This is a genomic window from Siphonobacter aquaeclarae, assembly GCF_900103285.1.
Lineage (GTDB): Bacteria > Bacteroidota > Bacteroidia > Cytophagales > Spirosomataceae > Siphonobacter > Siphonobacter aquaeclarae.
In genome coordinates this window covers 230,687-288,357 of record NZ_FNGS01000004.1, presented here as the reverse complement: position 1 = coordinate 288,357, position 57,671 = coordinate 230,687, and the positions used below count along the sequence as shown (strand labels likewise).

The 57,671-nt window shown below is 54.8% G+C and carries 45 protein-coding genes (2 of these 45 running past the window's edge); 27 read left to right on the top strand and 18 right to left on the bottom strand.

Features of this window, described 5'->3' with window-relative positions:
- From nuoL to BLR09_RS11505, 10 genes are all read left to right on the top strand, one after another.
- Positions 1 to 847, top strand: the 3' end of a protein-coding gene (gene nuoL, locus BLR09_RS11550) for an NADH-quinone oxidoreductase subunit L (RefSeq protein WP_093201977.1). Its footprint begins 998 nt before the window's first position; only the last 847 of its 1,845 coding nucleotides appear in the window; the start codon falls outside the window, past its left edge; its stop codon occupies positions 845 to 847.
- Between the two features lie 10 nt (positions 848 to 857).
- Positions 858 to 2,513 (top strand): complex I subunit 4 family protein, encoded by a 1,656-nt coding sequence (locus BLR09_RS11545; RefSeq protein ID WP_093201974.1) that lies wholly within the window; start codon positions 858 to 860, stop codon positions 2,511 to 2,513.
- An 11-nt stretch (positions 2,514 to 2,524) separates the two neighbouring features.
- Complete coding sequence (locus BLR09_RS11540) at positions 2,525 to 3,973, top strand: NADH-quinone oxidoreductase subunit N (protein WP_093201972.1); 1,449 nt, start codon at positions 2,525 to 2,527, stop codon at positions 3,971 to 3,973.
- Between the two features lie 307 nt (positions 3,974 to 4,280).
- On the top strand, positions 4,281 to 6,191 hold the full coding sequence (locus BLR09_RS11535; RefSeq protein WP_093201969.1) for an amidophosphoribosyltransferase: 1,911 nt from the start codon (positions 4,281 to 4,283) through the stop codon (positions 6,189 to 6,191).
- Positions 6,192 to 6,289: 98 nt separating this feature from the next.
- Positions 6,290 to 7,471: a carboxypeptidase-like regulatory domain-containing protein gene (locus BLR09_RS11530; RefSeq protein ID WP_093201966.1), complete on the top strand. Its 1,182-nt coding sequence runs from the start codon at positions 6,290 to 6,292 to the stop codon at positions 7,469 to 7,471.
- A gap of 211 nt (positions 7,472 to 7,682) precedes the next feature.
- Positions 7,683 to 8,480, top strand: a complete 798-nt coding sequence (locus BLR09_RS11525) for an MlaE family ABC transporter permease (RefSeq protein WP_093202863.1) — start codon at positions 7,683 to 7,685, stop codon at positions 8,478 to 8,480.
- 4 nt (positions 8,481 to 8,484) lie between these two features.
- Positions 8,485 to 9,252 (top strand): ABC transporter ATP-binding protein, encoded by a 768-nt coding sequence (locus BLR09_RS11520; protein ID WP_093201964.1) that lies wholly within the window; start codon positions 8,485 to 8,487, stop codon positions 9,250 to 9,252.
- Positions 9,249 to 10,289 (top strand): MlaD family protein, encoded by a 1,041-nt coding sequence (locus BLR09_RS11515; RefSeq protein ID WP_093201961.1) that lies wholly within the window; start codon positions 9,249 to 9,251, stop codon positions 10,287 to 10,289. The genes BLR09_RS11520 and BLR09_RS11515 overlap by 4 nt, the downstream gene beginning before the upstream one ends.
- A 171-nt stretch (positions 10,290 to 10,460) precedes the next feature.
- A complete protein-coding gene (locus tag BLR09_RS11510; RefSeq protein WP_218126648.1) occupies positions 10,461 to 11,951 on the top strand; it encodes a sensor histidine kinase in 1,491 nt (496 codons plus the stop codon).
- Positions 11,948 to 12,598: a LytR/AlgR family response regulator transcription factor gene (locus BLR09_RS11505; protein ID WP_093201956.1), complete on the top strand. Its 651-nt coding sequence runs from the start codon at positions 11,948 to 11,950 to the stop codon at positions 12,596 to 12,598. The genes BLR09_RS11510 and BLR09_RS11505 overlap by 4 nt, the downstream gene beginning before the upstream one ends.
- Here the strand turns inward: BLR09_RS11505 and BLR09_RS11500 are convergent.
- Positions 12,580 to 13,089, bottom strand: a complete 510-nt coding sequence (locus BLR09_RS11500) for a gamma carbonic anhydrase family protein (RefSeq protein WP_093201954.1) — start codon at positions 13,087 to 13,089, stop codon at positions 12,580 to 12,582. The genes BLR09_RS11505 and BLR09_RS11500 overlap by 19 nt on opposite strands.
- Before the next feature lie 93 nt (positions 13,090 to 13,182).
- The gene (locus tag BLR09_RS11495) at positions 13,183 to 14,109 is read right to left on the bottom strand and encodes a DUF2911 domain-containing protein (protein ID WP_093201951.1); all 927 of its coding nucleotides are present in this window, start codon (positions 14,107 to 14,109) and stop codon (positions 13,183 to 13,185) included.
- A 216-nt stretch (positions 14,110 to 14,325) separates the two neighbouring features.
- On the opposite strand from BLR09_RS11495, the gene BLR09_RS11490 reads away from it, so the two are divergent.
- Both BLR09_RS11490 and BLR09_RS11485 read left to right on the top strand, forming a co-directional pair.
- Complete coding sequence (locus tag BLR09_RS11490; protein WP_093202861.1) at positions 14,326 to 15,069, top strand: NYN domain-containing protein; 744 nt, start codon at positions 14,326 to 14,328, stop codon at positions 15,067 to 15,069.
- Between the two features lie 197 nt (positions 15,070 to 15,266).
- The gene (locus BLR09_RS11485; RefSeq protein WP_093201949.1) at positions 15,267 to 15,806 is read left to right on the top strand and encodes an NUDIX hydrolase; all 540 of its coding nucleotides are present in this window, start codon (positions 15,267 to 15,269) and stop codon (positions 15,804 to 15,806) included.
- A 97-nt stretch (positions 15,807 to 15,903) separates the two neighbouring features.
- Here BLR09_RS11485 and BLR09_RS11480 read toward each other — a convergent pair whose 3' ends face one another.
- The gene (locus BLR09_RS11480; protein WP_093201946.1) at positions 15,904 to 16,545 is read right to left on the bottom strand and encodes a peptidylprolyl isomerase; all 642 of its coding nucleotides are present in this window, start codon (positions 16,543 to 16,545) and stop codon (positions 15,904 to 15,906) included.
- Positions 16,545 to 18,188 carry an adenine deaminase gene (ade, locus tag BLR09_RS11475; RefSeq protein WP_093201943.1) on the bottom strand — a complete coding sequence of 548 codons (1,644 nt, stop codon included), beginning with the start codon at positions 18,186 to 18,188 and terminating at the stop codon, positions 16,545 to 16,547. Before ade ends, BLR09_RS11480 begins: the two co-directional genes overlap by 1 nt.
- Before the next feature lie 109 nt (positions 18,189 to 18,297).
- Here ade and cmk point away from each other — a divergent pair, with 109 nt between their 5' ends.
- Entirely contained in the window at positions 18,298 to 18,990 is a 693-nt protein-coding gene (gene cmk, locus BLR09_RS11470; RefSeq protein ID WP_093201941.1) for a (d)CMP kinase, read from the top strand.
- 68 nt (positions 18,991 to 19,058) lie between these two features.
- On the opposite strand, the gene BLR09_RS11465 is transcribed toward cmk, so the two are convergent.
- The 3 genes from BLR09_RS11465 to BLR09_RS11455 all read right to left on the bottom strand — a co-directional run bounded on the left by BLR09_RS11465 (position 19,059) and on the right by BLR09_RS11455 (position 22,839).
- The gene (locus BLR09_RS11465) at positions 19,059 to 20,237 is read right to left on the bottom strand and encodes a hypothetical protein (RefSeq protein WP_093201938.1); all 1,179 of its coding nucleotides are present in this window, start codon (positions 20,235 to 20,237) and stop codon (positions 19,059 to 19,061) included.
- A gap of 79 nt (positions 20,238 to 20,316) precedes the next feature.
- Positions 20,317 to 21,666 carry a serine hydrolase gene (locus BLR09_RS11460; RefSeq protein WP_093201936.1) on the bottom strand — a complete coding sequence of 450 codons (1,350 nt, stop codon included), beginning with the start codon at positions 21,664 to 21,666 and terminating at the stop codon, positions 20,317 to 20,319.
- Positions 21,667 to 21,711: 45 nt separating this feature from the next.
- Entirely contained in the window at positions 21,712 to 22,839 is a 1,128-nt protein-coding gene (locus tag BLR09_RS11455) for a helix-turn-helix domain-containing protein (RefSeq protein WP_093201933.1), read from the bottom strand.
- 154 nt (positions 22,840 to 22,993) lie between these two features.
- Here BLR09_RS11455 and BLR09_RS11450 point away from each other — a divergent pair, with 154 nt between their 5' ends.
- Positions 22,994 to 25,195: a beta-N-acetylhexosaminidase gene (locus BLR09_RS11450; RefSeq protein WP_176785525.1), complete on the top strand. Its 2,202-nt coding sequence runs from the start codon at positions 22,994 to 22,996 to the stop codon at positions 25,193 to 25,195.
- 93 nt (positions 25,196 to 25,288) lie between these two features.
- Here the strand turns inward: BLR09_RS11450 and BLR09_RS11445 are convergent, their stop codons facing one another.
- Both BLR09_RS11445 and BLR09_RS11440 read right to left on the bottom strand, forming a co-directional pair.
- Positions 25,289 to 26,176, bottom strand: coding sequence for a polysaccharide deacetylase family protein (locus BLR09_RS11445; protein ID WP_093201928.1), 888 nt, complete (start codon positions 26,174 to 26,176; stop codon positions 25,289 to 25,291).
- A 67-nt stretch (positions 26,177 to 26,243) separates the two neighbouring features.
- Positions 26,244 to 26,648 carry a DoxX family membrane protein gene (locus BLR09_RS11440; protein ID WP_093201925.1) on the bottom strand — a complete coding sequence of 135 codons (405 nt, stop codon included), beginning with the start codon at positions 26,646 to 26,648 and terminating at the stop codon, positions 26,244 to 26,246.
- Between the two features lie 87 nt (positions 26,649 to 26,735).
- Between BLR09_RS11440 and BLR09_RS11435 the strand changes: the two genes are divergently transcribed.
- Positions 26,736 to 27,575, top strand: a complete 840-nt coding sequence (locus BLR09_RS11435) for a helix-turn-helix domain-containing protein (protein ID WP_093201923.1) — start codon at positions 26,736 to 26,738, stop codon at positions 27,573 to 27,575.
- On the opposite strand, the gene BLR09_RS25900 is transcribed toward BLR09_RS11435, so the two are convergent.
- From BLR09_RS25900 to BLR09_RS11420, 4 genes are all read right to left on the bottom strand, one after another.
- Positions 27,539 to 27,781 carry a hypothetical protein gene (locus BLR09_RS25900; protein WP_317039218.1) on the bottom strand — a complete coding sequence of 81 codons (243 nt, stop codon included), beginning with the start codon at positions 27,779 to 27,781 and terminating at the stop codon, positions 27,539 to 27,541. The two genes, BLR09_RS11435 and BLR09_RS25900, sit on opposite strands and share 37 nt — an antisense overlap.
- Positions 27,782 to 27,865: 84 nt before the next feature.
- Positions 27,866 to 28,759 (bottom strand): aminotransferase class V-fold PLP-dependent enzyme, encoded by an 894-nt coding sequence (locus tag BLR09_RS11430; protein ID WP_317039217.1) that lies wholly within the window; start codon positions 28,757 to 28,759, stop codon positions 27,866 to 27,868.
- The gene (locus tag BLR09_RS11425; protein ID WP_093201921.1) at positions 28,756 to 30,075 is read right to left on the bottom strand and encodes a phospholipid carrier-dependent glycosyltransferase; all 1,320 of its coding nucleotides are present in this window, start codon (positions 30,073 to 30,075) and stop codon (positions 28,756 to 28,758) included. Before BLR09_RS11425 ends, BLR09_RS11430 begins: the two co-directional genes overlap by 4 nt.
- Positions 30,076 to 30,205: 130 nt before the next feature.
- Positions 30,206 to 31,975, bottom strand: coding sequence for a patatin-like phospholipase family protein (locus BLR09_RS11420; RefSeq protein WP_093201919.1), 1,770 nt, complete (start codon positions 31,973 to 31,975; stop codon positions 30,206 to 30,208).
- Between the two features lie 231 nt (positions 31,976 to 32,206).
- On the opposite strand from BLR09_RS11420, the gene BLR09_RS11415 reads away from it, so the two are divergent.
- The 5 genes from BLR09_RS11415 to BLR09_RS11395 all read left to right on the top strand — a co-directional run bounded on the left by BLR09_RS11415 (position 32,207) and on the right by BLR09_RS11395 (position 39,919).
- Positions 32,207 to 33,094, top strand: a complete 888-nt coding sequence (locus BLR09_RS11415) for a hypothetical protein (RefSeq protein WP_093201917.1) — start codon at positions 32,207 to 32,209, stop codon at positions 33,092 to 33,094.
- 95 nt (positions 33,095 to 33,189) lie between these two features.
- Entirely contained in the window at positions 33,190 to 34,263 is a 1,074-nt protein-coding gene (locus BLR09_RS11410; protein WP_176785524.1) for an NAD(P)/FAD-dependent oxidoreductase, read from the top strand.
- A gap of 48 nt (positions 34,264 to 34,311) precedes the next feature.
- A complete protein-coding gene (locus BLR09_RS11405) occupies positions 34,312 to 37,554 on the top strand; it encodes a PD40 domain-containing protein (protein WP_143011078.1) in 3,243 nt (1,080 codons plus the stop codon).
- A gap of 109 nt (positions 37,555 to 37,663) precedes the next feature.
- On the top strand, positions 37,664 to 38,875 hold the full coding sequence (locus BLR09_RS11400) for a potassium/proton antiporter (protein ID WP_093201912.1): 1,212 nt from the start codon (positions 37,664 to 37,666) through the stop codon (positions 38,873 to 38,875).
- Between the two features lie 201 nt (positions 38,876 to 39,076).
- Positions 39,077 to 39,919, top strand: coding sequence for an endonuclease/exonuclease/phosphatase family protein (locus tag BLR09_RS11395; RefSeq protein WP_093201909.1), 843 nt, complete (start codon positions 39,077 to 39,079; stop codon positions 39,917 to 39,919).
- A 258-nt stretch (positions 39,920 to 40,177) separates the two neighbouring features.
- Here the strand turns inward: BLR09_RS11395 and BLR09_RS11390 are convergent, their stop codons facing one another.
- Positions 40,178 to 41,854, bottom strand: coding sequence for a glutamine--tRNA ligase/YqeY domain fusion protein (locus BLR09_RS11390; RefSeq protein WP_093201907.1), 1,677 nt, complete (start codon positions 41,852 to 41,854; stop codon positions 40,178 to 40,180).
- A gap of 174 nt (positions 41,855 to 42,028) precedes the next feature.
- Between BLR09_RS11390 and BLR09_RS11385 the strand changes: the two genes are divergently transcribed.
- Positions 42,029 to 42,862: a universal stress protein gene (locus BLR09_RS11385; protein WP_093201905.1), complete on the top strand. Its 834-nt coding sequence runs from the start codon at positions 42,029 to 42,031 to the stop codon at positions 42,860 to 42,862.
- Positions 42,863 to 42,980: 118 nt separating this feature from the next.
- On the opposite strand, the gene porU2 is transcribed toward BLR09_RS11385, so the two are convergent.
- The 3 genes from porU2 to BLR09_RS11370 are packed head-to-tail and all read right to left on the bottom strand — an operon-like array spanning position 42,981 to position 50,005.
- Entirely contained in the window at positions 42,981 to 47,897 is a 4,917-nt protein-coding gene (gene porU2, locus BLR09_RS11380; protein ID WP_176785523.1) for a putative type IX secretion system sortase PorU2, read from the bottom strand.
- A gap of 33 nt (positions 47,898 to 47,930) precedes the next feature.
- On the bottom strand, positions 47,931 to 49,067 hold the full coding sequence (locus tag BLR09_RS11375) for a hypothetical protein (RefSeq protein WP_093201900.1): 1,137 nt from the start codon (positions 49,065 to 49,067) through the stop codon (positions 47,931 to 47,933).
- The gene (locus BLR09_RS11370) at positions 49,064 to 50,005 is read right to left on the bottom strand and encodes an acyltransferase family protein (protein WP_093201898.1); all 942 of its coding nucleotides are present in this window, start codon (positions 50,003 to 50,005) and stop codon (positions 49,064 to 49,066) included. Before BLR09_RS11370 ends, BLR09_RS11375 begins: the two co-directional genes overlap by 4 nt.
- On the opposite strand from BLR09_RS11370, the gene BLR09_RS25685 reads away from it, so the two are divergent.
- The 6 genes from BLR09_RS25685 to BLR09_RS11345 all read left to right on the top strand — a co-directional run bounded on the left by BLR09_RS25685 (position 50,004) and on the right by BLR09_RS11345 (position 57,069).
- A complete protein-coding gene (locus BLR09_RS25685; protein ID WP_218126646.1) occupies positions 50,004 to 50,228 on the top strand; it encodes a hypothetical protein in 225 nt (74 codons plus the stop codon). The two genes, BLR09_RS11370 and BLR09_RS25685, sit on opposite strands and share 2 nt — an antisense overlap.
- 17 nt (positions 50,229 to 50,245) lie before the next feature.
- Positions 50,246 to 50,587 carry a PadR family transcriptional regulator gene (locus BLR09_RS11365; protein WP_093201896.1) on the top strand — a complete coding sequence of 114 codons (342 nt, stop codon included), beginning with the start codon at positions 50,246 to 50,248 and terminating at the stop codon, positions 50,585 to 50,587.
- Between the two features lie 45 nt (positions 50,588 to 50,632).
- A complete protein-coding gene (locus BLR09_RS11360; protein ID WP_093201894.1) occupies positions 50,633 to 53,119 on the top strand; it encodes a GIN domain-containing protein in 2,487 nt (828 codons plus the stop codon).
- 84 nt (positions 53,120 to 53,203) lie between these two features.
- Positions 53,204 to 54,679 carry an NAD(P)H-hydrate dehydratase gene (locus BLR09_RS11355; RefSeq protein ID WP_093201891.1) on the top strand — a complete coding sequence of 492 codons (1,476 nt, stop codon included), beginning with the start codon at positions 53,204 to 53,206 and terminating at the stop codon, positions 54,677 to 54,679.
- A 114-nt stretch (positions 54,680 to 54,793) separates the two neighbouring features.
- A complete protein-coding gene (locus BLR09_RS11350) occupies positions 54,794 to 55,309 on the top strand; it encodes a DUF4136 domain-containing protein (protein ID WP_176785522.1) in 516 nt (171 codons plus the stop codon).
- Between the two features lie 368 nt (positions 55,310 to 55,677).
- A complete protein-coding gene (locus BLR09_RS11345; RefSeq protein WP_093201886.1) occupies positions 55,678 to 57,069 on the top strand; it encodes a BamA/TamA family outer membrane protein in 1,392 nt (463 codons plus the stop codon).
- Positions 57,070 to 57,186: 117 nt separating this feature from the next.
- Here BLR09_RS11345 and BLR09_RS11340 read toward each other — a convergent pair whose 3' ends face one another.
- Positions 57,187 to 57,671, bottom strand: partial view of a LutC/YkgG family protein gene (locus BLR09_RS11340; protein ID WP_093202856.1) — the 3' portion only. The gene runs 103 nt beyond the window's last position; 485 of the gene's 588 nt are visible here — the last part of the coding sequence; the start codon falls outside the window, past its right edge; its stop codon occupies positions 57,187 to 57,189.

Below are 57,671 nucleotides of genomic sequence, written 5' to 3'. Positions count from 1 at the left end.
TTCGTCCGGATCGGTTATCCATAGCCTTCACCACGCCGGGCATGGCTTCGATGCGCAGGATGTACGGATCATGGGCGGTCTCCGGAAAAAACTCCCGGTGACGTTCTGGGCTTATACCATCTGCGCCGCAGCGCTGGCCGGGTTGCCGCTGACCTCCGGTTTTTTATCGAAAGATGAAATACTGCACGAGGCGTTTACGCTCACCGCACATTCCTGGAAAATCATTTTCCCTGTAACTGCGCTCGTTTCGGCCGGCCTGACAGCCTTTTACATGACCAAGCAATGGCTTCAGGTTTTCTGGGGTGAATGGCGGAATCCGATGCTGGGCTTCGCGCATGTGCACGAGTCAACCTGGCTGATCAAAACGCCGCTGGTATTGCTTGCCGGATTGTCAACGGCTTTTGTTTTTTCCCTGAATCCGCTGGGTGATCACTTTTCGCCCTGGGTAGCCGCCGGATCGGTGGCTGTAGCGGCCGCCGGCTTTGGTCTGGCCTGGGCCAGGTACCACGGCGGTGTGGTACGGAATGAAAAAGAGCTTCCGCTGCTCGATCCTTTGTATGATGTGTTTTTTGTCGCACCTGTGTTGAAAGCGGCCCGCGCGTCGGCCTGGCTGGATCGTGTTGTGATCGACAACGCGGTGATCCTCAGCGCTAAGGCGCAGGTAGTGCTGGCGCACCTGGCGGGGTGGACGGACCGGTACCTGGTCGACGGTATTCCCACCGGAATCGCCTGGCTTTCCGGGTGGATCGGGGGAATGACCCGGCGTATGCAGGGGCGTGCTGCCCAGTCCTACGTCATCGTCGCAGTACTCGGCCTGGCCGTGCTTTTAATCTGGTGGACCTGGTAAACTGACTGAAATGCCTATCCTGACGACCCTTATTTTTCTTCCTTTGCTTGGAGCGATCGGGCTGCTTTGCCTGCCGGATTCGGCCAGACCGGTTTTCCGTTGGGTGACGCTGGTTCTCTGCGCCCTGCACCTCGCGCTGAGCAGCTGGCTTTGGCTGAGTTTCGACAAGCAATTGATTGGTTATCAGTTTACAGAGACGTTCGACTGGATTACCCTCACCCTTGGGCAGTTCGGCGTTATTTCCATTGATTATGCGCTGGGAGTAGACGGGCTGAGCCTGCCGATGGTCTGGCTGACGAGTCTCGTTATGCTGGTTGGAGCGGTTTCGTCCTTCGAAATCAAAACAAAGGAAAAGGCCTATTTTTCGCTGTACCTGCTGCTGACGGGGACGGTCGTCGGTTGTTTCGTTGCCCTCGATCTGTTCCTCTTCTTCCTCTTTTTTGAGTTCATGCTGCTGCCGATGTACTTCCTCGTCGGTCTGTGGGGCGGCCCGAGGCGGGAATATGCCAGTCTGAAATTCTTCCTCTATACGCTGGCTGGCTCGGTATTTATCCTGCTGGTGATGATCGCCCTGTACCTTTCGGCGGTAGATCCGGCGGAGACGGCGCTTTCAGTCGGGCTGGTTAAGGACCGCGCCATGATCACCGATCAGGTACTCGATCAGGTACACCTCGCTATTTCCCAGCTCCAGGTCGACCCGGCTCAGCTGGTTCATACCTTCGATCTGCGCTACCTGTCTGACCCGGCGAACTATGTACCGGAGTCGCTCCTGAGTACCATGGCCGGCCATGAGATTTTCGGCATGTCGGCGAGGTTGCTGGCGTTTGCCCTGCTGTTTATCGGTTTTGCGGTAAAGCTGCCGATGGTACCCCTGCATACGTGGCTACCCGACGCCCACGTCGAAGCGCCGACGCCTATTTCAGTGGTATTGGCAGGTATTCTGCTCAAAATCGGCGGGTATGGTTTCTTCCGGATTGCCTATGAACTCTTTCCGGACGGCGCGGTGTATTTCGCTGCCTGGATCGCCGGGCTGGGTGTACTCAGTATCGTTTACGGCGCGTTCAATGCCTTGAGTCAGAATGATTTAAAACGGATGATTGCCTATTCTTCCGTTTCCCACATGGGTTTTGTATTGCTCGGCCTGGCGGCGCTGACGCCGGAGGGCGCGAACGCCGCGATCTATCAGCTGTTTTCCCACGGAATTCTTTCCCCGATGCTCTTCCTCGTCGCAGGCGTGATTTACGAACGTACGCACGACCGCAGCATCGACGGATACCGGGGGCTGGCGACGCCTATGCCCTCTTATGCGGCATGGACGGCCGTCGCGTTCTTTGCCTCCCTCGGCCTTCCCGGTTTCTCCGGTTTTATCGGGGAATTTTTCAGCCTGATGGGCGCTTTCAACTCCACCTATGTTCCGGTATGGATGGTGGTCGCGGGCGGCTTTGGGCTGGTACTCGGCGCAGGATATTTCCTCTGGACGTTCCAGCGGGTATTCCTCGGTAAAACCTGGACAATGCACGATACTTCGGTACTGACCGACCTGACCTTCCGCGAAAAGGCGATGCTGGTACCGCTCGGACTGCTTTCCCTGGCGTTCGGGATACTGCCCGGAACACTCTTTTCCATTACCGAAGGCTACGTGATGGAATTTCTCAAGAAATTCTAACCTGTTTGTAGATGCTGCAAGAGTTAACCCATATTCTCCAAAGCGTACCCGGCCTGACGCCGGAACTCTGGCTGATCGCCGCATTTGCCGGTGTGATCGCCTGGGATCTGATCGACCGCTCGGAGAAGGGAAGTGCCTTTCATGCGGTGACGGCAGGTATTTTGCTGATAACAAGCTGGCTCGTTATCCGGCAGTGGAAGGAGCTGACACCCGGTTTTTTGTTTGGCCGTATGCTGGTGATCGATGGGAAGTCATTGTATTTCAAGCTGTTTGTCCTCCTGGCCGGTTTGATCACGGTGCTGCATAGCTGGCTGACCGGGCGGAAGTGGTCGGGCGAGTTTTTTTCGGTACTGATCGGTCTGATACTCGGGCTGCTGGTACTGGCCATGGCCGCGAATCTCCTGACGGTATATCTTTCCCTGGAAATCGTTTCCATCTCCAGCTATATTCTCACGGCCTTTCGCGGTGACCGGAAAAGTGCGGAAGGGGGAATGAAGTACGTACTATTCGGATCGGTTTCGTCCGGACTGATGCTCTACGGCATGAGTCTGCTCTACGGAATCACATCGACCCTCGATTTTCTGAATCCCGCCTTCACGCGCGCACTCGTCGAAACCGATCCGCTGGTATCCGGAACGGCGGTGTTGCTGGCGATCAGCGGGTTGCTTTTCAAGATATCGGCAGTACCCCTTCACGTCTGGAATCCGGATGTATACGAAGCGGCTGAAACCCCGGTGGCTTCCTTTTTCTCTGTCGCACCCAAGGCCGTAGCTTTTCTGGTGCTGATGCGGTTTCTCAGTGTTTCGCTGGTGGATTTTCAGCCGGTGCTGGCAGTCATTTCGCTGGCGACAATCACCGTAGGTAACTTTTCCGCTCTCTGGCAAAAGGATGCCAAGCGGCTTCTGGCATATTCGTCTATTGCCCAGTCCGGTTTTGTGCTGGTCGGATTGACGGCCTTTTCTGAATTGGGGCTGCAAACGGTTATTTTCTACCTCGGGGCGTATTTGTTCGGGACGATGGGATCTTTCTATCTGGTCGACGTACTTTCTCCCGGCCGCAGCCGCAACGACTTTACGATCTCCGGTTTCGACGGATTGGGACGAAACCAGCCCCTCGCCGGCGTGATGCTGACGATAGCTTTACTTTCCCTCGTCGGTATTCCCATGACAGTCGGGTTTACGGCGAAGCTCTTTCTCTTCAGCTCGCTGTGGGACGGGTACCAGTTATCCCACTCGGGGTTGTTTCTGACCTTGTTTGTATTCGGGTTGTTCAACACGGCGGTGTCGCTGGCCGTCTACGTCCGGATTCCGTTTGCCCTGTTTTTCCGGCCGGAGCGGGCGGAAGGGCAGGGCATACGGCTGTCTCCCGCGCAATTGCTGCTCGGCGCGATTCTGACTGTTCCGGTGGTGCTGCTTTTCCTGCGGTCAGACTGGTTGTTCAACTGGATAAGCCGGCTGTAACAAACTTTCCGAAGTATAGTATTTTCATTGACCTGACGAATCGTCTGTATTTGGCCTGAAAATTAAAATTTTATTCTGTTTGATATCGGATAATGGGCTTCCGGCGGGTGTTTCTTTGGTCGCCTGATAGCCATTCCGGACCGTATTTTGAAGGGAAAGAAAGGGAATAGTATAATTCCAAGTTCGATTCGGACGTTGAACAGGGTATGAATTTTTTATGAAGTTTTGTTGAACCTTTACGGGCCGAAAGTTGTAATTTCGGTTCATCGAACTTACTTCTTAAGCGAGCAGTCAAAACGACATTTCCATGTCCGACGAAATCAAGCACGAGTGTGGTATCGCACTTCTCCGCCTTCGCAAACCGCTCCAATACTACATTGACAAATACGGCACACCGCTTTATGCCGTAAACAAAATGGCCCTGCTGATGAATAAGCAGGCCAATCGTGGTCAGGACGGCGCGGGGATCGCGAATATCAAACTCCATGTTCCTCCGGGAAACCGCTACATCAGCCGGTACCGCTCGGTCGAATCCAAACCCATCGAAGACATCTTCGAGAAGGTCAACAAAAAATTCCGCAAGGCAGAGAAGGAAGATCCGAAGCAGTTCAAAAATGCGGAGTGGCTCCAGCAGCATTACGGGTTTACGGGTGAAGTCTGGATGGGACACCTCCGGTACGGTACACACGGCAAAAACGAAATCGAAAACTGCCACCCTTTCCTGCGGCAGAATAACTGGAAGAGCCGGAACCTGGTAGTAGCCGGTAACTTCAACATGACGAACGTCGACAGTCTCTTCGACAAGCTCGTCTCCCTCGGTCAGCACCCCAAAGACAAGGTCGATACCGTCACCGTGATGGAAAAAATCGGCCACTTCCTGGACGAAGAAGTACAGCGGCAATTCGACCACTTCAAGCCGCTCTTCCCGGAAGACAACAAGCAACTTTCCACCCTCATTGAAGGCAATATCGACCTCGGCCGCGTGCTGCAACGCTCCTGCCGGGATTTCGATGGCGGCTACACCATGTGTGGAATGACCGGTACCGGCGCTGCGTTTGTGGCCCGCGACCCGGCTGGCATCCGCCCGGCTTACTACTATGCCGACGACGAAGTAATCGTCGTCGCATCCGAAAAGCCGGCGATCAAGATGTCGTTCAATTGCGACTACTCCGATATCGAAGAAATCAAACCCGGCCACGCGATGGTCATCGACGTGTCGGGTGAATACCGCCAGGAAGAATTCCTCGAGCCTCTGCCGAAGAAGTCCTGCTCGTTCGAGCGGATTTACTTCTCCCGGGCCTCCGATCCGGATATCTACCACGAGCGGAAGAAGCTGGGCAAACTGGTACTGCCCCAGATTCTGAAGGAAATCGACAACGATCTCGCCAATACCGTTTTCAGCTACATCCCGAATACCGCCGAAACGGCATTTTTCGGTCTGGTAGAAGGGCTGGACGAATACCTGGTCAAGGAGCGCAAGCGCCACATCCGGGAAGGGCTGCTGTTTGAGGAGGACCTCGAGCGACTGCTTTCATTCCGCCCGCGTACCGAAAAGCTGATCTCGAAAGACGTGAAGCTGCGGACGTTCATCACCGATGACGCGCACCGCGACGAAATGGTATCCAACGTGTACGAAACGACGTTCGGCGTTGTGAAGGAGCATCAGGATACCATCGTGCTGATCGATGACTCCATTGTACGGGGCACTACCCTCGAGCGGTCCATTCTCCGGATGCTCGACCGGCTGTCTCCCAAAAAGATCGTCATCGTCAGCTCCGCTCCGCAAATCCGCTATCCCGACTGCTACGGCATCGATATGTCGAAGATGAAGGATTTCGTGGCGTTCCGTGCCGTGCTCAAGCTCCTCGAAGAGAACAACCGCGAAGAGCTGCTCGATGAAACCTTCGCCAAGTGCAAGGATGCGCTGGAGAACGATTTTGCCCACCAGCAAAACTTCGTCAAAGCCCTGTATGAGCCGTTTACGGATGAACAGATCTCCCGGAAAATCGCCGAGATCGTGACGCCGAAAAACTGCCAGGCAGAAATCTCCGTCATTTACCAGACGGTAGACGGCCTGCATACTGCCTGCCCGGGTCATTCGGGCGACTGGTACTTCACCGGCGACTACCCGACGCCGGGTGGCAACAAGGTGGTAAACCAGGCGTTTGTCAACTACATGGTCGGAAAAGGCAACGAGCGCGCTTACGGGGCGTTCTGAGGTCTTCCCGAAACGATATAGCCGGCCGGTCGCAAGACCGGCCGGCTTTTTTGTGCTTCTGTTACGAAAAAGCTGTAGTATTACGAAAATTTCGGAATATGCATAAGATCCTTTTTCTGACAGGTATGGGCATCCTGCTGGCCTGGGTTTCGTTCGGGCAGACGGTTCGCGGGCGGGTGGAAGATGAGAAGACGGGGAAACCTGTTCCGTTTGTTTCCGTATACGTCAATAACACAACAATCGGCGCTCTGACGGATGAAAAAGGTGCGTTTTCGCTTCAGGTAAAACCCGGCCGGCATGAGCTCGTCGTTTCGTCGGTGGGCTATGAGCCGCTGATCTATGCGTTGGAAGGTACGCCGCCGGGCGCGCTGGTTTTCCGGCTGCGGCAGAAGGAAACCGTCCTGGCAACCGTCTCGGTCAAAGCCAAACGCGATGCGTCCTGGTATGAAAACCTGCGCCTTTTTAAAGACCATTTTCTCGGGAGAAGCAAGTTTGCTACGTCCTGCCGCATCCGTAATGAAAACAAGCTGGTAATCTTTTTCGACGCGGAAAAAGGCGTGCTGCAGGTGAAGTGCGACGAACCCCTGGAAATCGAAAACCCCGAACTGGGCTATACCATTGTTTACCTGCTGACCGAGTTTCAGGCCGATTTACGCGGCGGCTATACCTCTTTTCTGGGTTATCCGAATTTCCGGCCGATGACCGGCGGAAAAGCAAAACAGCGCCGCTGGGCACGCCGCCGGGAGGAAGCCTACCGGGGCTCGGCCATGCATTTTGTCCGCGCCCTGCGCCAGCGCCGCCTCGAGCAGGAAGGTTTTAACCTGCGCCGGCTGCTGCGCATCCCGAATCCGAACCGGCCGACGGAAGCCGAGCTGCAGGCCGTACGGGACCGGATCCGGGCCGGGAATATTCTCCGTCCGGACGACCGCGACCAGCAACTGCTCTCCAAGGCCAGCCTCCCGAAAATCATTGAAAAACTTGATACCGCCCGCGTATCCTATGATACTTACCTGGTAGCCGGGCCGGAATACCGCCTGGCGTTTGAAGGATACTTCCAGGTGGTATTCACCGGAGAAAAGGAAGAAGAAGCCTATGTCGCGGCGCAGAGTATGTTCCGGCGCCGGCAGCCGACTTTCCAGACTTCCGTCATTTCCCTGCGTAATCCCGTGATACTGGAAGAAAACGGCGCGTTTTTCGAGCCGCTGGATGTACTCTTTGAAGGGTACTGGGGTTGGGAAAAAATGGGAGATATGCTACCGCTTGACTACGGCCTCCGCTGACCCCCGCGCCGCTCCGTTGATCCTGTTTTTAGCCGGAATGCTTTCGCCCGGCCCGAGGATGCTGTATCTTCGGCCGATTGTTTTCGGGTACGGTTTTTTATCCGACCGGATCAGGATCCGAAACAAATGGCCTCCGCGGCGGTTTCATTCAGTAGAAACCCCGCGATCACAGCGGAGGAAACGCCTGTCACAGTCAATAGTAGTCAAGCGAATGAATGAACAAAAAGGTCCGGAGAAGCCGGTTTTAACCCGCCGGCTCGATCGCTTCTTTCTGGAAATGTATGCCGTTTCGGCATTTGTAGGCCGGATTTTCAAAGAAGCGTTTCTTCCTCCGTACGAATTCCGGGAAATCGTCAAGCAATGCTTTGAGGTAGGATACAAATCCCTGCCGCTGATTTCCCTGACCGGTTTTATTACCGGGATTGTCTTCACGAACCAGTCCAGGCCCTCTCTGTCCGAATTCGGCGCTACTTCCTGGCTGCCGGCGCTCATCGCCATTGCCATTGTGCGGGCGCTCGCGCCGCTGGTTACGGCCCTGATCGCCGCCGGTAAAGTAGGGTCCAATATCGGCGCGGAACTCGGTTCCATGAAAGTAACCGAGCAGATCGACGCGATGGAGGTATCGGCTACCAACCCGTTCAAGTTTCTGGTGGTGAGCCGCGTCTTTGCGACGACATTTATGATTCCGATCCTGATGATCTATACTGTGGCGGTAGCCCTGATGGGCGCGTATATCAACGTTCACCAGAACGAGGCTACCAGCTTTCAGACCTATATCACGCAGGTATTCAACGCCATTACCTTCCTGGATGTATTTTCCTCGGTGATCAAGTCGTTCGTGTTCGGCTTTACGATCGGAGCGGTAGGCTGTTACAAGGGCTACCATTCGTCGAAAGGAACGGAGGGAGTTGGCAAGGCGGCGAATACCGCTGTGGTGACGTCGATGTTTTTGATTTTTATTGAAGAACTGATCGCCCTGCAGATCGTTTCGGCCCTACGGCCCTCGTAATGCAATGAAGAAATCGATCAACCACGATAAGCTCATCATTTCGATCCGGAACCTGAAAAAGGCCTTCGGTGACCTGGAAGTACTCCGGGGCGTCGATCTGGATGTCTACCAGGGCGAAAACCTGGTCGTACTCGGTCGGTCGGGTACCGGCAAATCGGTTCTCATCAAGATTATTTCAGGACTGCTGACGGCCGACGAAGGCAGCGTGAAAGTACTCGGGCAGGAAGTAGGGGAACTATCGCCGCGTGAGCTCGCGGAGCTTCGTCTCAAAATCGGCTTCTCCTTTCAAAACAGCGCGTTGTACGACAGTATGACGGTGCGGGAAAACCTTGAGTTTCCCCTTGTCCGGAACGTCCGGAACCTTTCCCGGGCAGATATCAACCGGGAAGTGGAGGAAGCGCTGGAGGACGTCGGGTTGGCGCATACCATCAACCAGATGCCGTCGGAGCTCTCGGGCGGGCAACGGAAGCGGATCGGCATCGCCCGGACGCTGATCCTGAAGCCGGAAATCATGCTTTACGACGAACCGACCGCCGGCCTCGATCCGATTACCTCCGGCGAGATCAACAACCTCATCAACCAGGTACAGGTACAGCACAATACCACTTCCATCATCATTACTCATGACCTGACCTGCGCGAAAAGTACGGGCGACCGCATCGCCATGCTGCTCGACGGGCAGTTTCAGCGTCAGGGCTCATTTGCCGAAGTATTCGACTCTCAGGATGAGCGGGTTAAAAGTTTCTACGATTATAATTTTATAGACGGATGAACGAAAACAAACGGTCTGTTCAGGTAGGCATATTCATCTTTCTCGGCATTGTCATTTTCATCGTCGGGGTACTGTTTCTGGGCGGACAGCAGAAACGGTTTATCAAAAGCATTGAGGTCGCGGCGGTCTTTGACGACGTCGGCGGGCTCAAGGTGGGCAATAACGTCTGGTTTTCCGGCGTGAAGATCGGCACCGTCAGGGCGATTCACTTCTACGGCAAGTCCCAGGTGGAAGTATCGATGAATATTGAAAAAGAAGCCCAGCAGTACATCCACAAGGACGCCGAAGCGGCGATCAGTTCCGAAGGATTTATCGGGAATAAAATCGTGGTCATCGGCGGCGGAAGTCCCCAGATCGCAACTGTGGAAGACGGCGATATTCTCCGCGCCAAAACAGTCCTCGGTACCGATCAGATCATGGAAACGCTGCAGGAAAACAACAAGAACCTGTTGAAAATCACGACGGATTTCAAGGGACTGGTTTCCAAAATAGCCCGCGGAAAAGGCACGGTAGGCGCGGTACTGACCGATTCATTGCTGGCGGAGGAATTCCGGGCGACAGTCATGCACCTGCAAAAAGCGGCCCAGAATGCCGAGCGGCTTTCGGGTTCCCTTTCATCCTACGCCGGTAAACTTCAGACCAAGGGTACGCTGGCCAACGAACTGGTAACGGATACATCGGTATTTGCCGGGATCCGCAGCTCCGTCGCCCAACTGAAAAAGACGGCCACCACCGCTCAGGAAATCGCCGGAAAAGCTTCCGAAGCCGTCAGTAAAGCCAATGCCGCCTCGAACAATTTTGCCGCCGCCAGCGAGAAGCTGACGCGCTCGGACAACGCCATCGGCACCCTGCTGAACGATCCCCAGGCGGCTGCCGATCTGAAGACGACCCTCAAATACCTCGGCACCAGCAGCAAGAAGCTCGACGAAGACCTGGAGGCCGCGCAGCATAATTTCCTCCTCCGCGGTTTCTTCAAAAAGAAGGCAAAGCGGGAGGCCAAAGCAGCCAAAGATTCGCTGGAACAGAAGACGCCCTAGTTCGTCCCATTTTCGGTGGGTTTCAACCCATTCGTCCCACAGGCACTGGAAAAAGGAGCAGTTTTGGAGCATCAATCTGACGCCCATGAAACTGCTCCTTTTCATTTGCCTGCTTTTGCTGCTCTGGCTGGGAGCCAACCAGCTGCCTGTCCTGTTAACTTCCGTAAAGCCATGAAACGAGTTCTTAATTTCCGGCGGCTGGAGATGGTCGTCGGATTGTTTTTTCTTCTGGGAGGCATCTTTGCCTGCCTGCGGGACGCCATCGAACGGTCCGGGATCGTTTTGCGGCAGTTCCGCGGGCACCTCCCGGAGTATCAGCAGTATACCCGTGAGTTTTTCCTGCTGTACGATGATTTTCTGCCGGAAATAGCCGTCCGCGTCGGGATACTCGGCGCGTGGGCCATCGTCCACTTTTACGTCGTTCCGTCGTTCCGGAAACAACCCTGGCGATCAATTCTGGTCTTTTTCGGTGCGGCGGCGGTCTACGTCGCCGGACAGGTGATTTTTCTGGAGTTCCGGAAAGTACCGGAGGTTTTCATGGAAAACGGAGAGATCGCCTACACCTTTGCCGAGCGGGAATACCCGCGTATCGTAGACGATTTTGTCGTCGTTTTCAGCATTATACTATATGAAATCGCGGCCCAGGTGGTGTACAGGCTGCTCCGGCGCGAAAGCCGCTACTCCACCCTCCTTGCCTGGGTACTCTTCGCGGGGTATGCCTGGCTGGCGACGATCGTCGGTATCCATATATTCGATATTCTGCTGACCCAATTCTGGAGCGGACTACTGGTATTTTCCCTGCCTTGCTGGTACACATGCCTGCTGGTGCTGTTGTTCCTGGTTTTTCCGAGGCGGGATTGGAAAACGCCTATCTGGGTCGGGATTTACCTGCTTGTCGCGGCGGCGATTACGCTGGTGGCTTCGCAGATGATCAATACGGTATTCAACATCCGGAGCCTGTTCTGGGTTTGGCTGGTACATTGGGCCGTCGCCTGCTCGCTGGTGTATATGATAGGGTATTGGCTGTACCGGAAACTGGAGGAAGGCCGTGCGTTGCGTCAGACCGTGCAGGTAGGGCAGGCGGAGCTGGCGTCTCTCAAAGCCCAGATCAACCCGCATTTCCTCTTCAACGCACTGAATACTTTATACGCGTCGGCTTTGCAGGAGCAGGCTGAAACGACCGCCGAAGGGATTCAGAAGCTGGGAGATATGATGCGGTTTATGCTGCACGATAATGCCCGGGACCTGATACACCTCTCCCGCGAGCTCGATTACCTCCGCGAATACATTCACCTCCAGCGCCTGCGTTTGCCGGATACTATCGATATTCAGGTAACAATGCCGGAAGAGGCCTGCCCGATGCAGATACCGCCCCTGCTGCTGGTACCTTTTGTGGAAAACGCGTTCAAGCACGGTATCAGCCTGCGGCAACCCAGCTGGGTCTTTGTCCGGCTCGAATGCCGCCCGGAAGCGGTCGTCTTTGAGGTACAGAATAGCCTGCATCCGAAACAGGAGAACGATCCGGAATCGGCTGCGTCGGGTATCGGGCTGGAAAATGTCCGGAAGCGGCTGGAATTACTGCTGCCCGACCGGTATGACCTGCAAATCCACGAAACACGTAAAGAATATTCCATCCACCTCGAACTGAAACGAAAAGCATGACGGCCATTGCGATCGACGACGAACCAGCCGCCCTCCGGATACTCGAAAATTTTGCCGGTCGGGTCCCTTTTCTCGAACTGAAAGAAAGCTTTACGGATGCATTCCAGGCGCTTGATTACCTGCAGCGCCATCACGTAGACCTGCTCTTTCTCGACATCAAAATGCCGGACCTGTCAGGTATCGATTTCCTGAAGAGTCTGCGGAAACCGCCGATGGTCGTGTTTACGACGGCATACTCCGAGCACGCCGTCGAAGGCTTTAACCTCGACGCCGTGGATTACCTCCTGAAGCCTTTTGCCTATGCGCGGTTTCTGAAAGCCTGCCAGAAGGCCTTCGCGCATGTCCGCACGCCGGAGCAGAACGACTACCTCATGGTGAAGACGGGGTACGAGCAGGTACGGGTCCGGTTGGCTGACATCCTGTACCTTGAAGCGGGGGGAAATTACGTGGTGTTTGTACTGGCCGGAAATCAGAAGATCGCCTCCCGCCTGACGATGCAGGAAGCGCAGGAAATACTGCCTTTTTTCAAGCGTATTCACCGGTCGTATCTCATCAATACCGAAAAAATCGAGAAGGTAGACCGGTACGAAGTGAAGATCGGGGAGAAGCTGCTGCCCATTGGCGTCAGCTACCGTGAAAGCCGCTGATCGGACTCCCGCAGCGGAAATTCACCGGACGCATGCCTGTGCCCCATTTCCACATAATGTTGTGCGCTGGCGAGGAGCTTTGCCTCGATCACGGCCGGGTCGAACGTTTTCAAGACCTTCGCCGGTACGCCCAGCACAAGGGAATAATCCGGAATTTCCATTCCTTCTGTCACCAGCGCATTCGCTCCGATGAGGCAGAAACGCCCGATACGGGCTTTGTTGAGGACGGTTGCCCGCATGCCGATGAGGGAGCCGTCGCCGACGGTTGCCCCGTGTACGATAGCGCCATGCCCGACGGTTACGTCATTCCCGATCACGGTCGGATCACCCGGATCGGCGTGGATTACTGCCGTATCCTGGATATTGGTGCGGTCGCCGATGCGGATCGCCTCCACATCTCCGCGGAGAACGGCATTGTACCAGACCGAAGAATCGTCACCCAGGGTGACATCGCCCATTATACAGGCGCCGGGAGCGAGGAAGGAGGACATGGGGAATTTTTCAGTTTTCAGTTTTTGGTTTACAGTTTTCAGTTTGGGGTACCAGGACCGTAAACTGAAAACTGTAAACCGAAAACTGCTTTCTCAGCTTTTCTTTTTCTTCGACGGAATAACCTTTTTCACGTCTTCTACTGCCGGCAGTTTGGACTGGATGTCTTGGATGCCGTTTTCGATCTGACCTTTGAAGAAGGTGCTGAAGGCGCCGTCGGGATTGGCATTGCCGAGGGAGAGTGCCTTTTGAGCGAGCGGCAGGGCATCCTTGTACTTGGCAAGCTTCATGAGGAGCTGGGCTTTGGTCCACAGCTTGGAGTAGTTTTCACCGGAAGCCAGGGCTTTGTCGATCAGGGAAACGCCTTTTTCCAGGTTTTCACCGCTGCTGAGGTAGTAGGAAGCAGCGCGCTGGTTGGTAGCGGCGTCTTCGGGTTTCTCGGCGAGGGCTTTGTCGATACCTGCCTGCACGAGGCCCTTGGTATCCACCCCTACGTGAAGAACGATCTGCGTCTGGTCGAAGCAGAAGTTGAGGTTCGCCGTGTTGTCGGTCAGGTCAGAAAACCAGATCGTAAAGCTTTCGAGGCGCGGATGGTTTTTCGGGGCGACAGACAGGCGCAGGGCGTCGTTTTCCTGCTTGTAGCTCTGCTCAGAGGCATTAACATCCTTGTTGAAGATGATGGTCCAGTTGCCCGTAGCCACCGGAATGCTGAAGAGCGAGTACTTGCCGGCCGGAAGGGTTTGCCCTTCGAAGGTCGCGTCGGTACTGAGCTCAACGGTGGTAGCGGCGTTGGCGCCGGTCCGCCAGAGCTGACCGTACTGGCGAACGGTCTGGGCGTCGGCTGTCGCGCCGAAACCGGTACGCCCCTTCAGGCTGGGGCGTGAAAACGTGACTTTGAAATCGGTAATACCGACGGTCTGGTGAATAGCCGCCGCCGGGCTGGGAGAGGGCGTACGCTGGGCGAATGTCTGAAGGCCGAACAGGACTCCCGCGGAGAGAGCCACCAACTGTTTTGTGTTCATGAGTGTGTATGCGAGAAGGTAATTGGACGGCAAAGGTGGGGGATGGGGAGGGAATTTGAAAGGGGGAGGAGAAATGAAAAGAACAGAAGTCTTCCGGTTGCAGATTTACCGGCAAAGCAGATCCGTAGGTGTTTTTCGAATCCGATACGGGATATGCGGAAGAATACCTGTTACTTGCTGAAAACAAGACAGATCGAGTCTGAAAATTCCGATGATATGAAAGAATACCGACTCGCGGTGCTGATCGATGCCGAAAACGTCTCCTACAGCTACGTGAAGGACATGCTGGAGGAAATCTCCAAAAATGGAACGCCTACCATCAAGCGGATTTATGCCGACTGGACCAAGTCCGTTGTTTCCGGCTGGAAGAACGTCCTGCTTGAAAATGCCATCACACCCATCCAGCAGTATAGCTACACCAGCGGAAAAAATGCAACTGACAGCGCGTTGATCATCGACGCAATGGATATACTCTATTCGGATAAGGTAGACGGCTTTTGTATCGTTTCCAGCGACAGTGACTTCACCCGCCTGGCGACCCGCCTCCGGGAATCGGGTATGCTGGTAATTGGTTTCGGGGAAAAGAAAACACCGCAGCCGTTTATCTCTTCCTGCGACAAATTTATCTACCTGGAAATTCTGAAAAATACAACTGCAGCGGAGCCGGATTCCGGCGATACCCCTTCGAAGAAAAAGGTCAAAAAAGAGCCGCTCAACCGCCTGGATTCCCGTATTGTCAGGCTGCTCACCGACAGCGTGAACGACCTCGCCGATGAAAACGGGTATGCCTTCCTCGGAAGTCTCGGCAATTTCATCCTGAAGAAAAAGCCCGACTTTGATCCCCGGAACTACGGCTTCCCGAAACTCCTGATGCTGATCAAGTCTGTCGGCAAATTCGAAATCGATGAACGGGAAAGCGGAAGCGGGAATAATAAGCTGATTTATGTGAAGTTGAAATAGAGATCTGCTATAAGCTTTCGAGGACTGAGAATCAATAAGAAAGGCGGGCGCATCCTCCCGATTGCAACATCCGTAGCGGATGCTGCAAATGGCGGTCAGGTAGTGTCTTCCGTGCCGTTTCGTTCCAAAAACTTCTTTCGCCTTCACTCCCCGCACCGTAGCTTTGCCCCCTATACTCAATCACGCCCCAACCGGCTATGAAACGGAATTACCTGCTCTATCAACTGGATAGCTACGAGGCTTCGGACGCCGCCGAAGAAGAAATGAAACAACATATGGTACGGTTCGTGCGTAGTCATCCGGACTGCTTTGAGCGAACGCTGGAAGTCGGTCACGTAACCGGATCTGCCTGGATTACAGACGAATCGGGTTCGCAGGTACTGATGGTGCACCATGCCAAGCTCGACCGCTGGCTGCAGCCCGGCGGGCATTGCGACGGCGACCACGACGTCCTGGGCGTTGCCCTCCGTGAAGCCTGGGAAGAAACCGGTGCGACGGTAACGCCATTTCATAAAGGTATTTTCGACGTCGATATCCACGTCATCCCCGCCCGGAAACAGGAACCTGCTCACCTGCATTACGACGTACGTTATTGGCTCAAGGCTGATCCTGCGCAGCCGTTGCTGCTGACGGCGGAGTCGAAAGACCTTCGCTGGGTTCCGCTCGACGAGGTAGTGACACTGACGGATGAAGAATCTGTACTCCGTATGGTCCGGAAAACGAAGCAGACAGCTTAAAAACAAAACTGTCTGTGAAGTCTGTGTCGTCTGTGAGCAATTGATTTTTTCTCACAGACGACACAGACTTCACAGACGGTTTGAAACAGATCTGGGGCTATTCCGCCCGGATGGAAAACTTCACAATCTCCACCGGTCGTTCCAGATCACCCAGCGGCGCTTTCGCAATTTTATCAACCACGTCGAGGCCTTTCGTAACTTCTCCGAAGACGGTATATTCCTTGTCAAAAATGATTTCCCCTCCCTGTTGCAGATATAGCTGTTTCAGTGCCGGCGGATAGTCTTTCAATTCTTCCTCGTTGTAATAAATACCTTTGGAAACGATGAAAAACTCCGTGGAAGAAGAGCGCTTTTCAGGATTATTATCCGAATACCGGGCCATTGACAATGCGCCTTTTTTATGCACGAGATTCGGCCGGAATTCTGCCGGTACCGTATAATTCAACTGATCTTTCTGCTCTCCGCCACCCTGAATACAGACGCCCTTGACGAGGCGGTAAAAGCCCCGGTCATCGTAGTATCCTTTCTTGATCAGCCGGACAAAATTTGCCCGGTGAAGCGGCGTTTCCGTGTACAGTTTCAGCTCAATCGGCCCGTATTTGGTACTGATAACAACTTTGGTTTCAGGATTTTGCTTCCCGTATTCGGTCAATACCTTCACGACGTCTTCCTGGGGAATATCCAGGTTTGAACAGGCAGATAGCAGCGGTAAAAGCAGCAGGAGAAAATAACGTTTCATCAGTCGATCAGGGTATCAGTGAAGCGGAAAGCGGCGCCGTCGAACAGGCCGAGATCGCTCAGTTTCAGTTCCGGAATCACCAGCAATGCCATAAAGGAAAGGGACATAAACGGAGAAGCAAGTGTACAGCCGAGCGCGGATTTCGCAAACGCATCGATCTCGCCATACCGGGCCGCGACTTCATACCCGTCCTCCCCGCTCAGAATACCGGCTACCGGCAGGGGCAGTACTTTTTCTTCACCGGCGCCAACGGCAGAAATCCCGCCCTGCGCCCCGATGACGAGGTTGACGGCCTGGCAGAGGGACTCGTCATCGACCCCCACCGCCACGATATTATGCGAATCATGCGCGACGCACGACGCCAGCGCACCTTCTTTCAACCCGAAACCATGAATGAATGCCACAGCAGGAGGAGCGTCAGCATAGCGGTTGACGACGACGATCTTTAATACATCCTGCCCGGTATCTGTCTGTACCTGACCATTTTGCGCGGATAGCGTCCGGGTCAGGGAGTGCGTGATCAATTGTCCGTCCAATACCTCGATGGTTCGGACGGGTTGGATACTCCGGTCCGAAACCAGCGCAAAATCTTCCGGTCGTTTGGCCGTTGCCCGGAACTGATTCACGGCCTCGCCGCGCAGGTTCGGAAGCAGGGAAACACCGTTTTCAGCCACAAGCTCTCCGCGTAGGTAGGTTTGGAGAATGGAAAAATCCGTCAGCGAATCGGTGACGATAAAATCGGCCGTATCGCCTTCCCGCAGTAGTCCGACCGGCAGCCGGTAGTGTTCGACCGGATTGATGCTCGCTACCCGGAGAATATCAAAAAGGTGGTCCGGGTACAGCTTCAGCGCGCGGCGGACGAGCAGGTTGATATGGCCGAGTACGAGGCCATCCGGGTGCTTGTCGTCCGAACAAAACATCAACTGATCCGCATACTGTGGCAGCAACGGAATCAGGGCATCGAAATTCCGGGCAGCAGAACCTTCCCGGATCAGGATTTTCATGCCATATCGGAGCTTGTCGAGCGCTTCTTCGGCGGTAAAACATTCGTGATCGGTCTGGCAACCGGCTTCGATATAGCGACGGGCGTCGTCTCCGCGCAGGCCGGGAGCATGCCCGTCGACCGGATAGCCGAGCTCCTGCGCAATGCGGATTTTTTCCACCATATCCGGGTCTCCGTTCAGGACGCCGGGGAAGTTCATGACTTCGGCGAGGTACCCGACTTCGGGATAGGTTTTGAGAAGATATGCTATATCCTGCGGCGTCACAACGGCGCCGGCGGTTTCGAAAGCCGTAGCCGGTACGCAGCTGGGCGCGCCGAAGCAAAAGACAAAAGGTACCTGCCGGGCATTTTCAATCATATATTCCACACCGCTGACCCCCAGTACATTGGCGATTTCGTGGGGGTCGGATACTGTCGCGACAGTACCGTGTACCACCGCCAGCCGGGCAAATTGCGCCGGAGTAAGCATGGAACTTTCGACGTGCACGTGGGCATCGACAAAGCCGGGCAGGAGAAAACGATCCGTCGGTGCGGCGGCGTTGTTCTCGATGCGTTCAATACGCCCGCCTTCCAGCGTGAGGGTAACGCCGCGTATTTCCCGCCGGAAGAGGTCGACGAGCTGGCCACTGATTTTCGTCATGGAAACTTTATTGGATTAGTCTTCGCGGATGAAGCTTTCATTTCACAACTTTGCCAAAGTTCTAAAATGAAACGACTTCCCGCCCGATTTCCCGGGGAGTTTCTGAAAAATGTCGAAAATCATCATCGCGATAGACGGCTATTCTTCTTGTGGAAAAAGCTCTACCGCAAAGGTTGTCGCCGCACATCTGGGTTACGGCTATATTGACACCGGTGCTATGTACCGGGCTGTCAGTCTGTACTTTCATCAGCATTATGTCTCGCTGACGAATCCGAAGGAAATCCAGCATGCGCTGCAGCAAATCCAGATATCTTTTCAGTTCAATCCCGAAAAACGGCTGAACGAAACCTATCTGAACGGTTTGTGTGTGGAAGACGAAATCCGGAAGATGTATATCTCCCAAATGGTCAGCGAAGTAAGCGCGGTGGTAGATGTCCGGCGCGCAATGGTTGCCCAGCAGCAGCGCATGGGCAAACACAAAGGGGTGGTGATGGACGGCCGCGACATCGGAACCGTTGTTTTCCCAAGTGCCGAACTGAAGATTTTCATGACCGCCGACCCGATCATCCGGGCGGAGCGCCGCCAGGCCGAACTGCTCGAAAAAGGCGAACTGATCTCTTTCGACGAAATACTGGAAAATCTCCGCTCCCGCGACTACATCGATACCCACCGGTCGGAAGGACCGCTGCGGCAGGCCGATGACGCTATTGTTCTTGATAATTCGTTCCTGACCTTCGACGAACAGGTGGAACTCATCCTCAACTGGGCCGATACCCGGATTTCGAGGGAGCTGCGGGCCTGAACAGGCTGGGGCATATCATAGAGCGGGGCGGGCCGAAGGCCCGCCCCGCTGCTGTATAGGGTTGGATATTAGTGACTTTCGTCCGTTTCATATCCCAGCACCGTCAGCTGGTACGGGGTAGGCGATACGGCAAACGAGCGGGAATCCGACAGGTTTTCCAGCGAAATCCGGAGTACCTTTCCCTGCTTCGGCTGCGTAATGTAGGCGAAGCGGGACGTAGCCGCCAGCGCCGGTTTTTGTGTTTCTTCTTTCGAAACGGCAGGTATGACCGATCCTTCCCGGAGAAGCGAACGGCTCGCCAGGTTTACTACCTTCAGCACGCCGCCATAGGTCAGCCCGAGGAGGTATTTTTTGCTGACATCGATTTTGGTGAGCAGCAATTCCTTGTTTTCCAGTAGCGGACGGATCGCGTTGTTTTTGAGGTCGATTTCATATGCGCCAACGGCAGAGGAATACCCGACAAACGTCCCTTTGGCTTCATAAATCGTGCTTAGCCAGGCCGTTCCGAATGCCGCAGGGTAGGGAATGAGGCGCTGCTGACCGCTTGCTTCTACCACCAGTACGCCGCCCGTTGAGCCGAATACCGCTACGTTTCCATCTGATGCATTGCCGTGTATTCCGCCGGTGGCCAGCGTCGACGCATGAACGGTTTTTCCCGTTGCATCGATGATCCGTACCCGCTCCGGCAGTGAACCGGAGACTGTCCCGTCTTTTTCCGTGACGGCGTAAGTACCGTTCGAAAACCGCGCCATCGCGCCGTGGTGGGCTTTGTTGCCGGTTGAAAGCGACCGGAAAACAGCGCCGGGCGCGTGAATATCCGCCTCCGGAGCGACCGACATCGTTCCGTCGCCGTCATTAAACGTGATCAGCTCTCCGCCCTGACTTTTGAAGTGGGTGGGTTTGGCGCTTTCCGCGGTCAGGATTCCGAATTTGGCGATTCCCTTGACATCGACGTGGTCGCCATGTAACTCCAGACCGCTGTCAAACGTGGTGACTTTGTTGGACGACGTATGCACCAGTGCCGCATACCGTCCCGATTCAGTAGTATACAACGCCGCCTTCGGAAAAGCGGCCTCAAAGGTCTCCGTTTTGCCGGAAGAGGGGCTGAGCAGAGTAAGCTTGTTTGTCTGCTCGTCGTTGACCAGCAGGCGGACAAACGCATACTCTTCGACGGGTTGGGGTGTGTTTTCCTTGTCGCACGCCACGAAGGCGGCAGCCAGAGAGAGAAAGAGATAAGACTTCTTCATAGTGGGACTTTATATTTGCAACAATGTTGCAAATATAAAGTCGAATTGTATTTATGCAACAATGTTGCAAATAAAGAAATCACAACCGGGTAGCCTCTGTATCTCCGTTTTGGTGGACGGTCATCCGGCTGACTTTTCCCGTCTCGTCCCGGTGGAATGTGAAGCTGATGTTCGCTTCTTCCAGAAAGAAATCCGTGGTACTCTCGGCAAAAAGGTGGTAAGTAGGTTGCCCCGGTACGTCTAGCAGGAGATTTCCGCCCTTGACGGTCACGGATACGACCTTGTCTTTGCCAAGCTGGTACTTTCCCGCATACGCGTTGAGAAGATCGGGAGAGACGGCTCTGCGCCGCTTCGGAAGCTGGTACGGACCGCCGTATGCCATTTTGGCGACAGTTGCCAGTACCGGGTCCGGGTCGGAGAGATAGCTGGCGTCGTCGATATTACTGAGCAGAATAATCGTCAGGTTCTGTTTCGGAATATAAACGAAAAAGGTACCGTATCCCGGTAAATTGCCATTCTGGTAGGCTAGCTTGTCGCCGTTTACTTCCGAGACACCCCAGCCGTATCCCCATTCCGGATGCCCGCTCAGCGCTTCTTCCCAGGTTTCCGGACGGAGCAACAGGTTGCGGCGTACGGCCGTCGCCCACCGGAACAGATCGCCCGTAGTGCTGTACATTCCTCCCGCGGCGTATGCCGCTGACGAGTCCAGCGGAGCAATCGGTACCATCACGGTATCCCGTTGCATGGTATACCCCGTGGTGCGCCCCGGTATCCGGAGGTTCCGGAAATCAAAGCCGCTGCTTCGCATCTGGAGGGGAGTTAGAAACCGCCGGCGTACTTCCGCTTCGAACGGATGCCCGGTTACTTTCTCGATAACCATCCCCAGCAGGTAATAGCCCGAATTACTGTAATGTGTTTGCGAACCCGGTTCACTTGCCAGCGGCTTGTCCCGGAAAAAAGAAAGTATATAGTCGTGCGAAACCGGCCGGGAGAACGATTGCGCCACCGATGTATCCTTGCTGTACAACGCCTGCTTGAAATCCGGAATACCGGACCGGTGCGTCAGCAGGTGTTCAAGGGTAATCTTTTCGCCGGAAGGATATCCGGGCAAATAGCGGGAGAGCGGATCTTTCAACGATACTTTTCCTTCTTCCTGCAATTGAAGAATGACAGCGCCTGTAAACGTTTTGGTGATCGACCCCAGCTGAAATACGCTGTTGGTGTCATTGGGTACCTGACGGGCAAGGTCACGCCAGCCGTACGCCTTGTGGAAAAGGATAGTATCTCCACGGGCAACAAGAACGGACCCGTTGAACCGGCCGATGCGTCCGGCTATTGTGAAGTACTCGTCGAGTTTTATGGGTAAAGATTGAGTAAATGCCGTAGTACTCAACAGTACGGGAATCAGGAAGGATAAGAGGCGTTTCATGGCGTTTTTTCAGCGAAAGAACATCGCCAGGGCGCCGCTATCCACTCAAATCCCGATTTGAGAGCGCTCTTTCTTCTGATGTTCGAGGTATTCCGTCGGCGATTGCCCCGTGACCTTCCGGAACGCCCGCTGGAAGGTCGCCTGGGAATTGAAACCGCAATCATGCGCGATGCCCAGAATCGTAAACTGCCGCGCGTCCGGATCAAGAAGCCGCTGCTGCACCTCTTCCACCCGGTACTGATTGACGAAATCGTTGAAACTGCGGCCCAGGTACTGATTGAGCGTCGCCGAAAGGCGCTTAGGGGGAAGGGAAAGGTGTTTGCCGAGGCGGTCGACCGTCAGCTCCGGATCCAGAAACAGCCGGTCCTGCTCCATCGCCTGCTGCAATAACTTCGCCGTGTCGCGGGTTTCCTCTTCGGGAAGGGCGACCCGGGGTGCGGGTACTTCCCGGTAGGTATGCAGGTATCCGCGCAGCCCGATCCAGTAAATAAGTCCTGCGATAGGAATGTACAACGGATACCAGCCGAAGAGATCGAGCAGCTTGCCGCTCAGCGCCGGTATTTCGTACGGAATCAGAAACAGCAGCCAGAGCAACTGGAAGCTGAACAGCGCACCGGTCAGGTGTTTCAGCCAGTTCAGGTGGACCTGCCGGCGCTCTTCCGGAACCGTACTTCCGCGCAACAGCCGGTACGTCAGAAACAGGTAAACCGTCAACGACATCCACCGCGGAATATCCACATACTGATTATACAGGTCGATGTAACCTGCCCATTTCGGGCCGTCACTTCCTTTTATTACTCCCGACAAAACCAACGTGATAAATACCCAGGCGAGGATCGCCCCGCCGGCATCGAATACAACGGGCACAAACTGCCATTTTTCTTTTCTTCCGGGGGAAAATCCGGGATCGAGCAGCGACCGGGTGTAGAAATACAGCAGAGGCCCGAGCGGCATCACCAAAATAAACGGCAGAAAATCGAGTATCAGGCCTACGATCGGATGAAACAGCGGCACCGACAGGTTGAAACAGGCCAGCGACAATACCAGCGTCAGCCCGGCCAGGAGGCGGTTCGGCAGGCGCTGCCCCCGCCGGTTGAACCAGAGGAGGCCGGTCAGAATAAATCCCTGCAATGCGCCGAGCAGCAAGAGAAGATCAAGCGGAGAGATGTGCATGCGAACGGAGAAGAGGCTGTTCAAAAATAGCCGGATGCGGTATTCCCGTCGCGGTTTTAAGCTTCTTTAACAGATGGTTACGCGCAGGCAGGAATTTCCGGCGGTTATGAAGGCCTTGCAGTCGTCTTCCTCTTTCGGAAGTAAGTTTGTATTCATGAGAAAAATCATTCCGGGAGTACTCTCCCTGCTGGCCTGTCTGCCCGCTTTCGGGCAGTTGAGCCTGGTACCTGCGCCGGCGCATACCGTCGTCAAAACCGGTACGTTCATCCTTACGCCCCAAACGCGTATCAGCGCGGCGATGCCCTTCCGGCAGACGGCCGCGTTGCTGGCCTCGGGTGCGTCAATCGCTACTATTCCGGCCGGCGGAGCCATTCGTTTCGAAGCCGCCGCCGCTACGGATACGCTCGGGGAGGAGGGCTACCGCCTGTCTGTCACCCCGAAAAACATCACGGTCCGGGCGCAACATGCCCGCGGCGCGTTTTACGGATCGCAGACACTCCTGCAACTGCTGGCGATCTACGGAAAAAACATCCCCTGCGCCGAGATTGCCGACAAACCCCGTTTTGGCTACCGCGGCCTGCACCTGGACGTATCCCGGAATTTTTATCCAATTGAATTTATCCGGAAGACCATCGACCTGATGGCGCTGTACAAGCTCAATACCTTTCACTGGCACCTGACGGACGGCGCCGGCTGGCGACTGGAAATCAAGCAATACCCCGAACTGACCCGCCAGGCGGCCTGGCGCTACGGTACGTCCTGGAAAGAATGGCGCGACCGCGGTGTCCGGATGAGCCGGGAAGGCAATCCGAACGCTTCCGGTGGGTACTACACGCAGGAGCAGGCGAAGGATATCGTCCGGTATGCCGCAGAGCGTGGAATCACCGTACTCCCCGAGATCGAAATGCCCGGCCACTCCGAAGAGGTACTGGCCGTTTACCCGGAATTGTCCTGCTCGGGCGTTCCATACAAGGAATCTGACTTTTGTGTAGCTAATCCGGCCGTTTTCACTTTTCTCGAAAACGTACTGACGGAGGTAATGGCCATTTTCCCGTCGAAATACATCCACATCGGCGGAGATGAAGCCGGCAAGGAAGCCTGGAAAACCAGCGCGGCCTGTCAGGAACTGATGAAAAAGGAGGGCTATACTTCGGTAGACCAGCTTCAAAGTTATTTTATCCGGAAGATCGAAAAGTTCGTCAATTCCAAAGGCCGGCGCATCATCGGCTGGGATGAAATCCTCGAAGGCGGCCTCGCGCCGGACGCCACCGTAATGAGCTGGCGGGGCGAGAAAGGGGGTATCGAAGCCGCCCGGCAGAAGCACCACGTCATCATGACTCCCGGCGGATACTGCTATTTTGATTTTTACCAGGCCAATCCACTGACGCAACCGGAAGCCATCGGCGGCTTCCTTCCGCTCGAAAAAGTATACAGCTATGAACCCATTCCCGCCGGCCTGACAGCCGAAGAAGGGAAGTATATTCTCGGCGCGCAGGCTAACGTCTGGACGGAGTACATTCCGACTACCGAACACGCGGAATACATGATTTTCCCCCGGCTGCTGGCGCTGGCCGAGGTGGTATGGAGTCCGAAAACCTCGCGTAACTGGCCTGATTTCCAGCAGCGTATGCAGGCGCAGTTTGGACTGTTGCAAAAAAAGGGAGTGAATTACTGTCGACCATCGTACGACCTCACGATCCGTCCGGTTTTCGCAAATGGCAAAGCAACGGTTACCCTCCTTTCGGAGCAGTACCAGCCTGAAATTCATTATACTACCGACGGTACGAAGCCCACGCTGTCGTCCCCGAAATACACCCGCCCTTTTGAGGTAGCCGGCTCGGCTGTTATCACGGCATCGGTTTTTGAAGACGGTCAGGCGAAGGGTACGCCTGCGACGCTCCCCATCGATTTTCACAAAGCCATCGGCAAAAAGGTAACGTACCGGCTGCCGGCCAGCAAGGGCTATCCTGCACAGGGAGAGGCCACGCTGACCAACGGCTACCGCGGCGGACTGACCTACGGCGACGGGCAATGGCAGGGTTTTGAAGGCAAAGACATGGATGTTGTGATCGACATGGGCGAGTCAACCGCCCTACGCAGCCTCAGCGCCGGCTTCATGCAGCTCACCGGGCCGGGTGTGTATATGCCGGCTTCGGTAACCGTTTCCCTTTCGGACGACGGGCAAACCTTCGGCCAGGAACTCACCCTTCCCAACGACGTCCCCGAAAATGATCCGAAACTCGCCTTCAAAAGCTTCGCCTTCGATCTTTCCGGCAAAAGAGCCCGCTACCTCCGCATCCAAGCGGTGAATAAGCAGCGGGGGTTTTTGTTTTGTGATGAGATAATCGTGTATTGAGTTTACGGTTTACGGTTTTCCGTTTTCAGTTGGAAGGGCGGACGTGTTTGCCTTCTCTAACTGAAAACGGAAAACCGAAAACTGAAAACCGCTTTACACTCCGACCACCCCCGCCACCTCATCCTTCCGCATAAACCGTACGCCCTTGTGTTTCAGGGCATAGCGGAAGAAAAGGCGGGCGGCCTGGACCATTTGCGGGGTGCCGCCGATGCGGTCGTGAAAGCTGATGTTCATCATCCGGCGGCGATGGGCGCCTTCCGCATACAGCTGATCAAACTCCATTTTGAGCTGTTGCAGAAACTGGTCCGCCGAAAAATGCCGGCCCTCCACCAGCAGAATATCGTTGCAGCGAAGGGTATAGGGTACCACGCCGAATTTCTTTCCTTTTACGTCGACCGTAAACGGCTCATCGCGGCTGAGGTCATCGATATGGTATCGGAAACCCAGTTCCTGCAAAATAGGGAGCGTATTTTCACCCCGATGGAGCCAGTTGGCGTTGTAGCCAACGGGCGTGATTCCGGTAGCCCGGCGGACGGATGCTACGCCGTCTGCGATAAATTTCTTTTCTTCTTCGTAGGATAAATCGTACTGGCTCGACCAGTTCCGGCCGTGCGCGGCGGCTTCGTGCCCGCGACGGACGATCTCCTTCGCGAGCGCGGGGTTTTTGTCGACCGCCGACCCAACCATAAACGACGTAACCCTGATCTGAAATTCATCCCACAAATTCAGCATGCGGGGTATGCCCTCCTCATACCCATAGGCATACCAGGTTTCGGCGGCGAGATCCTTTACACCGCCTTTCATGGGGGGAAACGGACTTTCAGCATTGTCCGGCTGGCCGCCGGCTTCGAATTGCATGGCGACGGAAATGACCAGGCGGGAGCCGTCAGGCCAGTAGCTGGTCTCTGCCGCCCGGACGGTATCGGTGAGGGCCGCGAGTGTCGCGACGCCGGTTGTCTGAAGGAAGTTTTTACGTGTCATTCCGGCAATAGAAAGCTGTTCGCCGGCAGCAACCGGCGAAAGAAAAAGAACAAAAGGAAAAGTCAGCCTAGCTCAGGCGGAGCAGTCGGTCGAGCGAATAGCCGTTGTACTCTTTGACGTACGGAAGCAGCAGGGCAAAAAACGCCGTGTGAATCAGCTGAGAAGGAAGTGCCTCCCAGTTTTCAATCAGCGTCGTCCCGAAAAGCAGGCAAAGCATCACCACGCCGCCTCCGAGCAGCGCGGTACCGGTAAAGAGCCCGAGAATAAGCAGCAGCCCAACCAGGAATTCGGCAATGGGAAGGACATAGCTGAACGGCGTCACGAGTGCGACCGGCAGCATCGATTTTTCATAAAGACCTGTCATCCAGGTACTGAATTTGGCCAGCTTGGGAAGCCGGACCAGCCCGTGCCCGAACATACTGATGCCGATGGCAAGGCGAAGAAGGACAAAGGAATAAACAGGAGCGTTCATAAGTAGATCGTTTGCGGTGGTAAAATTGGACAGGCTATCGGGGAGAAAAGTGGTATATTTTCGGGGTAAACCGGTATTTCTTCAGGTATGAAGCGCTATATCCAGTACGAGTTTCTGAAAGTATCTCATTTTGAGGTAGATACATGGAAACACCCCGAGCATAATCACAATCATTTTGAGCTGATTTTTATTCACGGAGGAAGCGGACGGCATCACCTGAACGGATGCGCCTATCCTTACGGGCCAAGGCAGTTGTTTCTGCTTCGCCCATCCGATGTCCATTCTTTCGAGATCACCGAAAAAACCCGGTTTACCTTTCTCAAGTTTTCAGCACGATACCTGAAAGGCACCGGGGAGATACAGGTAGAAAGCCGCTGGCAAACTGATCGCCTGCTGACCGATGAAGGGAGTATCGCGTTGTCCGAAAACGACTACGAAATCCTCGAAAACCTGCTCGCGCTTATCCGCGGGGAATGGGAGCGCTCCCGACAGGACGACAACGAAACCCTGTTTTTCCTCGTGCAAACGGTCTTTTCCCTCCTCAAACGAAATCATCAGCCGGCACACCAGCCGGAAACGGACCGGATCACGGCCATCACCGATTACATCCACGCGCATATTTATTCGATGGAAGAAACGCGCGTCGAACGCCTGGCCGACGAGTTTCACCTTTCCCGGCATTACCTCGGCGATTTTTTCCGGGAGCAAACCGGCGTTACCCTGCGGGAGTACATCCGGCGGTACAAACTGCGGCTGATTGAAGACAGGCTGCGCCTGAGCCGGATGACGGTGAAGGAAATAGGCTTTGAGTTCGGCTTTACCGACCTGAGCCACCTCAACAAATTCTTCCGGGCGAGTCACGGGATATCGCCGAAAGAATACCGCCGCCGTCAGGAAGCCAGCACACGAAGCGCGGCGACGAACTGATCCAGCTCTGCCGTCGTCGTGTATACATGCGGCGTCACACGTACGCCCATGACCCCCGCGCCGGCAATTGCAACGGTAAAAATCCGGTATTTCTGAAAGAGTGTTTTGGCCAGATCGGCCGGCGCCATGCCCTGAATACCCACGTTGGCAATGGCACAGGAGCGATCTTTCGGGGTATTGAGGACAATTTTCGGCAGATCCCGCACGGCGTCTGTCCAGTACTGCTGCAGGTAGCGGAGGCGCTCTTCTTTGCGTTTGGACCCGATTTTCCGGTGAAAAGCGATGGCGTTCTATATCGCCAGGTCGGTAGCGACGGGGTGGGTGCCGGTATGATTGAGCTTCCGGATATCGTCATCCGCAAAGCTGCTGTCCCCGAAAAGTGGCCAGATACCACGGATTTTGTCTTTCCGGACATATAATAAACCTGCTCCCAGGGGCGTCCCCAGCCATTTGTGCAGGCTGCTGCCGTAGTAATCGCAGCCGCCGAGGTCTGCAATGCGAAAGTCGAGGTGCGCAAAAGCGTGGGCGCCGTCGACCAGTACCTCCACCCCATGCCGGTGGGCCATTTCGGTAATCTGGCGAACCGGCATGATTCTCCCGGTAATATTGATCAGGTGGCAAACCATCAGCAACCGGGTTTTGGGTGTGATTGCGCTTTCGTACAGGCGGACGAGCTCATCGTCCGAAATACCCTGATTCGGAATGGACAGTACCTTGTTGACAATGCCATGCCGACGGCTCATGAGGCGGAACATATCGAGCATGGCGCCGTAGTCCTGCCCGGCCATAATGGCTTCGTCTCCGGCTTTCCAGTCGATTCCGGAGATAATGGTATCAAGCGATTCGGTCGTATTCCGGGTGATAATCAGCTCTTCGGGGCCGCAGCCGAGCAGTTCGGCAACGGCTGTGCGCGACGCCAGCTTGTCGTCTGCCTGCCGGGTCCGCATGTAATAGGAAGATACTTTGTTGATATCCTGAATATGCCGGAGATAGGGTTCCAGTACTTCGTTGGATGCCAGGGAATAGTAGCCGTTTTCCAACTGAATGAACGAATCCGTCACACCGTAGGCAGCACGGATATCTTCCCAGAAGCCGGTTGGCGAGGCAAGGGCCGGCCGGAAGGCCGACAGCGCGCCGATACCCGCGACGGAACGCAGAAAATCACGTTTGGAAAACCGCATCATAGCGCAGAAAGTCGGTTACGGGACCATACCCGGGCCAGCAGAAGCAAGGGTATAAACAACAGCAGGAAATAAGCGATTTCTGTCCGGAACGCAAGCAGGTCGCCGCGACCATGCCCCCAGTATGTCGCTCCGATGTAAAAAGACCGGAGAAAACTGAGCACAACCAGGAGGAAGACCGGAGCAAGGCGCCAGTCGGGCTTTGCCAGTAGCCGCTCAGCTATATATGCAAACGGGAAGAACAAAAACGGCGTCACCGTGAAGATATGGCGGGTAAGCGTGGTTTTATGAAAAGCCGCGATCAGTACCGAAATCACAATAAAGGCCAGAAACAACCAGGCTTGCGCTGGCAGTCTGCGGAAAAAATCCCGGAACCCCCAGAAAGAAATCAACATAACAGGCGAGGCGGCGAGTAGTCCGGGCGTCTCGTTGCCGCTGCCGCCGACCCAATCGTAATAGGTCCGGATCCGCCCGAGATTGGTGAACAGGCGATCCATTCCGGCGGCAAAATTTCCGGAAAGAGAAGCTGAGAAAGACCGTTCTTCCGGGAAATTATGGTTGTACGTGTTGGTTTTGATCATCAGCTCGTGAAAGGCGATGTAGTTGTACGTCATCAGTATACCGACAAAAAAGAGGAGAATCCACGCGGAGATACTAACCAGCGACAGGCCCTCCCGGCTGAACAGCCGGCGTGGCGCTATCCGGCAGGCGTACAGCGCTACGATCGGCACGAAAAGGATATTCTGCAATTCCAGCAGGGTGGCAAAACCCAGGAGCGCCATCGAGACGAATACCTCTTTTCGCTGCGAAAAAGGATCCCGGACCGGAAGGATCGCATAGACAGCCGCCAGGACAAACAATGCCGACGGGGCATGCGAAAAAGCGTGAGTAGCCTCCAGCCATTGCTGCGTACAAACCGCATAAACAAGGCTGGAAATCAGGGATACTTCCGGCGAAAAACCGGTACGGCGAAACAGCAGAAAGAGCAAAAGCACCGTCAAGACCCCGCATAATACCGGCAACAGGTGAATAGCGACGACGTCCGGCTCCTGCCGCAATGAAGGTATCCCGAGGTACTGCGCCAGTGCTGAAAACGCGAGAAAAGGCTGCATCAGCAGTGCGTTTCCCGGCAGACGGTCTGAGAGTATACGCCCGTCCTTCTGCACAAAATCACAGCAGGCAACGTAGTGGAAGTACTTTTCGATCCGGACGTCCTGATCGTTGTAGATAGCTTTTGCCAGGGCGACGTGGCTGCCGTCGTTGGAGCAGTTAATACCTGCTGCGCTGACAAAATACAGCAGCGCAATGCCAAAAAGCATGAGAGGAAGCGCCAAGGGGTGCCGAAGCGGAGAAATCCGGACCAAGGTAGTTCTGGTTAAGGGGGTAGGTATACTTTCCGTAAGATCGGAAAAAGGCCCCAGACAACCAACGTTTCAGCCCGGATACCCGTCAAAGGCCCGATTGCGACCCGTTCCAGCTGTGGTAGAGAAAGAAAGGATCTTCGCAGAACCGGGCCCAGTCGGCCTCCAGCTGCTCCCGGATGCCGGCTATGCGCGCCGCCTGTCCGGCCGCCGGCCCGATTTCCGGAAGGGCCGATTCCAGCTCACAGGCATACCGGTGGAGGTTATAGCAGGTTGTAAACTGCCCGCAGGCGATGAGGTGGGCGAGCGTATCCGGTTTATCGGTTTTCTCCTCTTCGGCAAACCAGAGCGTAGTCGGGACGCTGTAGGCTTTTTCTGCAACTTCCTGGATCGACTCACACGGCGCAAAAATCCGCTCCATCGGAACCGGCGGGAAGGTACGTTCGGGATCGGCGGCTTCTTTCAAATCCCGCTTCCTCAGCTTGGTGTTGGTCTTGCTGAGCTCGTATACCATGTTGGAAACCCGGCCGAAATCCCAGCGCGTATTGTCGTATAAGTCGCTGTAAATCAGCCCGCGGATGCGTTTGAGGTACACGTCCGTCGCGAGGGAAAAAACACTGGAAGCCCTCGCCCGGGTCATTTGCAGGAGGGTACTGATCCGTACTTTTCCGAAATACGGGAGGTACCGGCGGAACATGGCATCCCAGGAGCCTTCTCCCTGACCGGGAAGCAGTTTTTTCAGGCCGAAATACGCGCCCCCAAACGCGAGGTGAATACCCCAGACAATACCGGCCAGAGCCTGTACCGCAGCCGGCCAGCCAAGTACGAAGCCGGTGGCCAGGCCGGCGGCCAGCAGCAGGTTCGATGCCAGCAGGTACCGTCGGAGCAGGTGAAAGGAAACATAAGACCAAAAGCCTTTTTTCTTTTCCCCCGGGACGTCGTACGACCGCATGAAGTGACTGCTGACATCGCTGACGATGACGAGTCCGAATTTCCGTTTGTCGGTTTTGTTTCCACGCTGATCGGCGAGAAGGAAGCTGGCAATGCCCTGATTATCAGCGATACCGCCATCCATCAAGCCTACCTGAACAGGAGGCGGGGCGTCGTGCTGTTTGGCGTCGTGGGAAAGAGCGGCGTGAAGTTCGTCTGCCGTCAGTCCCCCGTAGGTAAAGTCATGCGGATAGACAATGGGCTCAAAGCCAGCCGGAAAACAGGAAGAGGCTGCCAGGATATCGGCGAGTTTGAGCCGTTTGGCGACGGCCTTGTTCCCGACCGAAAGAAAGCGGTTCCCGATCCGCTCGTCGTACTTTCCCTTGTTGATGCCGTCGGTTTGAAAACGAAAGCCCAGGCCGCTGTGAAATTCCGTCGCATTGAAACATACTTCCTTCAGCGGGCTGTCGTCCAGGTTTTCCCACATCGCGCCGAAGGTCGCACCGTTAAAGAGAAGCTCCGAATCATAGGCGCGCGCAAACCCGTTGATGAGGTTGCGGGCCTTGCTTCCTGCGGGGCCGGTCATATGGTCAAAAGCTGCGCGGAGCAGCTTATCGCCGTGCATAAGGGTCGTCAGTTTCCGGTAAAAATGCGGAAAGGACCATTCTTCCGGAGGATTTTCGCCGAGCATTCCGTGGTGGCAATACAGCGCATAGAGCGCGCCGGTGATCGTACCGCCGGAGGCCGTTGAAATATACCGGACCTGATGGAGCAGGGTTTCTGCCGGAGAAAGGCGCAGGCGGTGCAACATCGTCAGCACGCCAAGCGTAAAGGCTGCCGAGCGGAAACCGCCGCCCGACAGGGTAAGCGCGATGTTCTCAAAAGGAGCAGACGGAAAGGCGGCGACGTTTTTGGTCCTTTTGGCCATGATCGAAAGTTTCCCCAAAAATAGAGAAACAGCGGGCCAGGCAAGGCATTCCGGTTCCTGACATTTTCCGTGGCAGCGGGGTTTTCATGTGTTTTGAAGGACAACGTCCTGATTCCGGGATACCTGTGTAACCTGTTCGCCAACAGCGAGGTATTTGTGAGAAAAAGCAAAATGGACTGTACATACTTCGTTGCCTTTTGTAGAAAGAGGAAGGCACAGGGATACCCAATAGTGGCCGTTTGGCTTGCGGTATTGTCGACGACAACCGTTCAGGCGCAGGTTTTCACAACAGACCTTGAGCATTTCTGGACCACGCGCGACAGCGTCCTGGCCACACGCGATACTACCCGGCAAATCGAACTCATAAACAGGCTGTATATCGGTAAAGCCAGTCCGGGACTCGCGGCTTTTATGCGGAATAAAGAAGAACTGCCCGGGAAATGGCGCGCTTTCATCACGCAAAACGCAGAGTCCTGGCTGGCGCTGAAGGAAAAAATGCCGGTAGTCGAAGCCGCCGCTGCGGAGGTTAAAAGCCAGATACGCCGTTTTCGGACGCTGTATCCCGATCTCCGGCCCGCTGAAACATACTTTCTGATCGGATTGGGTATGCAGGGAGGTACTGTCCGCGGAAACCTGTCTCTGCTCTTTGCTGAAGTGATTCTGAGGGATGCGGCTGGGCCGAAAGACCAGCTGGTCTTCCTGGCTGTCCACGAATACGTGCATACCCAGCAGAAGAGGCCGGATTTTCAGAAAATTAATGTGCTGACTTCCTGCATACGCGAGGGCGCCTGTGATTTTGTTGCCAGCCTGGTAACAGGCCGGCCTGTAGCAGCGGGTTATTCGACCTATGGTCTCCGGCACGAACAAGAGGTATGGGAAGCCTTTCAAAAAGACATGTATACCGGTAATAATGACAATTGGGTCAGTACCGGTCCGAATCCGGCGTTACCGGCTCCTGACCTGGGTTATTTTGTCGGACATCAGATATGTGAGGCGTATTACCGGAAGTCGGCGGATAAGGCAGCCGCACTGAAAACGATCATCGAACTGGATTATGCAGACCCGGAGGCGGTCAGCCGCTTCTGGCGGGAATCCGGTTACAAGGGAGGAAGGCGGTAAGGGAAAATCCCGGGGCCGCCTTCACCGAAATCAAGGAAAATCCGTCGTTTTGCCGGGCGGATGGTTATTTTCGCGGCAGTAGTGCGTTGATGGATATGCGAAAAATCGATTACCTGCTCATCGGGCAGGGGACAGCCGGCTCCCTTCTGGCCTGGCAGCTGATGCAAAAAGGCTGCCGGGTACTGGTGGTAGACGACGGCCGGCCGTCGTCGTCCCGGGTAGCGGCCGGAATCTGTAATCCGGTAACCGGCCGGAAGCTGACACGTACCTGGCTGGCCGACGAGCTGTTCCCGTATCTGCACGATTTCTACCGGAATCTGGAGAGGGAACTGGATACGTCTTTCTTCCATCCAGTACCGCTGTACCGGCCTTATCAGAGCATCGAAGAGCAGAACTTCTTTATTGCGCAGACGGCCAATCCGCTCCTGCAGGATTACGTACGTTTATCCGCCAGCGATCGGGCGTATGCTTCGCTGATACACAATGAATTAGGAGGGCTGGAAACACTGCAGGCTGCCTGGGTGGATCTGCCGGTGATGCTGGACGCACTACGCGGTCGGTTTCGTGAGGCAGGCGCATTGGCAGAAGATTCGTTTTCCTGGGACGACGTTATTCGGGAAGAGGACTCGGTTACCTGGAAAGATATACGGGCTCGTAAGATCATCAGCTGTGAAGGGGCGTATGCCCGTTTCGGACCCTATTTCGGGTGGCTGCCGTGGGCAGTGGTGAAGGGGGAAATTCTGTCGGTCGACTGGCCCGGGCAATCCCTCCCCGGGATCGTCAACCAGAGTATCTGGATTCAGCCGCATAAGGACGGGACTTTCCGGGTCGGATCGACCTACGAGTGGGATGATCTGGATTGGGAGCCTACTGAAAAGGGCCGAACTTATTTGGAAGGGAAGCTCACTAAATTAACAAAATTACCGTTTGAGATTCAGTGCCACGTGGCCGGTATCCGGCCCGCGACGCAGGGGCGCCGGCCGTTTGCAGGTCTGCATCCCGAATATACGCCGATCGGCATTTTCAACGGTCTCGGTTCGAAGGGAACCTCCCTGGCTCCCTTTCTGTCCAGGCAACTGGCAGATTTCCTCACAGAGGGGAAAGAACTTCATCCGGACGCGAATATCGAACGGTTCCATTCGTTATATTTCAGCTCGTTAAAGTCATAGACCGTTCACTTGTTTGGGCGAGTTTACGGAGTACCAAAGCCCTACGCCATGTGTTGGACAACTACTGTTAAGGTTACTTTCATCGGGGGACTTCTCTTTGCCGCATCGTCCGGACACGCGCAGGTTTACATGCCGACCCAGGAAGAGTTCGGCAAGAACCGGATCCAGCAGGAGCGTTATGATTGGCAGGTGTTGACCACGTCCAATTTTGAGGTGTATTTCCACGGAAACAACAGGACCCTGGCCACGTATACCGCCCAGCTCGCGGAAACGGAGTTCGACCGCATTACCGAAATCCTCAGCTACACGCCGTACAGCCGTACCAAGATATTCCTCTACAATTCTCCTTCCGATCTCAAACAGAGCAACATCGGTATCTCGCTTGGCTCAGAGTCGGAAATCAAAGAGGAAAACCTGGCAAAATCGCGGATACAGATTCCCTTCGTTGCCAATCACATCGAGTTCCGGAAAAAGCTTGTCCGCGAAATTTCTTCCGTCTTTGTGTATGACATGCTCTATGGAGGCAGTCTGAAGGACGCCTTGCAGAGCCAGCTGCTGTTGTCGCTCCCCGAATGGTTTATCACCGGTATTACGTCATATGTTGCCGATGGCTGGAGTGTTGAACTGGACGACTACATGCGCGATGTCGCCCTCAACAAAAAATTTAAAAAGCCGGCACAACTCTCCGGTGAAGAAGCACGGATCTACGGACAGTCGATCTGGAACTTCATTGCCGAACGGTATGGCCGCGACAATATTTCCAATATCCTGAACCTCACCCGGATTATCCGGACGGAGCAGACGAGTATCGCCAGCACGCTGGGTATTTCCTACAACCGGTTTATCGGCGACTGGAAAGATTACTACACCCAGATGGCGACGGCTTCTTCGGAAACGTTTAAGCCGGCGGCGGGCAGCCGGCTCGTTACCTTGCCGCTTCTTGGCAACGGAAAAATCCAGCAGGTGAAACTGAGTCCCGACCGGCAGTCGCTGGCCTATACGATCTCCGACCGCGGCCGGTTCCGGGTATATGTCACGGACCTGCAGGGTGCGAAAAAAACGGAGATTTTCCGTGGCGGCGATCGTTTCCTGACGCGGGAGCTACCCTTCGTAGCTCCGATGATGGCCTGGCAACCGAACGGCACCCTTAACCTGCTGGTCCAGGAAGACTTCCGGACGGTATTGTATCAATACGTTGCCGGAGGAAAGGGCGGAATGCGCCTGAAAGCACGCCGCGCGGTGAAAGGCTTCAACCAGATTACCGGTTTTGACGTTTCGCAGGATGGTACGACACTGGCCATCAGCGGCGACCGCAAAGGACAGAACGACCTGTTTCTCTATAACATCAACCGGGCATCGATTCAGCAGCTCACCAATGACCTGTTTGACGACGTGACGCCTGCGTTTGTCGGCAAGTCAAATGCACAGGTACTTTTTGCCTCAAACCGGCTGAGTGATACCCTGTCGACAGCGCCGCCGCGCGTATTGCCCGACCGCTTCCGCCTGTACCTCCACGAAGGCAATCCGCGGGCGCAGGTAGTTCAGAAGCTGTCGGATGTCAGCAATGTCAGCCAGCCGCTCGCCGAGGATACCGGAAACCTGATCTTTCTCAGCGACGACCGGGGTATCCGGAACCTGTACACGCTGGATACGGCCAGCCATCAGCTACAGGCGCTGACGAACTTCCGCGAAAGCCTTATTTCGTACGATTACCTGCCTTCTTCCAAAGCGCTGGCCTATGTCAGTATTGAAAACGGCGAACAGGTAATCGGGTATATTTCACGGGTATCTCCGGTCGAGATCGATAACAGCACTGCCACAAACCGCAGCCTCCGCCAGTCGGGCGGTATCGTCCGGAATGATGCATCTGCGAAGGAACCTGCCAAAGCCGGACAGGGTGCGCCCGACCGGACGCCTTCCCGGATTACCCTGCGCCCCGGCGAAATCGATACCGACAATTACCAGTTTGACCTCGAAGGACTGAAAATCACCGAACGCCGGACCGACAAATCCGGATCGGGAACGAAGGTCATCACCAACTCCCACAGCCGGACCGTGGTACGGAAAGATGCCACCCGGATGCGCGGACCGTCGGCGTACCGCGATGTGTTCGTCGTCAACAAAACAGACAATCAGTTTCTCGTACTTCCGTACCTGACTACCCAGCAGGGACCGCAAAGCGGATTTGGCTGGCAGAATACCATTACACTGAACGACCTGCTGGAAAACAACGTCATCAAGGGCGGACTCTTCATTACCCCGACCTTCCGTACCAGCGAAATGTTTGCTGAATACCAGTACCTGGCCCGGCGGATTGATTTCAGCGCGCGGATCGACCGGCGGGCATTTTCCGACGGCTCGCAGGCAGCAGGCGTATTTCAGAAATACCGTTATACCCGCCTGACGCTCACGGCCTCTTACCCGATCAACGAGGCGCTGCGTGTGTCGCTTTCGCCGATGCTCACCAAAACCCGCAATATCGACGGCGCACAGGGTAGCAGCGGTATCCCGAACCGGACCTCCAACTACGGCGGTTTGCAGGCGGAAGTAGTGTTCGACAATACCCGTACCAACGGCATGAACCTCCTCGAAGGTACCCGCGTGAAGCTGCGCGCACAGCAGCAGCAGGGGCTGAGCAATGCCAACGAGAGTTTTTACAAGATATCCCTCGATGCCCGGAATTATACGCGTATTCACCGGGACCTGATCCTGGCGACGCGGTTCTCCTTCGGGCATTCCGGCGGTAAAGCGCCGAAACAGAGTATTCTGGGCGGGATGGACAACTGGATTCCGTTCAGTACGGTGCGGGAACAACGTTCGGCTGAGAACCCGCTTAACCCGTCCAATCAGGATTACCGGAATGTCTTTTTCACCGACTTCGTAACGCCGCTGCGCGGATTCCGGACCAATAAGCTGTCCGGTGAAAGCTACATGCTCTTCAACGCGGAAGTTCGCTGGCCGCTGTTCAAATTCCTGCACCGCGGACCGCTGACATCGAACTTCCTGCGCAACTTCCAGCTCATTGCCTTTACCGACATCGGGACGGCGTGGACAGGCAGCGGGCCTTTCAGCCGGCAAAACAGCCTCAATACCGAAATTGTCAACCCGGGAGGAGGCAGCCCCTGGTATGCTGTCGTGAACAATTTCAAGAATCCCTACCTGATCGGCTACGGAACCGGCGTGCGGACACTGTTCCTCGGCTACTACGTGAAGGGAGACCTCGCCTGGGGTGTAGAAGACAAGAGTGTACAAAAGCCGATCTTCCACGTGACGCTCGGATACGATTTCTAGGAACGAATCTTTTGATCCGAAGAGCAGCCCGAAACGGCTGCTCTTTTTTTTGCGCGACGGAACCAAAGCCAACCGTTTGCAGTCATCTTTATCGTAACCCCTCTGCTCTATGACTCTCAGCGCGCCGCTGATCACCATGCTGATCGGCTGTTTTTTGTTTGCCGGTGTCCTCCTGACCAAATCTTCCCGCAGGTTTGGTGTACCCGGTCTCGTCCTTTACCTCGCGCTGGGAATATTCATCGGAAACGGCCGGATGCCGTATGATTTCGTCTACGATTACCCTGAGTTTACCCTGTCGTGCAGCAATTTGGCACTGGCGCTGATTCTTTTTATCGGGGGATTGGAAACAAGCTACGCACACCTGAAACCGATTATGGGTCGGGGATTGGCTCTTTCTACGGCTGGAGTGATTCTGACCGCAGGTTTGGTAGCAGTGTTTGTACACCTGGTGTTTGGATTTTCCTATGTCGAAGGGCTGCTCATCGGATCAGTACTTTCTTCGACCGACGCGGCCGCTGTTTTTTCGATTCTCGAATCAAGGCAGCTGAAACTCCGGGAACATATCTCCGAAACCCTGGAGCTGGAATCGGGTACCAACGATCCGATGGCGTTTTTCCTGACGACGATGTTTACCGGGTTGCTCGTCGATCCGTCTTCGGGCCTGGCTGATTGGGGAGTGTTGTTTTTGAAGGAAATGGCGATCGGTCTGGCTGCCGGACTGCTGCTCGGCGCCGGTATCGTCTGGGTATTGTCACGGGCGAGTCTGACGAGTAAGGGCATGTATCCGGTCCTGCTGCTTTCGATTGTCTCGTTCGGGATCGGACTGGTGACGTATTTTCACGGAAATGTACTGCTGGCGATGTACGTTGCCGGTGTCGTTACCGGTACCCGGAAAGATAGCCTGCACGGTTGGAGCGAGACCTACCTGTTCTTCAAAAGTATCTCCTGGCTGATGGAAATAGGCCTGTTTATCGTGCTCGGGCTACAGGTATTTCCGCATAGCATCTGGCCGTATGTACCGCAGGCGTTGCTGATCAGCCTGTTTCTGATCCTTGTTGCGCGGCCGGTTGGTGTTTTTCTTTCGCTTTCGCCTTTCCGGACAAGCTTCCGGAAGAAAGTATTCGTCAGTTGGGTAGGATTACGGGGCGCTACGCCTATTGTCTTCAGTCTGATTCCGCTGATTGCGCGCGTCTCGGTCGCGGATGTGCTTTTCAATACGGTTTTTGCCGTTGTACTCATTTCCGTGATGGTGCAGGGAACTACCCTCGGCTGGCTGGCCGGAAAATTACGTCTGCTGAACGGAGGTTCCGGAAATGGGTAAGTAGTGAGGCTGAGCCGGTTAGTGCCGGCTATTCAAAGCGGAAGGCTATTGCCCCGCGTCTCTTCATATTCTGTTAACACAAATCCGGGCACAGAGCCTATTTTTGCGGAAATTTCAACTTGACCCCGGTTTGCGGACTGTCGATATCAATCTCTCCGACTGGGCCGGTGCCGGTTTTGATTCTTCTAATCTCTATACCCGATGCGGAAAATTCTTCTTGCCCTTGTCGGATCGCTTTTCCTGATCCAGGGCGCCATTGCCCAAAAAGGTACGCCTCTGACCATTGCTACCTATAACCTGCGCTACAACAATGCCGGCGACGGCGTAAATGCCTGGCCCAACCGGAAGGAAATGGTAAAGGGCCTCGTTCGCTACCATGATTTTGACATCTTCGGTACACAGGAAGCCCTGATCGGCCAGCTTCGGGATGTTGCTGAACTGAAAGAATATGCGTTTTTCGGCGCCGGTCGGGACGACGGCAAGGAAGGTGGCGAACACTCTGCCATTTTCTATAAAAAAGACCGTTTCAAAGTACTGGCTTCCGGTAACTTCTGGCTCAGCGAAACGCCGGAAAAACCCGGCAAAGGCTGGGATGCCACCTGCTGCAACCGCATCGCTTCCTGGCTGAAACTCAGGGATCTGGTTACGAAGAAAGAATTTTATTTCTTCAACGTTCACTTCGATCACCAGGGAGTCGTTGCCCGCCGGGAATCGGGTAAACTGATGGTGAAGAAGATAAAGGAGATTGCGGGAAATACGCCGGCGATCTGCACGGGTGATTTCAATTCAACGCCGGATACGGAGCAGATCAAGGAAATGCAGACCATCCTGAACGATGCGAAGGCCGTTACCGAAATGCCTGCCTATGGCCCCGAAGGTACCTTCAACGCCTTCAAGTTCACCGCTCCGATGGCTGACCGGATCGACTACATTTTCACAGCCCGGCAGATCAAGGTACTGAAATACGCAGTTCTGACCGATTCAAAGGAGCAGCGGTATCCGTCTGATCATCAGCCGGTAGTGGCGAAAATTGTGATTCCGTAGGCTGCCGTTTTTACAACAAAAAAGCTCAACCATCTGGTTGAGCTTTTTTGTTGTAAAAACGGCTTTAAGCTGTATGCTATAGGCTTTAAGCGATGTGTGCGCCCTGAGTTGCGCTCGCAAGATGGCAGGAAATTTCAAAGGCTTTAGGCTCTGTTCGATAGGCTATAAGCTATGTGCCTGAATTGCTCTCACCGCAATGGCAGGTAGACCTGCCTATAGCTTAAAGCTTATAGCCTACAGCCAATACCTGGCCGCCTCCTACTTCTTCTTCTGATCTTTCGCCCAGGAATCTTTCAGGCCTACTGTCCGGTTGAATACCAGTTTTTGGTCTGTCGAGTCCGTATCCAGGCTGAAGTACCCCTTGCGCAGGAACTGGTAGGGGCCTTTGATAGAGGCCACCGCAGGTTCTGCAAACGCCTGCACTACCGAGAGCGAGTCCGGATTGAGGTAATCCTGGAAGTCGCCTTCGGCTTCCGAAAGGTCTTCAACCTTGAACAGACGATCATACAGACGCACTTCCACGGGTACGGCGTCGGCCGCATTGACCCAGTGAATCGTTCCCTGTACTTTCAGCCCGGACGTATCTTCTCCCGACTTGCTTTCCGGTACATAGCTGCAACGCAGTTCGGTTACTTTGCCATCGGCGTCCTTCACTACCTCGTCGCACCGGATGATGTATGCCCCTTTCAGGCGTACCAGGTTGCCGGGAGCGAGGCGGAAGAATTTCTTGGGCGGGTTTTCCATGAAATCGTCGCGCTCGACGAGGATTTCCCGAGAGAAGGGAACCAGGCGAGAGCCGTCTTCGGGGTTCTCCGGGTTGTTTTCGATGGAAAGTGACTCCGTTTGTCCTTCGGGGTAGTTCGTGATCACGACCTTGATCGGATCGGGATCGAGGACTACCATCACCCGCGCCGCGATTTTGTTCAAATGTTCGCGGACGAAAAACTCAAGGTAGCCGATATCGATGAGGTTATCGCGTTTGGCTACGCCGATGCGTTCGCAGAAGTCGCGGATGGCTTCCGGCGTATAACCCCGGCGGCGAACACCTGACAGTGTCGGCATACGCGGGTCATCCCAGCCGGATACGTGCCCTTCGTTCACCAGTTTGAGCAGCTTACGCTTGCTCATGACGGTATAGGTCAGGTTCAGACGGGCAAACTCGTATTGATGAGACGGGAAAATCTCCAGTTTCTCGATCAGCCAGTCGTACAGCGGCCGGTGCGGAATGAACTCCAGCGTACAGATTGAATGGGTAATCTCTTCGATGGAATCCGATTGCCCGTGCGCGAAGTCGTACATCGGGTAGATGCACCACTCGTCGCCTGTCCGGTGGTGATGGGCATGTTTGATCCGATAGAGCAGGGGATCCCGCATGTGCATGTTGGGAGAAGCCATGTCGACTTTCGCCCGAAGCACGCGGCTGCCGTCCGGAAATTCGCCGGCCTTCATCCGTTCGAAGAGGTCGAGGTTTTCTTCGACCGAACGGTTGCGGTAGGGACTTTCCGTTCCGGGCTCTGTGGGCGTGCCTTTCTGGGCGGCGATTTCTTCCGCCGATGAATCATCGACATATGCCAGACCTGCCTGGATCAGTTTTTTTGCAAACTGGAACAACTGCGGGAAGTAATCGGACGCATAGCGCTCCGAGGCCCACTGGAAGCCGAGCCAGTTGATATCCGCTTTGATGGAATCGACATACTCGGTCTCTTCCGTCACCGGGTTGGTGTCGTCAAAGCGGAGATTGGTCTGGCCGTTGTATTGTTTGGCCAGGCCGAAATTCAGACAGATGCTTTTGGCGTGCCCGAGGTGCAGATATCCGTTCGGTTCGGGGGGGAAGCGCGTCAGGACGCGGCCTCCGTTTTTCCCCTCCCGGAGATCGGTTTCTATGATTTCTTCAAGGAAATTCAGGGACTTAACTTCTTTTGACTCTTCCGTCATACGCGGTGCGGCTCGTTAGGATTGGCGAAATTAAGAACGATCCGGTGATTTTGGAACGGGAATAATCACCGGGGCCCATGTTTTTCATTACATCATGACAATTTCGTAACACGGTACCTTTGTCTAAATAAACGGAAAATCCTTCCTTTCGATTCGAAAAACCCTCCGATCACGATGAAAAAAATATTGATTGCCACTGACTTCTCGACCAACGCCCGCCCTGCGCTGGAATACGCCGTGTTCCTGTCGCTGAAAGCCGGAGCGGTGCTGCACGTCCTGCATACGTATATGCCGGTGTATCCGCTGACGGAAACCGTCGCCGGTCCGCCCGTCACTGTCGAATGGGAAGAAGCCTACCGCCACTCTGCCCAGGAAACGCTCGATAACCTCACTGAAGAACTGAAAGCCCGCGGACTGACCGTTGTGTCGCACCTGGAGCTGGGACCGCTGTCGACCGTCGCGACGGATATCGTCAAGCAGGAAGGCATTGATCTGACAGTACTCGGCCGCAGCGAATCCGGCGGCTGGCTGTTTGAACTCTTCGGAAACGTCGCCACTCAATTGCTGGATAACCTGACGACGCCTTTACTCATGGTGCCGGCTGAAGTAACGCATTACAAGATCGATCGCATGGCCTATGCCACGCAGCTCGAATTTGACGAAACCGAGATTCTTGCACAGGTATACGACTGGGCAGACGAAGCGGGCGCCGACGTACACTTGGTACACGTCCGGGCAGCGCATGAACCCAATATCCAGAACGACGACGATTTCATCGAAGATATCCGCAAAACCTTCCCGGACCGGAATACGACCATCCTGGAGCGGGATGCTTCTTCCGTTGTAGATGGAATCGAAGAACTGACGAAAGACGTAGACGCCGACATACTCGTCATGTCTACGCATCACCGGAACCTGTTTACCCAGATTGTCAATCCCAGCAAAACCCGCAAGTTGCTGCTGCATTGTTCGGTACCGACGTTGGTATTTCCGCTGGAAGCGTTGTGAGCAAGGCGAGGTTGTCGTATCCTGGATGCTCTTCGGGATGTTCCGCAGGACATCCCGAAGAGCTAAACAGAACCGTCAAAAAGCAGAAGAGGCTGGGAATTCCCAGCCTCTTCTGCTTTTAACGAAGGATGATTACCCGCCCCGCCGGATTGAAAATCGGCGCAGTGATTGGGAAATCGTCCGTGAACTTGACCTTGTACAGGTAGGTTCCGGCAGGGAGCCTGCCGCCCCGCTGATCGGTCCCGTCCCAATAGTATTCGTTCCGCCCAACGACTAATGGCTGGTTTTCCGAGCTGAGAATTCGCAGCAATTGTCCCTGGAGAGAATAGATCTCAATGTTCATGCCTGCCGGCGCCCGGTCACCCGTGACGATGAGGCTGAACTTCGTCGAAATTTCCATCGGGTTCGGATTAACCATAAACTGAAGCAGGCCGGTTTGAGCAGATACTTTGAAGTCGACCGAGTACGGGAAACCACCGGCAATATTACCTGCGAGGTCCTTACCCTGTACCTGCAACTGATATAGGCCTTCAGGGAGGTTTTTCGGGGTATAAACCGCACGGAAATCGTTTTCCGGCAGTACTTGCCACGTCAGATCCGGATTATTCCGGAAATTCACCCGTACCAGATCCTGATTGGGTCGGGCCAGGTAGATATCGACACCAGAGGTATCTTTCCGGATGTCATTGAGGTTTTCGTCTTTCAGCCGGATGGCAATTTTCGGACTGGAAGAAGTGAACTCTCCGTTTCGCAGCACGCGCCCGTCGAACGTTACTTCCAGCACCGGCGGAACATTATCCGGCGCGACATTCAACACAAACGACACCGTGTTATTGGCATAGCTTAGCTCCGGCTGAGCCTGCGGATTAACAGTCACCGTAATCCGGTTTTCACCCGGTTTGATATTTGAATAGCTCAGCTTGTAGGGTATCGACGCGGCAGGGGCTGCCTTGGTTGTTTTGACAGTCTGAATACCGGCTTTGCTATTCGTGAATACTTCCCGGATAACCAGCGAATCCGGGAAATTGGCACTGCTCAGCAGCACGAAATTGAGCGACTGCTCAAATTTCTGTCCTTCCTGCCATTCGGATACAACCGACGAACGGTAGGACGTCTGCCCCTCCAGACGGGTTACTCCTTCCGGAACCGACTTATAGGTGACGAGCCAGCGTTTCAGTTGCGGCGTCGTTCCGTAAGCCGTCGTTGCGAGCTTTTCTTTCAGCCGGAGATAGGGGTATTTTGTTGCATTGATCGAACTCATGTCGGTTACAGCCGATGTCAGGTTCGAAATCAACAGCGTTTCATTTCCCTGAAAATCCGTTCCATATACTTCGAGCGAGCTGGTTTGCTGCGGGCCGCGGTTAACCTGCTGACGAAGCTGGCCCCAGCGGGTAGTAGGCCCGATGAGCGTCGTGGTGATGGCTCCCGACGTGTACGAATCGCCAAGGGAGTAATTGCTCAATGAAAGCGTCGTCGTGTCCCCGGCGGCTTGTGAAACCGGCGCCCGCCATACCAGCGGCGTGGTTTCTCCCTTGCGGGTCAGGAGGATAAACGGATGCCCTGCCTTGAGTTGATCCAGCTTGGAAGCGTCGGCGCCGAGTGCAGCGATTTTCTGCTTGAGGGTGGCCGGCCAGGTCGTGAAATCCACTTTGCCGGAGGGGAAGAGCAGGACAAAATCGCCGGTGGCAATGCCATCGAGGTACTTGTCGAGCAGACCGTCCGCAATATTTTTATCCGTAAAGTAATTCGATGCAAAAGGGGAGTTCCCGCATAGCTGGGAAGGAACGATGGAATACGGCGTCAGATCCGTTTTGGCAAAGGATACCGCAATCAATGTATTCTCATTGCAGTTTCCGTTGGTTACCATGAGCAGGTTATTCAGACTGAGTTGCGTCTGTTTGAAGGCTGCCGCCTGGGCGCCGGCGCCGACTACCTTGAGGTTGATGATCAGTTTATTCGTCTGGAAATCCCACCGGGAGCCGGTCAGCGTCACCTGGTTTTTAATAGCGCTGGCAAACTGCGCGCCGGTACTTTGTGACCAGCCGTCTTCCACACCTTTGATATACGTAAAGGAATGCGAGGTCCATTGGTTGTCGGAACTGACAGCCTTGTCTGCATCCCGCACACGCCAGTAGTAAACGGTACTGTCAGTGGTTAGAAGACTAACTTTCCAGCCTTCTGAATTTGACGACGGCAGTGTCGTAGTTTTCTTAAAAGCACTGCTAAACGTCGCCGCCGTATCGAGTTCATACAGGATATTGGGGGTGCCGGTGACGGTCGACAGCGGCGTATATTCTGCTAATAGCCGGACCGTCGGCGTATTGTTTTCCTGCGTTCCGACAATGGCGAAGTCCTGCGGAAGCACCGGCCGCGCCAGCGATCCCGGAATGACATAATCCAGCGTTGCCTTGTTGTTGGCTTTGCTCAGTTCGTCGATTTCGTTGTCCGGGTCGACGACCACCTCAAAACGGTTGTTCCCGCCGCCGGTACCGGAGTTGGAAACCGAGAAGTAAAGCGTATCCTGAAAAGCGACATTCTGGAAAGAACGTGTGCCGAGATCGAGAATAATGCCGTTGGACAGCGTCCGCTTGACACCCACTTTCACCTTGCCTGTCAGCGTCCGGCCGAGGTTACTGACCACCACGCCAACGCGGAACGAATCAACCGACGCGACTACTTCCTGTCCGTTAAAGCTTCTCAGGAAAATAGAACTCGGGCTGACCGCATAATCCGGCTTGGTGTAGGGGAAAGGAACAACGGCGGGGTCACCCTGGAGGAGAAACTGCTGGGAATGCCCAAGCGCCATTTCACCCGGATATTGCTTGATAAAGTTCCGGATGGTATTGATCAGCGACGTACCAACGGTTTGGCCATAGGAAGTCGGTTTGTTAAATAGCTCGTCATAAAACGCCGTCGAAAATCCGTTCAGGTACGTCGGAAATCCGCTGAACGTCGTCGCCAGCATCAGGATAGCTCCCCGGTCAGCCGTATTGATCCAGTCACTGCTGAAGGTCAGTTTGGGATCATTATTAAAGATATTGCCGGCGTCGCATCCGTTGATGAGTACAATGGGGTACTTACCCTTGTTTTTGTAACCGAGGAGGTCGTTCGAGACATAACCTACGTCGATATCCGTGATCGACGGACCGGAGTGTCCGAAGAACGTCAGCATACCGATGCCGTCGTTTACCTTGCTGGTAATGTTGATGAACTCGACCGGATCGTCCGTTTTTTTGGAAAGGATGGATACATTCGCTCCCAGGCCTTTTGTGGCCGTATTCTTATAGGCTTCGACGTAAGTTTTAAAGAGGGAGAGCTCTCCGGCTGTTTTTCCGCCGCTCAGGTTGAGAAAATTCTTGCGCCAGAGAGCCGGTTCCTCGGATTCGTATTCCTTGACCTTGTTCAGGTAGGCCAGTATTTCGTCCGGCGTTGAAACACTGAGCCGTCCGACCGGAATAGCCGGAACGTCAGCTTCGCCTTTCAGTCCGTCGACCAACACGTTGTCTGAACCGGGCCAACCGCCGTTCGGGACGTAATTCATTGAATAGAAATTCGAAATAGAACGGTAGTACTGCGGGTGGATAGTTCGTCCTACAAGCAGCATGTTTTTCGGATTTCCGTTTTGAACCATGTAGTCAGCGAAATGCCGAATGGCAACGCCGCTACGTTCTCCGTAGTTAAATTGGTTGGATAGCAAGTTAATATCTACAACCAGCGTATCATGTTTACCGCCGGCTTGCGAAGCGCGGTAGGCCGCGTACCCTTTGACGATATCCGTAAAGCCTCCGGCCGGTTTCTGCAACCGTTTGTCGGTAATGATCAGGTAATTGTGTTTCGTCGGGTCGATTTTACGGAATCCGACGGGCGTAATAGCTGAAACGGTTTTTGCAGCACGGTTAACCCAAAGCTCGCGGCTGCTTTGCGTATTGGCAATTCCGGCAGTCAGTACGCCCCCGGCAAGCGTGCCGCTGACGCGCTGAATATTTCCGGGTTGGGTGACATCATAAATCTGATCGGCTGCCGTGGCAGCAGCGAGTTGCAGCAGGGATGTTCCACCTGCATTGGCCCGGAGTCGGAATGTTTTTCCGGCGGCTACGCCGTCCAGTGTTGTTTTTTGCGGGTAGGTAAGTTTCAGCCAGACGGGAACGATGGATTCGTTAGTGGTAACCGTCGCAGCCGATTTGACGTTGGCCACGAGCTGGCTCGCAGAAAAATCACTCCATTCCAGGTCCTGCCGGATCAGGGGCAGGCCGTAGTTACTGAAATTCAGGGTGGTCAATAGCCTGGTTTGCGCAGCGGCCGGTCCGCCGCGAATTTCAACGATATGTGCGTCCGGTGTTTCTCCGTATACGGTAAGTTCCAGTTTCGGCTTACCTCCGGTCTGCTCAGCGTTTTTCACGGAAAAGACGTAATCTTTCCCGTTACCTTTCTTCATACTGGCATCCATGTACCCTTTTCCGACCTCGTAGTTGCTCAGTGTCATACCGGAGAGGTAGCGTACGCCGATGGGGTAGGTGGGGCCAACTGCATACCAGGAAGTTGGAAGGAGCAGGTTTTCCTCGAAATGATAGGTTTCAGCCTGCAAACCCGCAGTCGAGGGGGCCGGAGCCGTCGCCATGCGCTTTCCGGATCCGTTATCGACCCGGAAGGTCAGGAAGTAATAGGTGGTGTCGCTGAAAAGGCTGACGTATTTGTTCGTCTGAAGTTTCGGATCACGATAGAGGGAAGAGTCGCGCCCGCCGTCGTTCCGGACGCCGTAAAACTCGATAAAATCACCGGTATCCAGTTTCCCATCCTGTTCTCCGCTGATGTAAATCGCCTGTTCGGTACCTTGTTTGAACAGCTGGATTTTGGTGGGATTGGTCTGAACCGGGAATCCGGCTTTCTGAAGCTGATCGTATGGAATCCGATAGATTCCTTTGTCCACTACCGGGATCTTAAAATAGGTCTGGTCGTAGTTGATCCATTCGTTTCCAAAACGAGCCTGCTGGGCCTGTCCGGGACGCCCGAAAAGGGAGACCAGGAAAGCTGCCATCAGTACTATGCGGGTTGCTGACATATTTGTGGGCTATAGACCGGGGATAATAGTATGTAATAAAGTACGCAATTTAAGTATTTCTCTGGGGAGCAGATTCCCAATGGTAACTGCCATGAAAAATAGCGACACAGGTATTCGTATTTTCGACCATTCGCGTGCGCGGCTGGGCAAGGACAGCCAATCCAGTAGTGCTATACAGACAAGCAGTGTAGCCGGAGCCAGCAGCCGGTAGCCGAGCACATCAAACGGACTCAAAAATCGTAAAAAAGTAACGATTACACTATATCCTGCGGCAACATACAGCAGGATTCGCCGGCGGCTGATACCGGTTTCCCATTTTCTGAATGACAGCCGGTATACCCGGATGACGCCCACCGCCAGACCCGCCTGCAGCACAAGCCCTGCCCACCACAGTATATCGGAAGGCGGAGCGTCACGGACCAGCACCGCTTCGTTGAGCCAGCCTGACACACCGTCGCCGATCACAACCGGCAGCGGCTCCGTCTCCACGAAACGCGGACCGCCCCATACGTGATCTCCCAGGATTTTGTTCAACCCGAAATAAGCGGCATACCCGGCCAGTAGTATCGCAGCCGGTCCGGACGTACGACGGCCGGAAACCTGCCGGAAGAAAAAGGGTACTATACCGGTAAGTATTCCCAGAAAACCGCCGACATACCGGACCAGAAACAGGCACGCAGCGGGAATCAGGTAGCGAATGACATGGGTCTTTCCTTCCAGAAAGCGGGCCAATCGGTGAGCCGCCACGACGAGAACCGTAACAAACAGGGTTTCGGACCAGGTATACGTCGCCAGTTTCAGCAGGTATCCTGCCGCCAGCGCCGGAACCAGCGCCCGCTCCCGGTATTCCCGGTAAAGAAAAAAGAGCAACCCCCAGATAGCCAGGAGATTGACGACTTTGGAAGCCCATAGCCCGGGAAGGCCGGTGAGCAATTGGATCAGCGCAATCGCTGCCGAGTACCCGATGGGCCACATGGAGTTCCAGGAACCCTCCCACACATAACCCTTACCCGCGCGAAGCGCCTCGGCAGAAGCAAGATAACCATAGGAATCCGGCGTCCGCCCCAGGTCGGCAGCCTGCGGTATGGCCGCAAAAAGCAGCAGCCCGTACACGAGCGCGATCAAAAGGAGCCAGCGGACGGTCATGAAGCGGGTAGGGGTTGCGGTTCGGTGAACCGGTGAAATACCCCGGCAAATATCCGGCAGAGAATTGCCGCGAGTATAACTATTACCAGGCGACCCGGTTCGGAAACGACCCAGCGCGCCGCCAGGTGCGTCAGACGGGTACCAATCGGGATATGTGTCAGAAACAAGGCATAGGACGTCCTCCCGCCCCAGTCAGGCAGGCGAAAGTCAGCCAGAATAATTCCAAAAGCCAGCATAGCTCCAAGCCAGTGCAGCCAGGTTTCCCGATTAGCTGCAAAGCTGAGTGCCGCAAGCGCGGCTGTACCGGCGGCAAACCAGCCAGGTGACAACCGCTGCTCCCGCCGCATCCAGAGTACGGTACCCAGCCCGAAATACCCCATGTAATGCAGGAAATTCAGGTGATCCGGAATGCGCAGTGCCGGTATCGCCAGCAACACGAGAGCAAGTACCCGGGCCGAAGACGGCAACCGAAAAAACAGCGGTGCCAGCAACGCCATGAACAGGTAAAACTGCCATTCCACAAAGAGCGTCCAGTAAACGGCATTGATGAACGGCAGGTCGAACAGCGCATTCACGTGAAGGGCATTCAGAAGCAGAAGAAACCACTGCGGTGAAAAAGGCTGTCCCCGGTATCCGGGTGCCAGGGAAGAAAGGGCATTCAGCACCACAACCAGCGCGACAGACGCCAGGAAGGCCGGTTCAAGCCGACGGATCCGTCGCCGGACAAACGGAATAAGCGCCTGCCGCCGCGCCAGACTGCGGCCGATAACATAACCGCTGATTACCCAGAATACCTGAACGTGAAACGGATTATTATTCAGAACAACGAGAACCGGCGATTCAGAATGAAACAAGCCGTCTCTTCCGAGATGGAAGAGACAAATGGAAAAAGCCGTCAGGCCCCGAAGCGCATCAATCGAACGTATCCGATCCGTCATGCTGCAAAACTATCTTTTTTCAGGACAAACCGCCGGACCGTTCGACAACCCGCCATTGGACACGCCGAATGAACCGTTCTTCCCTTTTTTCTGCAATCCCGGAAAAATAGGTAGCCAACTACCTTGCATAGCAAAGTACCTGTCATTACTTTTGTATCGTAAACCGGATCTGGATTCAGTGCCGGTGTTTGGTTGGGGCGGACGCGTTCCCGGCCGGTGCTGAACTAAACATCACGCGAAATGAACCTCGAAAATGCTCAGGTGCAGATGCGCAAAGGAATTCTTGAATTCTGCATACTGCACATCATCTCGCGGGGGGAGGTATACGCCTCCAACATGCTGGAGGAACTGACTGCGGCCAAGATTATGGTCGTGGAAGGAACACTCTACCCGCTTCTGACCCGACTCAAGAACTCGGGCCTGCTGGACTACAAATGGGTGGAGTCTTCCTCGGGCCCTCCGCGCAAGTACTACATCCTGACCGAAGACGGACGCAATTTCCTGAATCAGTTGCAATTGACCTGGGATGAGCTTCAGACTTCCGTCAATCAAATCGTGACGAAAGACGGTAAGAGCGTATAACGGAGGGACGGCCTCCATCAAGCCAACATTTCATTCATTGAACCGATGAAAAAGACCATATCCATAACAATTGCAGGCGTTGTTTTCTATATCGAAGAAGACGGCTACGATCGCCTGCAAGGCTATCTGGAAGCGATCAAAAGGTATTTTGCGACGTATGACGGAAGCGCGGAAATCATCGAGGACATTGAAGCCCGGGTGGCCGAAAAGTTCTTCGATAAACTGAAAAAAGAAGACAAGCAGGCCGTGACCGCGGAGGACGTCGATGAACTCATCCGCGCCATGGGTACCGTTGCCGACTTTGAAGCCATCGAAGAGGAAGAAGACCTCGCCGGCCGCAAAACCACTACCGCCGGGCAGGCGTCTGCCCCCCGTCCGGAACCGGCTGCCGCTGCTGGCACTCTTCCGGGTCAGCGCAAAATGTACCGCGATACCCGTCGGAAAGTACTCGGCGGTGTGTGTGCCGGGATTGCACATTACCTGAACGTCGATCCCCTCTGGATTCGCCTCGCTGCACTCACTCTCTTCATCGGCTCCCCGATTTTCGGCGGTATGACCGATCTCGGTGAACTCTTTGGCCCTGTCAGCGGCTTCGTATTCATTATTTACATCGCCTGCTGGGTGTCCTTCCCCGGAAATCCGAACCTGGAGGAAGACGAAAAGCTGAAGAAGCTCTACCGTGACCCCGAAAAACAAGCCCTTGGCGGCGTGGCAGCAGGGGTAGCCGCTTATACCGGCTGGGACCTCGGCCTCATCCGCTTTGTCTGGGTACTGAGCGTGTTGTTTTTCGGTTTCGGACTGATCCTGTATTTCGTTCTCTGGGCGATTACGCCTACGGCCAAAACCCTGACAGACCGGATGAAAATGCAGGGGGAGCCTATCACGCTGACGAACATCGAAAGCAACATCAAAAAGACACTCAACGTCGAAAACGCACCCGTGGAAAGCACGGCGACGAAGGTGCTCTTGTTTCCCTTTCGGGCGTTGGCGGCCATTTTTGAAGGATTGAATCCGTTTTTTGCCTTTATCCTCGTCCTGATCCGGATACTTGCCGGCGTGGCGCTCGTCGTTGTCGGAATCGGCGGCATCATCGGCCTGATGGTTCTCCTCGGTGTCGGACTTGGTATTTCCCAGTCAGAACACATGCGCTTCGGTGACGTGCCGGTAGGCCTCCTGAACGACGCGTCTCCCTGGATGTTTGTTTTCGCCTTTATTGGGATGGTGGTTCCGTCCATCGCCATCGGTCTGGCCGGGATTTCACTTCTTGCGAAGCAGAATTTCTTCAAACCGGTTGTTTGGCAGACCCTCCTGGGGCTCTTCCTGGTCGGCGCCGTCGGTTCAGCCGTGATGATTCCGCAGTATGCTGCCAATTATTCACGACGCGGTACGGTCGAGCGAACTTCCTACCTCAAGCCTGCCGGAACGCCGGTGTTTGACCTGCGGGCGACGGGCGACGAGAACTTCAGCCACTCCCGGATTTCTCTGGAAGGATACGATGGTGCGGATGTAAAAGTCGTACAGGAGTTTTCAAGTCGCGGAAAGAGCCGCAGCGAAGCCGAAAAACAGGCCTCTCAGCTCGGCTACCATGTAACGGAAAAGGATTCCATGCTTGTCTTTGACAGCAACTTCCAGATTCCGGACAATGTGCCTTTCCGGAGCCAGGAGCACCGCGTCAAAATCTACGTTCCATACGAAAAGACGTTCTCGATGACGGAAGAATTTGCCGGATTCGTGACCAACCGGTTCCCGTGGGCGTTGTTCGAAAAAGACCTGTTTGAAGGTTCTTTGTGGAAATTCACCCGCGACGGCGAATTGATTTCCATCAACCGCGAACTGCCGGAAGAAGAGTATGGCGACGACAACAACGGCGACGACCACGAGTACGAAAGCCGGATCGGACAAGGTGTGGCGAAGGACTTCAAACTCAATGACTTCAGGCAACTGGAAATCGCAGGTGGTTTTGCGGTCGAAGTCAAAAGAGGCGCTGAATACCGGGTGACTGTCTACGCGGAAAGCGAACGCAAGCACGAAGACATTCAGGTACGGGTGGAAGGCAATACGCTGAAAATCGGCCGGAAAAACAAGTGGTTTGGCGGTTTCCGCGGCGGTCGTCAGAGTGTCCGCATCGAAATGCCGGATCTCGAAGCGGCTGAATTCACCGGAGCGGTATCCGCCATCGTCAAAGGATTCGAAAAAGTCCGGGGCGTAGAGGTATCCGGTGCTTCCCGCGCCACGTTCATGGGCCTGAATGCCGACGACGTAGAGGTGGACGTACACGGCGCTGCCACGCTGACGCTGATGGGAGTAGCCAAACACGTCAACGCCGATATTTCCGGCGCGGCAAAACTGGAAGCCTACAGCCTGAAGGCGGACGATGTGGAAGTAGACGCTTCCGGCGCCTCTCACGGCAATATCTTCGCCAAAAGCCGGCTCAATGTATCGGCGTCCGGCGCCAGCCACATCCGGTACAAGGGCGAAGCCAAAGTCGAGGAAAGTACCTCCGGCGGCAGCTCTGTTTCCCGCGAGGAATAATCTTTTGAATGACCTGCTCATTACCTGCCCGGGATTCCTGATCTTGGGCAGGTTTTTTTATGGACTATTCAAAACGGTGCCGGTATGAAAATCTTTTCCGCTGACCAGATCCGCGCCTGGGACGCCTACACCATCTCCCATGAACCGATTTCCTCGCTTGATTTGATGGAAAGGGCTGCTACAGCCCTGACCGACTGGTTACTACGAACCGGCCTGGCGCGCCGCGACGGTCATATTCTGTGCGGGATGGGAAACAACGGCGGAGACGGTCTCGTCGTAGCCCGCCTGCTGCACCAGGCGGGGTATCCGTGCCACGTGTGGATCGTACGGCATGCGGAGAAGGCTTCGGCTGATTTTGAAGCAAACCTGGCACGGTATCGACACCTGGCAGGCGTTACGTGGGTCGAGGAAGCGATGGAAATCCCCTCCGATACCCTCGTCATCGACGCCCTGCTGGGATCGGGACTGAACCGCTGTGCCGCCGGGCCGCTGGCGGAAGTAATCCGGGCGGTTAACGCGTCGGGTTCGACCGTCGTCTCCATAGACATAGCTTCCGGTCTCTTTGCCGACAGGCCCAATCAGCCGGATGACGCGATTATTGAGCCGGCCTATACCGTCGGTTTTCAGGTACCGAAACCGGCTTTTCTGCAACCGGGAAATGCCCGGTTTGTGGGGCGCTGGCAGGTATTGGACATCGGGCTCGACCGCCGGTATGAAAAACAGACGCCGGCCAGCCGGTATTTTACAGATAGTCAGTCGCTTCCGTCACTGCGAAACCGTGCTGTATTTGCGAACAAGGGCAATTTCGGACATGCGCTCCTGATAGCCGGAAGCTATGGAAAGGTAGGCGCGGCTGTTCTCGCTTCCCGCGCGTGCCTGCGCAGCGGCGTGGGACTATTGACCGTACATGTGCCGGAATGCGGCTACTCAGTCTTGCAGACAGCGGTGCCGGAAGCGATGTGTCTGGCGGATGAGCATCCAAAGATGATTACCGGAGTACCTGACCTGTCTTCCTATACCGCGATAGGAGTCGGCCCCGGTCTTGGTAAAGCGCAGGAGACGGTCCGGATGCTCGACGAGCTTTTATTAAAATTGGGAGGAAAGCCGGCCGTTTTTGATGCAGATGCCCTGAATATCCTGGCCGATAACCCCGAATGGCTTACCCGTTTGCCGAAAAATTCCATCCTGACGCCTCACCCGAAGGAATTTACCCGCCTGCTTGGACGTACCTGGGCCGACGACTACGAAAAACTGGACTTACTCCGGGCTTTCTGCAAGCGGTATAGCGTTGTGACGGTACTGAAAGGACAGCACACGATCGTCGCGACGCCCGAAGGGGAACTTCATTTCAATTCAACCGGAAACCCGGGAATGGCCACCGGAGGTACAGGCGATGTGCTGACCGGCATTCTGACCGCGCTGCTGGCGCAGGGACCGCCTCCTGCTGACGCTGCCATTCTCGGCGTATACCGCCATGGGGAAGCCGGAGACCGCGCAGCAGCCCGCAAGGGCGAACCGGCGCTTATTGCCGGCGATCTGCCCGAATTCCTGCATTGGTAATGATGTTGATAATCAGCTAAGTAAAGTGTACAAAAACTTAATGTTAAGAAATTGTTAATTTTAGAATAAATAATAGTTAATTCGAACAGTGTCACCTTTTTACTGCAGCGCACTGTGAGAAATATACTCTATATCGCCTTGCTGGCCTGGCTGGGAGCGGCTTGTGCCGGCACTACCAACAAACTGAAAGTGAATACCACGGCCGACAGCCGCGTATCACTTGCCTATAACAAAACCTATTCTGTGCTTCAGAGTGCTGATTTCCAGAAGATTTCTGAGAATGATCAGGCCTATGTGCTCGATGAGATCGATACCCAGATGCGGGCGCGGGGATACGAGAAAAAAGAAGAAGGGGGAGATTTGTCGGTCGTCTTTTCGGTCTACAGCGATAATTTCAACGGGAAACAGGATCCCTCTCTGCCGACCCTGAAATTCCGGAAAGGAACGTTGCTGATTCACATTGTTGACGAAACCCTGAACCGTTCCGTATGGATGGGATATGCGTCAGGCCTGTTCCAAAAGACCCGGGAGCTGGATGAACGCGGTCTGCGTTTTGCCACCCGTCGCATCCTGGACGAGTATCCTGCGCTGGCCTATGGCTATGTTCCGGCGCGGGCGCCCCAACGATAACCAACAGCGTAATTGTGCAGAAACGGAGTCCGGGAGGGCTCCGTTTTTTTGTTTACAACCGGGTAAAAAAAATTCGCCAACCCCATTGGGGTCGGCGAATCCGTTCTTGATCTTTCTTCCCATTTGAAAACCATATCGTCGAAAGCCTGGCTGTTTTTTGGTAATAAACAGGGCAGCTTGTCTGGTCGGATCAGGAGGCGCGTTCATTTCGCACCAAATAATCTTTTTGCAATAATACGGCGAATATTGAAAAATGTAAAGAAATAGTTGAATTTTTTTACGTAGGATTATTTTAATATGTCCGCTCCCGAAGTTATTGCCGCCCGTCCTCCCTGAAATCGGTAATTTTGGGGGCAAGTCAACCCTGTATGCTTCTATCTGTCTTTAGTGCGTTACTTCATTTTCAGTCAGTTAGCCCGGCGCTACCCGATTCCGGGTATGTGATCGTGAAAGAAATCCGGCTGACCGGAAACCGGAAGACCAAAGATTTTATCATCCGCAGGGAATTGGATTTTACGGAAGGAGATACGCTTTGGCAGTCTTCACTGTCCGAACGGATCGAAAAAAACCGCCGGAAAGTCTTCAATACGAACCTGTTTGTGACAGCGGATGCGAAGGTGGATCAGACCAATCCGAAAGAGGCGATCGTGGAGTTCGACCTCCGGGAGCAATGGTATATCCTCGGCTTTCCGATCTTTCAGTTAGCCGACCGGAACTTCAACGAATGGTGGTATGAACGCAACCGGGACCTGAGCCGGACCATCTACGGCGTCAATCTGCGGCATTACAATGTGCGGGGGCGCGCCGAGCAGTTGCGCGTTAATCTCGAGTTCGGATTTGCGCGGTACCTGGAGTTTGCTTACCGCATTCCGTATATCGACCGGAAACGGAAACTTGGCGTGACAGTTGGCGCTTCCTATAACACCACCAAAAACCTGGCGTACCGGACCGATGCCGACAAGCTCGTCTACCTAAAAGGCGAAGACCTGCTCCGGGAGCGGTTTTACGCCAACGTCATCTTCCGCCGGCGCAACAAGTACTACGACTTCCAGAACCTGGAGCTTCGGTACGCCACGCACACCATCGCGGATACCGTCGCCCGGATCAACCCCAACTACTTTCTCAACGGCCGGACCCGGCAGAAGTACTTCCTGGCGTCGTATGGCTATACCTATGATTTCCGTGATAAGGCGCAGTACCCCCTCCGTGGCTTTACCTTCAGCGCAGTGCTGAACCGGTATGGATTGCTTCCGGGAGATGATATCGACCTGACGGATCTCACGGTAGGTTTCAACCGGTATAAGCCCCTCGGGGGGCGTTGGTACTTCGGGATGGCGGCGGAAGCAAAAACCTCCTATCCCCAGCGGCAGCCGTATTTGCAGACACGGGGATTGGGGTACCTCAACGACCTGGTCCGGGGATATGAGCTGTTTACGATCGACGGGCAGCACTATGCCTACATCCGGAATACCCTCCGGTACCAGCTGTATGACAAAAAAATCTTCCTGAAACCGCTCCGGAAAATCCGCCAGTTCAATACGCTGCCGATCGAAATTTATCCGAACGTATTTGTCGACGGCGGGCAGTCCTGGAATCAATACAACAAACTGAATAACAGCCGCTTCGCTAATCATTTTCTCTTTGGCTACGGCGTTGGGCTGGATGTGGTTACCTGGTATAATGCCGTACTCCGTTTTCACTATGCCTTCACGCGGGACGGTGTCGGAGGTTTCCGGTTCAACGTCGCCAGGGAATTCTGAAACGAAAAAAGCTGCCCCGTTCTGAGACAGCTTTTTTTCTGTGAATTCTGTGTTTTCTGTGAGAACATCATTTTTATTTTTCTCACAGAAAGCACAGAATTCACAGAAAACGGGGTATCAACCAATAAGGTACACGATCAAACTGCGTGCTCCGTGAGCGCCGACCACGAGCGACTGCTCAATATCCGCTGTTTTGGACGGCCCCGCAAGGAACGTACCGAAGCCGGTCGCTGCCGGCGCGATGCGCTGATACGCTTCATGCATATTGGCTACCAGCGTTTCTGCCCGTATCACCAGCGCCAGGTGTTGCGTGATGAACGGGAGTACCCGGTGCCCCATCTCCTTTTCACTGATCCAGATCGCAGCATTCTCGGCGACGCCGAGCTGCCCTGGAATAATCGCCAGCTCGATGTGCTCGAGGTCATGCGGATCGGTAACCGGCGCGAGGGAGAACGTCGCCAGCGATTCAAGACCCGGGACGGTAACGGCGATGGTCGACAGGTCGCCAAAATGCTCCTGTACCTTAATTTTGACCGCTTCGAGGTCGGGTACTACTTCCGCCCTGCCGCCAATCGACTGCAATACCTGCCCGAATTGCGCCA

Coding starts and splice junctions, on each gene's coding strand:
- BLR09_RS11390 (WP_093201907.1), bottom strand. CDS start 41,854: ATGACGGAAGAGTCAAAAGAAGTTAAGTCCCTGAATTTCCTTGAAGAA.
- BLR09_RS11345 (WP_093201886.1), top strand. CDS start 55,678: ATGCTTCTATCTGTCTTTAGTGCGTTACTTCATTTTCAGTCAGTTAGC.
- BLR09_RS11480 (WP_093201946.1), bottom strand. CDS start 16,545: ATGAAACGTTATTTTCTCCTGCTGCTTTTACCGCTGCTATCTGCCTGT.
- BLR09_RS11405 (WP_143011078.1), top strand. CDS start 34,312: ATGTGTTGGACAACTACTGTTAAGGTTACTTTCATCGGGGGACTTCTC.
- BLR09_RS11485 (WP_093201949.1), top strand. CDS start 15,267: ATGAAACGGAATTACCTGCTCTATCAACTGGATAGCTACGAGGCTTCG.
- BLR09_RS11530 (WP_093201966.1), top strand. CDS start 6,290: ATGCATAAGATCCTTTTTCTGACAGGTATGGGCATCCTGCTGGCCTGG.
- BLR09_RS11365 (WP_093201896.1), top strand. CDS start 50,246: ATGAACCTCGAAAATGCTCAGGTGCAGATGCGCAAAGGAATTCTTGAA.
- BLR09_RS11520 (WP_093201964.1), top strand. CDS start 8,485: ATGAAGAAATCGATCAACCACGATAAGCTCATCATTTCGATCCGGAAC.
- BLR09_RS11370 (WP_093201898.1), bottom strand. CDS start 50,005: ATGACGGATCGGATACGTTCGATTGATGCGCTTCGGGGCCTGACGGCT.
- BLR09_RS11450 (WP_176785525.1), top strand. CDS start 22,994: ATGAGAAAAATCATTCCGGGAGTACTCTCCCTGCTGGCCTGTCTGCCC.
- BLR09_RS11355 (WP_093201891.1), top strand. CDS start 53,204: ATGAAAATCTTTTCCGCTGACCAGATCCGCGCCTGGGACGCCTACACC.
- BLR09_RS11490 (WP_093202861.1), top strand. CDS start 14,326: ATGAAAGAATACCGACTCGCGGTGCTGATCGATGCCGAAAACGTCTCC.
- BLR09_RS11455 (WP_093201933.1), bottom strand. CDS start 22,839: ATGCACATCTCTCCGCTTGATCTTCTCTTGCTGCTCGGCGCATTGCAG.
- porU2 (WP_176785523.1), bottom strand. CDS start 47,897: ATGGCAGCTTTCCTGGTCTCCCTTTTCGGGCGTCCCGGACAGGCCCAG.
- BLR09_RS25685 (WP_218126646.1), top strand. CDS start 50,004: ATGCTGCAAAACTATCTTTTTTCAGGACAAACCGCCGGACCGTTCGAC.
- BLR09_RS11435 (WP_093201923.1), top strand. CDS start 26,736: ATGAAGCGCTATATCCAGTACGAGTTTCTGAAAGTATCTCATTTTGAG.
- ade (WP_093201943.1), bottom strand. CDS start 18,188: ATGACGAAAATCAGTGGCCAGCTCGTCGACCTCTTCCGGCGGGAAATA.
- BLR09_RS11425 (WP_093201921.1), bottom strand. CDS start 30,075: ATGCTTTTTGGCATTGCGCTGCTGTATTTTGTCAGCGCAGCAGGTATT.
- BLR09_RS11510 (WP_218126648.1), top strand. CDS start 10,461: ATGAAACGAGTTCTTAATTTCCGGCGGCTGGAGATGGTCGTCGGATTG.
- BLR09_RS11430 (WP_317039217.1), bottom strand. CDS start 28,759: ATGATGCGGTTTTCCAAACGTGATTTTCTGCGTTCCGTCGCGGGTATC.
- BLR09_RS11395 (WP_093201909.1), top strand. CDS start 39,077: ATGCGGAAAATTCTTCTTGCCCTTGTCGGATCGCTTTTCCTGATCCAG.
- BLR09_RS11400 (WP_093201912.1), top strand. CDS start 37,664: ATGACTCTCAGCGCGCCGCTGATCACCATGCTGATCGGCTGTTTTTTG.
- BLR09_RS11385 (WP_093201905.1), top strand. CDS start 42,029: ATGAAAAAAATATTGATTGCCACTGACTTCTCGACCAACGCCCGCCCT.
- BLR09_RS11460 (WP_093201936.1), bottom strand. CDS start 21,666: ATGAAACGCCTCTTATCCTTCCTGATTCCCGTACTGTTGAGTACTACG.
- BLR09_RS11465 (WP_093201938.1), bottom strand. CDS start 20,237: ATGAAGAAGTCTTATCTCTTTCTCTCTCTGGCTGCCGCCTTCGTGGCG.
- BLR09_RS11505 (WP_093201956.1), top strand. CDS start 11,948: ATGACGGCCATTGCGATCGACGACGAACCAGCCGCCCTCCGGATACTC.
- BLR09_RS11500 (WP_093201954.1), bottom strand. CDS start 13,089: ATGTCCTCCTTCCTCGCTCCCGGCGCCTGTATAATGGGCGATGTCACC.
- BLR09_RS11375 (WP_093201900.1), bottom strand. CDS start 49,067: ATGACCGTCCGCTGGCTCCTTTTGATCGCGCTCGTGTACGGGCTGCTG.
- BLR09_RS11535 (WP_093201969.1), top strand. CDS start 4,281: ATGTCCGACGAAATCAAGCACGAGTGTGGTATCGCACTTCTCCGCCTT.
- BLR09_RS11495 (WP_093201951.1), bottom strand. CDS start 14,109: ATGAACACAAAACAGTTGGTGGCTCTCTCCGCGGGAGTCCTGTTCGGC.
- BLR09_RS11420 (WP_093201919.1), bottom strand. CDS start 31,975: ATGGCCAAAAGGACCAAAAACGTCGCCGCCTTTCCGTCTGCTCCTTTT.
- BLR09_RS11445 (WP_093201928.1), bottom strand. CDS start 26,176: ATGACACGTAAAAACTTCCTTCAGACAACCGGCGTCGCGACACTCGCG.
- BLR09_RS11410 (WP_176785524.1), top strand. CDS start 33,190: ATGCGAAAAATCGATTACCTGCTCATCGGGCAGGGGACAGCCGGCTCC.
- cmk (WP_093201941.1), top strand. CDS start 18,298: ATGTCGAAAATCATCATCGCGATAGACGGCTATTCTTCTTGTGGAAAA.
- BLR09_RS11360 (WP_093201894.1), top strand. CDS start 50,633: ATGAAAAAGACCATATCCATAACAATTGCAGGCGTTGTTTTCTATATC.
- BLR09_RS11545 (WP_093201974.1), top strand. CDS start 858: ATGCCTATCCTGACGACCCTTATTTTTCTTCCTTTGCTTGGAGCGATC.
- BLR09_RS11440 (WP_093201925.1), bottom strand. CDS start 26,648: ATGAACGCTCCTGTTTATTCCTTTGTCCTTCTTCGCCTTGCCATCGGC.
- BLR09_RS11525 (WP_093202863.1), top strand. CDS start 7,683: ATGAATGAACAAAAAGGTCCGGAGAAGCCGGTTTTAACCCGCCGGCTC.
- BLR09_RS11540 (WP_093201972.1), top strand. CDS start 2,525: ATGCTGCAAGAGTTAACCCATATTCTCCAAAGCGTACCCGGCCTGACG.
- BLR09_RS11515 (WP_093201961.1), top strand. CDS start 9,249: ATGAACGAAAACAAACGGTCTGTTCAGGTAGGCATATTCATCTTTCTC.